Below are 56,720 nucleotides of genomic sequence, written 5' to 3' on the forward strand. Positions count from 1 at the left end.
CTTACACCTATCGGTTGTATTCTGTTAAAGATCAATCAAACAACTAAACGCTGTTTGCTGCTGCTGTGTTGCAGCGAGGAAGCGAACTATACCCACTCCCTCTTTCATCGTCAAGCGAACGTGACGAAAAAAACCTAAAAAAAAGACAATCCTCTGTTTTTATTATGATCTTTTTCTTCTGTTTTTATTAGCCTGAGGACGAGGCACTTGTTTTTTTACGAGGGTAAAGTCTATTTTCAGTTGGTCCAGATCGACACGAGCCACTTTCACCTGCAAGGTATCGCCCAAACGATAGGTTAAGCCGCTACCTTCACCGACGATTGCATGGCGTTCCGCATCGTGATGAAAATAATCTTCCCCGAGCTCAGAAATATGAACCAATCCTTCGGTGTAGATCTCGTCAAGAAGGATAAACAACCCAAAAGACGTCACGGCTGTCACCTTACCGCTGAAAGCTTCACCTAAGTGTTGCTGCATATAGTGACATTTGAGCCACGTTTCGACTTCTCGACTTGCTTCATCAGCACGACGCTCGGTCATAGAACACTGAACGCCCATCTCTTGCCACTTTTTCAATGGCCGGTATTTTGTTTCATTTAAAATGGCCTTAATCGTACGATGCACCAATAAATCCGGATAACGACGAATCGGCGAAGTAAAGTGGGTATATGCCTCATAGGCCAAACCGAAATGGCCTTTTTGTTCTGGGGTATAGACAGCTTGCTGCATCGAACGCAACATGACTGTTTGTAATACTGCGGCATCTGGACGATTTTTCACTTGTTCGGCCAACTGAGCATAATCAGCGGTGGTAGGCTCATCGCCTCCTTCAAGCGACAGGCCAGACAGTTTCAAGAATGCGCGAAGATTTTTTAATTTTTCTGGTGTAGGCCCTTCGTGCACTCGGAACAGACATTTACGTTTGGCCTGCAAAATAAATTCTGCCGCACACACATTTGCTGCCAACATACATTCTTCAATCAGACGATGGGCTTCGTTACGCTGTACAGGTACAATTTTGTCGATTTTACCCTGCTCGTTAAATACAATTTGTGTTTCAACAGTATCAAAGTCGATCGCACCACGCTTTTGACGATTTGCAGCAAGCAGACGATAAACTTCAAATAGATGTTGCAAATGAGGTAACAGCGTTGGAGGTGCTTCAGCAGCCCCCTCGGTCAACCAATGCCACACTTGGTTGTATGTTAATCGTGCCTGTGATTTCATCACTGCAGGATAAAACCGATAGTGCTTCACTTTGCCTTTAGCACTTAGCTGCATATCACACACCATACACAGCCGTTCCACTTGCGGATTCAAAGAACAAATTCCGTTAGACAAAGCTTCAGGCAACATCGGAATCACTCGGCGAGGGAAATACACCGAGTTACCCCGACTAAAACTGTCTTGATCGAGGGCATCATTAGGCAACACATAGTGACTGACATCCGCAATTGCCACAATCAGACGCCATCCCTTACCTTGCCGCTCGGCAAAAACAGCATCATCAAAATCACGCGCGGTTTCGCCGTCAATCGTGACCAAAGGCAAATGTCGTAAATCTTCGCGTTCTTTTAGATCTTTTTTACGCACCTTACTTGGTGTGCTTTGTGCCTGTTCTAACGCAGCAGCTGAGAATTGATAGGGCAGAACATGTTTGCGTAGTGCAATCTCTATTTCAATGCCAGAATCACCCACATTTCCTAAAATTTCACAGACACGCCCCATGGGTTGCACATGAGGTGCCGGTTGAACCAGCAATTCAGCCACAACAACTTGCCCAACTTGGGCCAATAAGTCCGGATTCGGTTCAATCAACACATCTTGATGGATACGTTTATCTTCGGGAATCAAAATCAGCACACCGCGTTCGCTGTGCAAACGCCCAACTAAGGTTTGATGTGCCCGCTCCAGCACTTCAATAATATGGCCTTCGGTACGTCCACGCCGATCAGTACCCGCCTTTTGTACCAAGACACGATCGCCATGTAAGACTTTTTTCATCTCACGTTCAGATAAAAACCAATCTTTACCCCCTTCATCCGGTGTAAAAAAGCCAAAGCCATCGCGATGGCCGATGACCCTACCAGCGACGGCTTCTATTTTTTCTGCCACACAGACAAAACCACGGCGGTTAATCAATACTTGCCCCTCACGCGCCATAGCACGCAAGCGGCGAGTGAAAAAGACCCATTCATCCTCTGTGATCGAAAGCAAGTTACCTAACTCTTGCGTCGATAACGGCACACCACGTTCAGCTAAAACTTGTAAGACAAACTCTCGACTTGGTAAAGGAGAGGGATATTTTTGTTTTTCACGTACTAAAAACGGATCTTGTTCACGCAAACTACCTGTAGAAGATAGCAAATTATGTTTTTTTACCATTGACAGCCCCATAAAAATCCTTATAATTCGGCGTCTGTTTGTTATATCAGATTCACCGATATGGCAAACATAACAGAAAACAGCGCCCAGGTGGCGGAATTGGTAGACGCACTAGGTTCAGGTCCTAGCGCCCGCAAGGGTGTGGAAGTTCGAGTCTTCTCTTGGGCACCACGCTGTTTCTGTACCAAAGTATGGTGTCGCCCAGGTGGCGGAATTGGTAGACGCACTAGGTTCAGGTCCTAGCGCCCGCAAGGGTGTGGAAGTTCGAGTCTTCTCTTGGGCACCATCAGCAAAATAACCACCGGAAGGTGGTTTTTTTACGCCTATCATTTTTGCCTTAGCGTAAAGCCCGCCATGTGACGGGCTCTGCACAGCATCATTCGCAAATTAAGCGTCTAACGCGCGGAAAATCGCATCACGAATGCCATCAACCGAACCTACACCAGGCACTTTGATGTATTTTGGTGCCGACGCATCACCGCTGCTGGCTAATTGCGAATAGAAGCCAACCAGCACCTCGGTTTGTTCGTGATACACCGCCAACCGTTTTAACACAGTCGCTTCATTGTCATCTTCACGTTGAATCAGGTCTTCACCGGTTTCGTCATCTTTACCTTCCACTTTCGGAGGATTGAATTTGACATGATAGGTACGACCTGATGCCACATGCACACGGCGACCAGACATACGCTCGACAATCTCGCTATCCGGCACATCAATTTCAACCACGAAATCAATGTCAACGCCAGCAGCACGCATCGCTTCTGCTTGAGGAATGGTGCGAGGGAAACCATCAAACAGGAAACCATTTGCGCAATCTGCGGCAGTGATACGTTCTTTCACCAAACCAATAATGATGTCATCACGCACCAAACCACCGGCATCCATAATGGCCTTGGCTTCCAAGCCCAAAGGGGTGCCAGCTTTCACTGCCGCGCGTAACATATCGCCGGTGGAAATTTGGGGAATGCCATATTTCTCACAAATGGCTTTTGCTTGCGTTCCCTTACCAGCACCTGGGGCGCCCAAAAGAATCAGTTTCATGCATTTGCTCCTGATGGTTTCTCTCTGTTGATTATTGAGTGTGTTGTGTTGCAAAAAAAGCTCGAACTCGAGCTAAATCTTCTGGTGTATCAACACCAGCGGGAGGTGGCAAGGTGATAGTTTTCACTGCAATGGCAAAACCATGTGCCAACACCCGTAATTGTTCTAATGCTTCCCACTGCTCTAATGGCGAGGGAGATAGCGCCTGATACTGTCGCAGAAAACCAGCGCGATAAGCGTAAATACCGATATGTCGCAGCGCAGGGTGGGCCTTCGGCAACGCCGTAATAGGCTGGTGCATAAAACCATCACGAGCCCATGGTATCGGCGCACGACTGAAGTAAAGTGCCTGTCCTTGTTCAGAACACACCACCTTCACCACATTAGGATTGAAAAACTCTTCCGCGTGAAGGATGGGATGCGCTAATGTTGCCATGACACAATTTGGTTGTGCCGCTAAACAGGTAGCAAGCTCATCAATCAGCGCTGGCGGCAATAGTGGCTCATCCCCCTGTACATTGATGATAATTTCATCGTCGGCCAGATGTAATTGTTCAACCACCTCGGCCAACCGATCCGTACCAGAAGGATGATGGCTGGCAGTCAAACGAACTGGTACTTGATGTGCTTCGCAAGTCGCAACGATATCAGGATGATCCGTTGCCACCCATACCGCAGCGGCAGCAGACTGCTGAGCTTGTTGTGCCACTCGTACCACCATTGGCAAGCCGGCAATATCAGCTAGAGGCTTATTGGGTAAGCGTGTCGAAGCGAGACGGGCAGGAATGACCACAAGAAAGCGGGGAAGTGTCATCGCTTAAGCCTGAGATACATTTTCATCGTCAGCCAAAGGCCGAGCATCACTTTCTAACATCACTGGGATACCGTCACGAATGGGAAAAGCCAAACGATCTGCTTTACAAATCAACTCTTGTGAGTTTTTTTGAAACAGCAAAGGTCCTTTGCATAGTGGGCAAACAAGAATTTCAAGCAATTTGCTATCCATGGTGATGTAAGGCTTTCAGTTGCTCGGTTAGCCAAGAAGCGAGGTCTGGAGAAAGCACCGCGCTGATCGGTAAAACCCATAGTTTATCATCAGCATTGGCTGATTCAGAATGTTGCTGTAGTTTGACTGCGTCTTTTTCTGTCATCAAAACACATTCTGCAACAGGTAAATCCTTCATTTTCAAAGGATGATGATCGGGGAAAGGATATTCACGACAATGCAATCCCATCTGGCCTAATGTGTTGAAAAAGCGTTGAGGATCGGCGATTCCGGCAATTGCTGCACAATCTTTGCCGATAAAATCCGCCACAACACGCTGATGAGCGGCATTTGTTAAAGCATAAAAAGGTTCGGGTTGTAACGTCATGGCAAATAGAGGGGCGGGGGTCTGTATAGCAGCCACCGGTTCACCATTAACCACCACGGCATCCACTGTTTGTAATCGCCAGCGTCCTTCACGCAATGGCCCACATGGCAATAACCAACCATTTCCCAATTGTCGCCGACCATCGATGACCAGTAACTCAAGATCACGCTGCAAACGATAATGTTGCAAACCATCATCCGATAACAGAACATCGACTTCAGGATGTGCGGCTAACAACGCCTGTCCCGTTGCCACCCGATCCCTTCCCACCCACACCGGACAACCTGTCCGCGCCAATAAGACAGGTTCATCTCCACATAGGTTCGGATCTGAATCTATCTTTACCGGCGTCGGTACCGTTGCATGGCCGCCATAACCACGACTGATGACCGCAGGCTGCCACCCTTGTTGCCGGAGAGCCGTCAGTAAATGATAGGTTAAGGGCGTTTTACCTGCACCACCAACCGTAACATTGCCAACGACCACCACAGGGACCGTCAGCCGGTAAGACGGCAACCAACGCAAACGATAGGCAAGGCGACGTCCAGCACTCATCAACGCAAACAACGCGCTAAGCGGCGCAAACACACTCGCCCAACCTGGCTGTTCGGCATACCAACGTTTCACTAGCCAATTGGCAACAGACGCCATTTAAGAATTCACCGGTGCCTGTGTGGCAAACGTAATTCGGACTAACCCTGCTTCCCGTGCCGCTTCCATGACTTGAATGACCGATTGGTGCGTTGCTAATGCGTCAGCATTGATCACTAACACAGGATTGGTCTTTCCTTGTGCTGCAGTTTTCAATGCCGCTACCAACGCTTCCCGTTGCCCTTCTGCCACTGCCTGTGGACCAATCTGATAGCTGCCCTGTGCAGTTACTGCAATATGGAGGATAGGATCAGGCGATACAGCACTGGCTGGTGCGCCCCCCTCGGGTAAGTTGATTTTTACTTCAGCAAAGCGCGCATAAGTGGTCGAGACCACCAAAAAGATCAACACCACCAGTAATAAATCGATCAGCGGAATAAAGTTAATTTCCGGTTCATCACGCTGCCGACCACGGTTAAAATTCATGAACGATCTCCGTGTAACACTTCAACCAGTTTAATCGCTTGTTGTTCCATATCGATCAACAGGCCATCCACGCGCGCGCGGAAATAGCGATAGAACATCATGCTGGGAATTGCCACCATGAGGCCAAAAGCAGTGTTGTATAACGCAACCGAGATACCGTGAGCCAGCTGTTGTGGATTTCCACCACCGGGGGTTTGTGCAGCAAAAATCTCAATCATCCCAATCACTGTCCCCAATAACCCCAACAAAGGTGCCATCGCAGCAATCGTACCAAGGGTGGTCAAGAAACGCTCCAACTCGTGCCCAACAGCACGACCAGTCTCTTCAATGGCTTCTTTGGTAATGTCTCGTGAATGTTGATGATTACGCAATCCTGCTGCAAATACCCGCCCTAAGGGTGACTCACTTTGCAAACGCCCCAAAAACTCGGCGCTCGCCCCTGCTCGACGAAATTCTTGCACTGTCTTTGCCAACAAACCCTCAGGCAAAATGTTCGAGGTACGCAAACTCACCAAACGTTCGATGATAATGGCAAGCGCCACGACTGAAGCAATAATGAGCGTCCAAATTGGCCAGCCCGCTGCGTTGACTATCGACCACACAAGCCTTCTCCAAGCAATGTTAAACCTTAAACTCTATCCGCAGCAGCTAGGAAAAGACAAGTGCTGTTTGCTAAGCTTTTTTTTCGAATATTTTAAAACCAGCTCAGAATAGAGTAACCCTTTGCTGTTTAAGGACTTTTTCAGACCATCCACAATACCTGTGGATAACTTTGTGGACAACTCAAAAAACGACCGCTGAAAACCGCGACAGATAAGGAAAAACGTTAGATTGCCTACTTTATAGGCAATTTTATTTTTCTTTATAAATCAAATAGTTAAATTTAACCATTTCGCAAGTTTTCTCCCTATTACAGACGGTTATCCACAGACAAAGTGCCTGTGGATGACTTGACAAGAACAAAGTTTTTAATCTCGCAAAAACAAAGCTTAAGTTGACCCAACAAACAATTTACGTTAAACACTGCTTTTTTCAAACAAGTGTTTGGTTATGAAAATATCCGCTCGTCTATTGCGCCATATCATGAATCTGTGGCCACCCTTTTTAGGTGCAGGTATCCGTGTTACGCATCTCGCTAACGATTTCAAAACAGCCGAGGTGGTGTTACGCCTTGGCTTTACCAATCGTAACTATGTTGGTGTGCATTTTGGCGGTAGCTTATATGCGATGACCGACCCGTTTTATATGCTTTTGCTGATGCACAATTTAGGTCGAGACTATATCGTTTGGGATCAAGCAGGCAGCATAGAATATCTAAAACCCGGCACAGGCAGAGTCACCGCTTATTTTTCGTTAGATGATGATTGTTTGAATGACATTCGACAGGCAACAGCGGATGGAGAAAAACATTTGCCAGAGCTGACTGTTGAAGTCAAAAACGAGGGGGGTGAAACGGTCGCACGGGTGAAAAAGACATTATATGTGCGGAAGAAAAAAAGACAGGCATGAAAAAAACCGCTCTTTCGAGCGGTTTTTCTTGGAAACTTGGCGTCCCCACGGGGATTCGAACCCCGGTTATCGCCGTGAAAGGGCGGTGTCCTAGGCCTCTAGACGATGGGGACAGCTGGCGCATCCGGAGCGATTCGAACGCCCGACCCTCTGGTTCGTAGCCAGATACTCTATCCAACTGAGCTACGGATGCGCTGTCAATACAACAGTACTCTGGCGGAGAAAGAGGGATTCGAACCCTCGATACAGGTTTAAGCCCGTATGCTTCCTTAGCAGGGAAGTGCCTTCGACCACTCGGCCATTTCTCCGTTTCGAGAGAGGCGAACTATACGCACATTCGCCTCTCACGTCAACCACTCAAGCACAGAATTTTCGAATTAATTTTGTGCCTGATCTAAACCGAAAGCTTTATGCAGCACACGCACTGCCAGCTCAAGGTATTTTTCATCAATCAAAACAGAGACTTTGATTTCAGAAGTCGAGATCATTTGAATATTGATCCCTTCTTCAGCCAACGTGCGGAACATGGTAGAAGCCACGCCAGTATGCGAACGCATACCCACGCCAACGATAGAGATCTTTGCCACTTTATCATCAGCATCGATCTTGCCAGCGCCGATATGAGTCTGAACTTCTTGCAAGATACCCTGTGCACGCTGATATTCACCACGTGGTACAGTGAACGAGAAGTCGGTGGTGCCGTTATCGCCGACATTTTGGATAATCATGTCAACTTCGATGTTGGCATCGGCAACAGGGCCTAAAATTTGATAGGCGATCCCTGGCTTATCAGGCACGCCTTTGACGTTAATCCGCGCTTCATTGCGATCAAAAGCAATCCCTGATACTACCGCTTGTTCCATCTTATCGTCTTCCTCAAACGTAATCAGCGTGCCATCGCCTTCTTCTTCAAAGCTGGATAACACACGCAATTTGACTTTGTACTTACCGGCAAACTCAACCGAGCGAATCTGCAATACTTTTGAACCAAGGCTAGCCATTTCCAGCATTTCTTCAAAAGTAATACGGTCGAGTTTACGTGCCTCAGGCACCACACGAGGATCGGTGGTATAAACGCCATCGACATCGGTATAGATTTGGCACTCATCTGCCTTCAACGCAGCGGCAATCGCTACGGCTGAGGTATCTGAACCACCACGGCCCAAAGTCGTAATCGAACCACCTTCGTCAATACCTTGGAAGCCCGCCACCACAACCACACGGCCAGCATCCAGATCTGCACGCATTTTGACATCGTCAATCGATTGAATGCGGGCTTTGGTAAAGCTGCTGTCGGTGATCATAGGCATTTGCCAACCGGTATAACTGACAGCCGGCACACCAATATCTTTGAGTGCCATCGACAGCAAACCAATGGTAACTTGCTCACCAGTGGAGGCAATCACATCCAATTCACGAGGATCGGGATGAGCTTGAATTTCACGGGCCAAAGCAATCAGACGGTTGGTTTCACCACTCATAGCCGAAACAACGACTACAACTTGATGTCCCTGCGCCTTCCACTTCGCCACGCGACGGGCGACATTCTTAATCCGCTCCGGAGTCCCAACCGAAGTGCCGCCGTATTTTTGCACGATGAGAGCCATATTGCGCGTCTCTATTCCTGAGTAAAGAAGGGTTAAAATTTGGAGCTGGCATTCTAGCTGCTAAGCCGCAGAAATGATAGCGGCTTGACCATCAGCAAAAAATTGCGTACACCACAGCCTTTGTTTTTTCCAGTCATAGGAACATTTTCATGATTCGCAAGAATCCTAGCGGCCATCTCCCCCAGATTGATGCAACAGCCTTTGTCGATCCCACCGCCATTATCTGTGGCAAAGTGATTATTTGTGAGAATGTCTTTGTGGGCCCGTATGCCGTTATCCGAGCAGATGAAATTAACGCTGACGGCGATATGGAGCCCATTATTATCGGGGCAAATTCGAATATCCAAGATGGCGTGGTGATTCATTCAAAAAGTGGCGCTGCCGTGACCATTGGGCAACATACCTCGATTGCCCACCGTTCTATTGTGCACGGCCCATGCCAAGTCGGTGATCGGGTATTTATTGGTTTTAACAGTGTGCTGTTTAATTGTGTGGTCGAGGAAGGCTGCGTCGTTCGCCATAATGCGGTGGTCGATGGTTGTACCCTACCAGCAGGGTTTTATGTACCGTCAACAACCCGTATCGGCCCCAAGACCGATTTGGATACGATTCCGCGCGTCAGTGTTGAAGCGTCTGAGTTTTCTGAAGATGTGGCACGCACCAATGTTGATTTGGTGAAAGGCTATAAGAAACTGGCGAACGAGTTCTAAACTATTCAGACTTTGCCTCTGAATTGAGAAGACAAAAAAATACCCCGCGTTGTGCGGGGTATTTTTTGCCGTTGTCCAAATTAACGCTTGGAGAACTGTTTGCGGCGACGTGCTTTGTGCAGACCGACTTTTTTACGTTCGACTTCACGAGCATCGCGAGTGACCAAGCCTGCTTCAGACAGAGTGGGTTTCAGTTCTGCCGAGAAGTCGATCAAGGCACGGGTGATGCCATGACGCACAGCGCCTGCCTGACCTGTTTCGCCACCACCAGTCACATTGACCATGATGTCGAACGTTTCGAGATGATCAACCAAAGCCAAAGGCTGACGAATCACCATGCGGCCGGTTTCACGGGCGAAGTATTCATCAACCGGTTTGCCGTTGACGACGATGTTACCAGTGCCTTTCATCATGAAAACGCGAGCAACCGCGCTCTTACGACGACCGGTACCGTAGTAGTATTTACCGTTCATTCTTTATGCCTCGGAGAATCAGAAATCCAGCACTTTGGGCTGTTGCGCGCTGTGTGGATGCTCACCGCCTGCATAGACTTTGAGCTTTTTAATCATGGCATAACCCAGCGGGCCTTTTGGCAGCATGCCTTTAACGGCTTTTTCCAGCACGCGTTCAGGGAACTGGTTTTGCAGTTCGGTGAAGTTGCGCTCGCGGATACCGCCAGGGTAACCGGTGTGGCGATAGTATTTCTTATCTAACGCTTTGTTACCGGTGACGCGCAGTTTGTCGGCGTTTACAACGATGATGAAATCACCAGTGTCAACGTGTGGGGTGTACTCCGGCTTATGCTTGCCGCGCAAACGACGAGCGACTTCAGCAGCGAGACGACCGAGAACTTTATCGGTTGCATCAACTACGAACCACTCATGCTTGACTTCGTGCGGCTTGGCAGAAAAGGTTTTCATGGAACTCTTCCACTCGAAATCTTGAAAGCCGTCGATTCTATTACAGCGCCCTAAAGGGTGTCAAACCGCGATCAGGCAGCAAGCTGCTGATTTCTTCGGGTTTTTCTCAAGATCAGGGATAAAAAAAAATGTTGTGAATTCTGGGGCCATCTAAAAGCGACAATGCAAGCGCTGTATTTTTCGCAATGCAACAAATTATTGCTATTCCTTGCACAATTGTTACCAGTCAAATAAAAACTTGAACCCAAAGTGCATTTAACCAAAATTACACAAAAAAATAGCAAAAAAAAGCGCAGTCAAAGCATGACTGCGCTGAATTCCACCTTTTTAAAGGAGGATGGAGGAGACAACACCACAACGCACACCTTGCGTGAAACGTCCTGATGCGGTTTGATTATGGAAACTCTGCGCCGTTTTTGCAAGCACTTTTTGTGCACTGCACTATAAAAATTTATTTTGTGGGGAATAAGGGTAAAGGTTTATGCCAATTTTTTGGCAGGAGAAAACCAAAACCACCACAAAGCAAAAACTTGTAAAACCGATAAAGAAAGAAACGTCCAACGATAAGCCACCGCCTCACCATCACCAAAACTCTGCCACGTATCAATCAAAGCCCCGAGTCCCCACTGCAAGCAAAATGCCCCTAAGAAGGCAAACACATTGATCGCGGTGTTGGCACGTCCAGACACCGTCACAGGAAAACCGGCAGCCACCAGTGAATATTGGATATTGGATAGACTGAAACAGGCGCCTAACACCACCCACCCCAAATCAGCCAATGGCCCACTGACCCAAGTGATTGCCAACATTGCCACCACGGCACACACCATCGCCCACCGGTATAAGTCCATCAAACGGATACCGCGTTGTGCCAGACGGCTAGCAAAAAATCCCATAAACAGAAAACCAGCCAACATCGCCAAACCAATCATGGTCAAGCGTTGTGCGGCTTCGGCAGCAGCCATTCCCTCTTGCACCATCATCCAGCGTGTGGCCCAAACACCTTGCACTGCCATAAAACCACCGGTGATAGCAAAAGCCATCGGTGCAAAACGCCAAAAATGGGCACTGGCTAAAATCGCTTGTAAGCCTCGCCATTGTTCAAGCAAGCCACCGCCCTGCACGCCAGTGGGCTTTTCTGGCACAAATAGCAATAGTGCAAGGCTGGAACACACGGTAATCACCGCTAGCGCGTAAAACACTTCGCGCCATGTCCATGTGGTTAACAACCACTCCAGCGGCTGTGCCGCCGCCAATGCACCTAGACCACCAGCGGCCATAATCCAACCGGTGAGCGAGGCTTGTTGTTGTGGCGGAAACCACAACACAAAACACTTAAACGACGCCATCAAACACGCCGACACCCCCAAACCAATCAATGCCCGCCCAATGGCGAGTTCAGTTAAACTGCTTGCTGCAGCAAAAATGACTGCGCCCAATGCAGCAATCAGCAATAACCCTGCCTCGACCCGACGGGGACCAAAGCGATCCAATGCCAAGCCCAACGGCAGTTGTGCAGCACCGAAGGCTAAAAAGTAGGTACTGGTTAACAGACCTAAATCGGCATCGGCTAAACCCAGCTCATGAGAAAGCAAAGGCCCAGCCACACCATTGACGGTGCGGTAGAGGTAAGACAGAAAATAGCCAAAGGCAAAGGGAAGAAATAAACGCCATGGAGAAATCGCTGGCATAGACATGAACCTTTCAACGCATATTGATGCAGAAAAACCGCAATTATGACCAAAGTATTGCAGAGATGAAATTTAGCAATTTATCTGTAAATCATGGCAATTATCAACAATAAAATTTTGAAAAAACCCATTACAATCACAACAAAAAACCAATAAAAACAAAATTAAAAGCAGAAAAAACCAACGAAAAAAGATTTTTTTTTGCAATGCTGCAATAAGATTACGCCGTTGGCGCCAACAATGCGCTTTTACCCCTCAACCTTACTGAAGACGCTTACTTATGAACACTGTGTCTCGTCGCCTCGTTTTGAATACCTTAGCAGCGGGTGTGTTGGCTGCTATGACATCTTTTGCCCAAGCCCAAGACATGAAACTGGTGTCAGTCACCGCGATTGTCGATCATCCGGCCCTCGACTCCGCCCGTAAAGGGATCGAAGACGAACTGAAAGCGCTGGGTTTTGAAGCGGGTAAAACCATGAAGTATCAATACCAAAGCGCACAGGGCAACCCTGCCACCGCTGGTCAAATTGCCAAGAAATTTGTGGGTGATAAGTCTGATGTGATTGTTGCGATTGCCACCCCGAGCGCCCAAGCAGCGGCAGCCTCAACCAAAACCATTCCTGTCGTGTTTACCGCAGTCACAGATCCTGTTGCGGCTAAATTGGCAAAAGATTGGAAACCCTCTGGCACCAATATCACTGGGGTGTCCGACAAATTGACGCTGGCTTCGCAAGTTGATTTGATCTTGAAGGTAAAACCCAACGCCAAAAATGTCGGGATGGTGTATAGCCCCGGTGAAGTGAATTCGGTCAGCGTGGCAAAAGAACTGAAGGCCGAATTACAAAAACGTGGCTTGCAACTGGTTGAAGCGGCTGCCCCACGTACTGTCGATGTGGCACCAGCAGCAAAAAGCCTGATTGGTAAGGTCGATGTGATCTACACCTCGACAGATAACAACGTCGTGTCCACCTACGAATCGTTAGTGCGTGTCGCTTCCGATGCCAAAATTCCATTGGTTGCGGCGGATACCGATTCGGTTAAACGTGGCGCCAGCGCAGCCTTGGGGATGAACTACTACGATATGGGTCGCCAAACCGGTCGTATTGTGGCCCGTATTCTGAAAGGCGAAGCCCCGGGTAGTATTGCGCCACAACTCGGTGATAAAGTCTCGTTAACGGTTAATCCAGAAGCAGCGAAAAAGCAGGGCAACCCTCTGCCAGACGCGTTGCTGAAGGAAGCCAAAGAAGTGATTAAATAACTTCTTTCTCGTGGGCAGTGTAAGCCGCTGCCCTGTTCGACGTCACCGCGCCCAATCCGGCGCGGTATTTGTTTTTTTAAGAGGTGTTCATGTCATTCATTTCCCTCATGGGCGCTTTGGAAATCGGGCTCATCTTTGCGCTTGTCGCCTTGGGTGTGTTGATTTCCTTTCGTATCCTGAATTTTCCTGATCTGACCGCTGATGGCAGCTTCCCCCTCGGAGGCGCGGTGGCGGCAACCCTTATCAGCGGCGGTCATGATCCTTGGCTGTCTTGCGCGATTGCGGCAGTTGCCGGTGCGATGTCTGGCTGGGTCACAGCGTGGCTTAATGTGCGTCTAAATATCTTGCAGCTGCTGGCCAGTATTTTGGTGATGATTGCCCTTTATTCCATCAATTTGCGAATTATGGGTGCGCCGAACGTGCCCCTGTTAGGTGAGGCGACCGTATTCACGCCATTTATTGGCGAAGGCGGTGATAGCGCCTATTGGATTCAACCGATGGTATTAGTGGCAGTGGTGATTGCGGTGAAACTTGGGCTGGATGCATTCTTTGCATCGCAATCCGGTTTGGCGCTGCGTGCCACCGGCGCCAACCCACGGATGGCACGCGCACAAGGGATTTCCACCAACCGTTACACCTTGGCAGGGATGGCACTGTCCAATGCCCTCATTGCTCTCGGGGGTGCGCTTTATGTGCAAACCCAAGGTGGGGCGGATATCTCGATGGGTGTGGGTACAATTGTGATTGGTTTGGCGGCCGTGATTATTGGTGAAACTTTAATTCCAAGCCGAAATTTATGGATCATTACGCTCGCCACGGTCTTAGGTGCCATTCTGTATCGTCTGTTTATCGCCTTAGCGTTAACTGCCGATTTTATTGGCCTACAAGCCCAAGACTTGAATTTGATTACCGCCGTCTTGGTCGGCTTTGCATTGGTGTTACCGATGTTAAAAGCTAAACTAAGACGTGCCAGCGGAGCGAAATAATCATGATGCACGCACAAGGTTTGACCAAGACCTTCAACCCCGGCACACCGATTGAAAACCGTGCTTTGCGGGGTTTAGATTTGCATATTGAAACCGGTCAATTTGTCACAGTGATTGGCAGTAATGGCGCGGGTAAATCCACTTTTTTGAATGCAATCAGTGGTGATTTGTTAGTCGATAGTGGTTCAATTCATATCGATTCACAAGACGTCACTAGACTGAATGCATGGCAACGCGCTGGTTTGGTGGCACGGGTGTTCCAAGACCCGATGGCAGGCACTTGTGAAGGCCTGACGATAGAAGAAAACCTCGCGCTGGCGTGGCAGCGAGGCGAAAAACGCGGCTTCGGTCGTGCGGTTCGTCCTGAATTGCGCGATATGTTCCGTGAAAAGCTGGCGCGCCTTAAGCTGGGTTTAGAAAACCGTCTCAGTGACCGCATGGGTTTGTTATCTGGTGGCCAACGACAAGCGGTGAGTTTGCTGATGGCATCGTTAAAGCCGTCGCGCATTTTATTGTTGGATGAACACACAGCGGCACTCGATCCCAAAACCGCCGGCTTTGTGTTGGAACTCACCGACCAAATCGTCGCCGAGCAAAAACTCACCGCTTTGATGGTGACCCACTCGATGCGCCAAGCCTTAGACCACGGCGAGCGCACGATTATGTTGCATCAAGGTCGTGTAGTCTTGGATGTGGCTGGCAGTGAGCGCGCCAATATGGATGTGCCCGATTTGCTTGCCATGTTCGAGCGCACGCGTGGTGAAGCCGTCAGTGATGACGCCTTATTACTCGGCTAATCACGTTTTATGCGACGGGCCAAACGCGGCCCGTCGTCGAGTTTTTCCAACTCTTGCTCCATCCCCGACAACAAAATATTCAGCGCATCGCCTGATAAAAACATCTCGTACACCGAAATTAACAACGATAGCAGCATCAAAAGCAGACTCAAACCAAAGGCGTATACCGCATAGCTATCGTGGCGGTAGTACACCAACATCATGCTCACCACACAAAGACACATGCTGGCAGTACCAACAATTTGCATGTTTCGCACCAATAAGACACGGCGCCGTAGATTACTGATTTGTCGCAGTAAAGTTTCATCAGGGTGTTGCTGATATTCGCCATACAAATGGCGAATGACACTGGAAAGACCGAGAAAACGGTTGGTATACGCCAATAAAATCAGCGAAATGGCGGGAAACAGCAGGGCAGGGGTGGTGAGATTCATTACGGAATACCGCTCGCAACATCGAAAAACCCACAGCCTGCCACAGCCCTTAGCCGTTGCCTAGCGCCTTAATCGAGACGGAAGTTTTCCACTTCCTGTCGTAGTGCAACCGCCATCTGATCCAATTCTCGTACCGATTGCAAAGCACTGTTGGCTACCGTTTGGTTGGTATCGCTGGCGCTGGCCACTTGTTCAACATCAAGCGCAATGCGGTTCACTGCTTGGCTTTGCTCTGACAAGGCACCGTTAATATCGGTTGCACTGCGGTGAGTTTCTTCCGCAGTACGGCAGGCCTCATCCAAAATCGAGCTGACATTACCTGCTGCCCCTTCGCTTTCAGCAAGGCCCTCACAACCATGGGCAATCTGTTGGTGCATGGATTGGGACAACCCTTGTAGGCGATGGGTAATTTGATCAATCTCGCTGGCAGAATGTGCCGACTTTTCAGCCAGCTTACGCACTTCATCCGCCACCACCGCAAAACCCCGTCCGGCTTCGCCTGCTCGCGCTGCCTCAATCGCTGCATTCAACGCCAATAAATTGGTTTGGTCGGCAATATCACGCACCTGCCGCGTCATATCCGAGATCGCCCCCATGCTATCAATCACCTGTGTTGCGGTGCCGGCAATTTCCTCGTTCAGCATCTTGCGCGCTTCTAATAAGCGTTGTTGCAACACCTGCGAAGTTTGCATCCCATCTAAAGTATGTTGATGGCTGACTGCGGCCGTATCGCGTAAGTGTTCAGCTAACGAGGCAGTTTCTTCGATGCTGGCGGTAATTTGTTCCAACGACGCCGAAGAAGAAGCAATCGCCCCCGATTGCTGCATAGTTGCACTGGAAAGAGATTCTGCCCCGCGCGCCAATTTACCCGACTGTTCTGCTAAGTTTTGGCTATAGCGGCGAATGCTCAACATAATGTTTTGGGTATCTGCCAATAGAGCATTAAACGCTTGGCTAACTCGGGCAATTTCATCTTTGCCTTCAACAGGTAGGCGACCTGTGAGATCTTTATTGGCACGGGCGGCATCAAGCTGTTTTGCCAAATTGGACAGTGGTAATGCCACACCACGGCTAATCCAAATTGCACACAACATAATCACCGCTCCCACGGCGATAATTTGCAGCAGATGCACCCACAATGACGACCAGAAAGCGCGCTCAACATCATCCAGATAAATACCGGTTGAAACACCCCATCCCCACGGTGCAAAACCTTGGCCATACGCCACTTTTGGCACAGGCTCTTCACTGCCAGGTTGTGGCCATAAATAGTGAACAAAACCGGGTTTATTGGCCTGAATCAAATCTCGCATTTCGACCATAAATAAACGGCCGGTGGCTGGGTCTTTTAAACCAGATAAATCTTGTCCATTCATCTCTGGTTTTATTGGATGCATCAGCATCTTTAACTGCATATCAAAAATAAAAAGATACTCTTTTCCGTCATAACGCATTGCGGAAATGGCATTTTTAGCGGCATTTTGTGCCGCTGGCAGCGACATCCGACCGGCTTTCACCTCAGCCTCGTAGTAACTTAATATGCCAATACTGGTTTCAACGATATTGCGAACTTTGTTTTGCCGTTCGTTCAACAAGGTCTCGCGCTCGGTCATCATCCCCAAGCCAGAGATGATCAACATGCCAACCAGCGCAAGCAAAAGCAATAGCAACAACTTTGCTTTGACAGAAAGTTGCGACAACATGGTGTGCCTCCTAGAGCCGATGTGTTGAGCTTACTATGGTAAAAACTCAACCATCTATTTTTATATTGAGGCAAACAGATTAGCAGCTTTATTACGCTATAACAAAAGGCAAAATGAAAAAAACTTGATGTGTATAGTGCGTTATTTATACGGTTCTCAATCGGCAATTTAACAATTAAAAGATAAAAATCACTTTTTATTAAATTTGTTAAAAATCAGGATCGATTAAAACATCGCTTCCCAATGGTGCTAAAGAGAAAAGATCGATCACATCCGCACTAGAGAGACGAATACACCCTAAAGATGTTGGTGTACCCCATTTGACATGGCTACCTGCGCCATGGATATAGATAAAGCGACGGTAACTATCGACGACTGTTCCGTCGGCAAGTTGGCCTTGGTTTAACCCCGGTTCTTGTCCACATAACCACAGAATACGGGTCAAGATCCAATCTTTTTCTGGATATTCTGCGTGCAGTTGCGGCGTATACCGCCAAGGGGTGATGGCTTGGCGAAATAAAATGGTGTCCAGTGGTGCGCCATCGCCGACTTTATCGCACACCCGATGCCAACCACGAGGCGTTTGATAAGACCCCTCTCGCTCACCCAAACCGCGTTTAGCTGTCGAGGCCAAATAACGCCGTTGCTGACGCCCGTACTCGTCATACAACACCACGGTTTGGCTTTTCACACCGACCTTCATCCACGGCACACCCGGCTGTTTTGGATTAGGAAACAGCGGAGACAGCGCAAGCTGTTGTTGTTGCAACAGATAATTGTGCACCGTATTACTGCTGGCTTGGCCGAGGGGACAGACCAGCACAGCCACCAACAGCGAGGCAGCCGTTAACCGCATAACACATCACCCTCAACAATCTGCACCGGCGTAAAACAGGGCACTTGTTCAAATAGGGCAATCACATCATCGTTGTGCATCCGGATACAGCCGTGAGATTGCGGCGTCGATAAGCTCACCGCATCCGGTGTGCCATGAATATAGATGTAGCGCGCCATGGTATCGACTTCACCAAGACGATTTTTCCCGACTTCACGACCACATAACCACAGAATGCGTGACAAAATCCAATCGCGCTCCGGTTGTGCCGCAAAGAGTGCATCATCGCACACTTCACCTGTCCAACGCCGTCCCACTAACACCGCTGCCCGAGGCAGATGGGCGCCAATTTTGGCACGGATATAATGCTGTCCACGGGGTGTTTGATAACTGCCGCGTTGTTCCCCTGCGCCCTTTTTTGCTGTTGAAATCGGGTAGCAGGCAATCAGTGTATCGGTGCATTGATCGGATACAAACAATTGTTGTTGCTGAAGATGGATGGTAATCGCAAGCGACATCACGACCGCCGTTGGGCAAAGAATTGTTGAAGTAACTCGCGGCAAGGTGTGGCAAGGAGACCACCGCTAACAGCGGTTTGATGATTCAATGCTGACATAGCAAAAACATCACACACACTGCCTGCCGCGCCAGCGCGCTCATCATACGCCCCAAACACCACACGCTGTAAGCGCGCATGCAAAATCGCGCCAGCACACATCACACAGGGTTCCAAGGTCACATAGAGCGTGCAATCTTGTAGGCGATAATTGGCAAGTTTTTCTGCTGCACGGCGCAACGCAACAATTTCAGCATGGGCAGTGGGATCATGATGTTGACGTGGTAGATTGTGCCCCACTGCGATCAAGGTATCGCCTTGCATCACCACTGCCCCCACTGGCACCTCACCGACAGCTTGTGCCAATTGTGCCTGTGCCAACGCCAACTGCATCGCTTGTTCAGCCACTGGCAGCTCATCAGGCATTAACGGGGGAAAGCCCTGTTGTACCGCTTGCCAAGCCTGCTGTTTTTCCTCGTCAGTCAGTTGTGACCAATGACAGCCCCGTTCAATCGCCATCAGTCCCCACAGCAAACGCCGGTTGACCGGAAAACGTCGCCGTTGCAAGGCCTGAAATACAGCGTGGGCAGTCAATTGTTGCAATTGGTCAGGTGAGGTAATTCCAAGTTGAGCCAACCATTGCCGCGCTTTAGGCGGAATAAACGAAAAATCTGACATCCGCTATCGTTGCCAGCCACGCCAAATACGCCATGCCACGCCCAGTTTCACCGCCCAACCCAATGCGCGCCCCACCCGTCCCGATGGCAGGAGGGTCAATACCGCAGGCAACCACTTCGTCAGTTGCCCACCTTGACTCAACCAGCGCCAGCCAAATTTCAACACCTCGTTTGGCCGTGAAATCTGTTGTAGCTCCCACTGAGCACGGGTACGCAAGGCTTCACCTTTAATTAGAAGCAACTCTTTTTGTAGCTGACGTTGTTGGATATGCCGTCTCATTTTTGTTTCCCAGAGAGGACATCCCAATCACGGCGCAGTTCACGCAGCGAGTCATGGAATGGCGGGGGGGAGTGGCGTAAATGGGCAGAAAGACGCTGCAATACCCACAGCGAGGATAACAGCAGACAGACAGCAACAGCAGCCAATAGCCAACCGCGCCATTCGGGTGGTAACACAGCAAATAGCGTCAGTAATACCGCTACGCCCGCAAGTAAGAAACACACCAATGCCACACCGCCTAATAACATGGCATGAACCAATTGCTCTTTGTGTTCTTGCGCTTCTAAGCTGAATAATTCAGCGCGGGTGAAGAGTAGCTGAGCGAGGGTATCAAGAAAACCGCGCACCCCTCGACGGGGTGACGCGGAAGAAGAAGGATCTGTCATGCCAGCTTAACGGCGGGAAACCAACATACCCAACAAGAAACCGACCGCAGCGCCAATCCCCAACGCTTTCCAAGGATGTTCGTGTACATATTGATCGGTCGCACGGGCGGTCGCTTTGGCACGCGCCAAGGCCACTTCTTCAGCGGCAATCAAACGGTCTTTGGCAACAGACAAGTTAGCCGCCAATTTCTGTTTCAAGGCCTTCGCTTGTTCGTTGCCTTCGCCAGCGGTGGCTTGCAAAATGGTTTCAGTTTGTTGAATCACATCTTTGACTTCTGCCAACAGGTTCTGTTTTTCTGGGCTGAGGCTATTATCGGACATAGTGGTTCTCCTTATTTATTGCACGTTGACATATCAGGGAATCCTAACCTTCCTTGCACCATGCGTCAAACACTGCATCGACGTCTGACATCATCAAGGAAAAACGGAAGTGCGTTTGCCATCAGTCAGGCAATCATTAACAGATATCGGGGAGAGAGATAAATTGACAAGACCCAACCGACAATTTCCACATTCAATTAAATTGGAATAATGCGCGATTAAACAGCAATAGGTGCCGGTAGATATTCCAGTAGATCACCACGCCGGAAAGTTGCAGAAAGTTGTTGTAGTGATACGTCTCTCTTTCCATAACAAGCCGTCAGTGCCTCTGCCACATCTTTTACCGCATTTGCATGATATTGCGCGTGTTGGTCTTCAAATTTTTTAAGAATTTGATGGAAATTGCGATGAGACACCTCTGTGAGCGAGATAGACATATCCGCCAGCAATCTGCGGCCAATCAGCATAGAAATATAGTGTGAGGCATAAGGCATATAATCGGGTGGGGTCAAAGAAGTTGGCCGTTTTCTTTCGTTCTCAACCGCCCGAAATATCAGCACGGCCAGCAGTGCTTGAGCCGCATTTAATACCTTAAAAATGTCGTCATATAGCTTGCCAAAGTGTTCTTTACGGCGAAATTTTGCTTGGTGCGGCCGTTCGCGCCAAATTGCTAATACCGATTCGGCCACAATCGAACTGGTCACAACATTCGAGCCGCCGCCCCCTTCTTCACGCTGACGTTTGTAGGTATAGCCCAAATCGGTTATTCCGATTTCAAGTTGTTTTTGAATCTCATCATTAGAACGCAAATCACGCAGATCCACCGGATTCTGACTATTGGTGGCATAGGTAATATCTTGGATGAAATCTTTATCTGTTTCTGCCAGTTGATAGATACGCACCATGACATACGCTGATTCACCGACAAGACCAGATATTCCGCCGTGATTGAGTGTTTCCTGAATCGTTTTGCAGGTCTGTCCGCCGTTGATTACCTGCATATTTTTAAGCTGTACTTTGTAATCTGATTTTTGAAAGGCGTTGTAATCGAACTTATCACAAACCACAGTAATACCATTGTTATAAAAATAAAATTTGTCCGAGCGAAGTGGATCACATAAGGTGTTATGAATCGCGGTGTTAACACGATTGGTGTGCAAACCCAGGTAGCGGCGGATATTTCGTTCTAACAGCCTGTCGCCATGTTCGTTAAACAGCCGATGAATCTCTTGCACCGCCACACGGCCAACGAGGACACGCATATAGTTCATGTCTTCGACAATGGCTTGACCACTCAAGGTCAATGTCGTATCAACCTTTTTACTTCTTTGTAGAATATTGACGATTGAGTCGTGATTAAAGTGAATGAAATCCACTTTATCACCGTAATCTTTTTTTGCTTCATCTATCCAATGATTAGCCTGTGCTGCCCATTGCACACCGTTATTGCACAAAATAACACGCACATTAGGGATGCACGCATCACGGATGAGAGAGCGAATTTCCTCAATTTTCGGCGCTATTTTTTCATTTAGAGTCACTTTTCGGTATGGGTCAAACAGTACAGATACAGTATCCACTGCCTTTTGGACGCCCGTTTCTGGAAAATTTGCCTCGCCGCTCAGGTCTTTTACTTTGTACTTTCCCTGAAATATCGTCACCAAAAATTCGCCATCTTCGACTTCACCAATATGAAGCCCATCCACACCTGCATCATTACCCCCTTCGGTCATCAATTCAGCTGCCTCATCTAAAGGCATTTCAAGACACGTTGAGATGCACAGTAAAACAAACGCTGCTGATTTTTTCTTGTTAAGGTCATGACCTTCTGGCAACCACTCGGGATGATCCTCAACAATACCGGTTATCCGCTGGTCAACGATACTGGCGTTGATATTCATTATCTTATCCTTCTAATGTTTCTCTCCAGCCATGAAGTCAGATGGACACATTGCTGTGTCCATCCGAAGGTGTCTAACGACTGTTACTCCACCGTCACCGACTTAGCGAGGTTACGTGGTTTATCGACATCAGTACCACGCGCCAGCGCAGCGTGATACGCCAGCAATTGCACCGGAATCGCATGCACCACCGGCGACAACACCCCCACATGACGCGGTGTGCGAATCACATGCACCCCTTCAGAATCATGGAAATGGCTGTCTAAATCGGCAAAGACAAATAGCTCACCACCTCGGGCGCGCACTTCTTGCATGTTCGACTTCACTTTTTCCAGCAGACTGTCATTCGGGGCAATCACCACCACCGGCATATCCTCATCCACCAGCGCCAATGGGCCATGCTTCAACTCACCCGCAGGGTAGGCTTCGGCATGAATGTAGGTGATTTCCTTCAGCTTTAACGCCCCCTCCAGCGCAATCGGATAATGCACACCACGTCCCAAAAATAAAGCGTGATGGCGCTTGGCAAATTGTTCAGCCCACAAGGTAATCTGCGGTTCGAGGTTGAGCGCATGTTGCACACTGCCGGGCAAATGGCGCAGGGCATCTAAATAACGGGTTTCCGTGGCCTCATCTAAGCGTTGCCGTTGTTTTGCCAAAGTAACAGCCAAACTAAACAGCGCCAGCAATTGGGTCGTAAAAGCCTTGGTCGAAGCCACACCAATTTCTGCACCCGCACGGGTATAAAACACCAGATCAGAAGCACGAGGAATCGCGCTGCCCATTACATTACAAATCGACAACGTGGTTTTATGCCCTAGTTCTTTGGCGCGTTTTAATGCCTCGGCTGTATCCAGCGTTTCGCCAGATTGCGATAACGTGACCACCAGATAATTAGGATCAGCCCAAGCATCGCGATAGCGGTACTCGCTGGCAATTTCGACATGACATGGCAGCCCCGCAATGCCCTCAATCCAATATTTGGCAGTTAAACCAGCGTAGTAGCTGGTACCACATGCCAAAATCAGCAAACCTGTCACTTCATTAAAGCGACTGGCGGCGTGTTCACCGAACAAATCGGGGGTAAAGCCTTGTTCAAGGATTTGCTCCAGCGTATCGCTCAGGGCTTTGGGCTGTTCGTGAATTTCTTTTTGCATAAAGTGGCTGTAAGGGCCAAGCTCTAACGAAGCCAGAGAGACATCCGACAACAACACCGGTCGCTCACACGGCTGATCTTGACCGTCAATCACTTGTACCGTCTGACGGCTCACGCGTGCCACATCGCCCTCTTCTAAGAACATCACACGGCGCGTCGCTGACAACACGGCGGAAACATCAGAGGCAATAAAATTCTCGCCTTCGCCTAAACCAATCAACAACGGGCACCCCATACGGGCACACGCCAATTCCTCAGGTCTATCCAGCGCCATCACACAGATGGCATAGGCGCCACTCAACTCACGGACCGCCAAACGGGTGGCTTCGAATAAGTCGGCAGTAGATTGATAGTAGTGATGAATCAGGTGAGCAATCACCTCGGTATCGGTTTGAGACGTAAATTCATAACCGAGTGCCAACAACCGTTCGCGCTGTGCTTCGTGGTTTTCAATAATGCCGTTGTGCACCACCGCAATTTGCTCGGATGAAATATGTGGGTGTGCATTCGGTTCGGTAACCCCACCATGTGTCGCCCAACGGGTATGACCAATCCCAAGGCCAGCCGCCAACTCGACCGCCTCAGCCGCCGCCTGCATTTCAGCCACACGGCCAACACGGCGCACCCGCTCTATCCCCTGTTCGGTCAATACGGCAATCCCCGCAGAATCATACCCACGGTATTCCAAACGACGTAAACCATCGATCAATAGCGGCACGATATTTCGCGCGGCAATCGCGCCAACAACACCACACATACGGCAACCTTTATCTTGAAATGGAGGAATGGCAGGTATTTTGACACTGCCGTTGCGGGAAAACGAGCCCTATCGAATCGGGTCGGCAAAGCCAGCACGGCGGGAGAGTTTGTTTGATGACAAATAAGCGAAGGTTTATTGTTTTGTTAAGTTTTAATTCTGTTAGGATAGCCGCCGTGCCGGTGGTTTTAGCGAAATTGTAGAAAAGACATGGGATATTCGGTATGAATGTAAAAGCATGGATGATTGCTTTAGTGGTACAAACGTCAATTTTGACCTTGGCCGCTTTAGTCATTGTGTTTGGCGTGATGCGCTATAGCTATCAACTTCTCGACCAACATTTAGAACAAGACGTGACCTTGGAGCGAGAGCTGAATGCTGTTTATGCCGAGGCGCTGGGTATTCGTCTTGCCATGCACGCCATGTTGCTCAATCCCAATAACCCCAATGCCCCTAGCTCGTATCAACGAGCTCGGACAGAGTTTGAAAAAGCCTCTAGCGCACTGCAACAACGTGCCCAGAATCACCCTGAACTCAGCACCATTATTCAAGCACAACAAGCTTGGTTACCGATGGCAGATGGTGTGATGCGGTTGATTCAGGCAAACGATTTAGCCGGTGGTCAAGCCGAATTCAAAAAAGAAATCCCCATTTGGCAAAAGCTCCGCAAACCCTTATTAGCGTTGTTAGAACAGCAAAAACACATTTCCGACCAAGCCCGCGCAGGGGCTTTGGCATGGGAACAAAAAGCGCAGTGGATCGCCCTCGGTACCGGTGGGCTGATTGTGTTGATTCTCACACTGTCATCTATCTGGTTTGCCCGCCGTTTAATGCTTAACCTTGGTGGAGAACTCAATTATGCGGTGCAAGTCACGCAGACAATTGCCTCGGGACGCTTGGACCAAACGATTGAGACCGATGCCGCCGCACCCAATAGCCTGTTATCTGCCATGAAAGAAATGCAACAACAACTGGCAGGGACAGTCAGCGATATTCGCAGCTATAGCGTGCAAGTGGCTGCGTCGATTGGTGAACTGCAACAAAATGAACAACAACTGGCACAGCTGGCGCTAGAACAAAGCCAAGCGGCAACGCGGATGAGCGCCACTGTCGAAGAAATGAGCCACAGTATTGGTCAGGTGGCAGAACACGCTGAGCAAGCCGACCGCATTACCAGCGAAACTGGCGTCCAAGTTCGCCGCAGTGTCGATACCATTACTGATAGCAGTAATATGATTCGACAAGTCAATGATTGCATGGAAGCGTCTGCCGCCGTGATGAGCGAATTGGGCAGCAATGCGGCCAATATTTCCAGCATTGTGAAAGTGATTCAAGAAATCGCCGAGCAAACCAATCTATTGGCCCTCAACGCCGCCATTGAAGCAGCCCGCGCCGGAGAGCAGGGGCGAGGGTTTGCCGTGGTCGCGGATGAAGTACGCAAGCTGGCCGAACGTACTGCACAATCAACACATGAAATCACCGCCATGATTGAGCGTGTCCAAAGCAGTGCAGAACAAGCGGTGAAAAATATGGAAACAGGCCGACAATTGGTAGAAAACAGCACCAATCAAGTTTCCTCCGCACAACAGGCGGTGTCGGAATTACAACAGCAAGCCCGTCAGGTACAACAAGCGGTCACCTATATCAGCCAAGCGTTGGGCGAACAACGCTCAGCCAGTGGAGATATTGCACAAAACATTCAACATATTGCTGTGATGAGTGAACAAAGCCACAGCGCCACACAGAGCACCTTACAACATGCCGACACCCTACATGACCTTGCTTTGGCCTTAGAAAAAGCAGTTGAGCGTTTTCGGATCCACCGCTAAGAGTATCACCGAAAAAAAGCCCCCAAGATCTGGGGGTGTTAGAGCACTGACAAAGCCCTCAAACAATTGGGGGCTTTTTGTTTAGTGTTTAATGTGCTGCACCGGCTTTTTCTGGCATGGCAGAGGAATGGTGGCTGGTAATCAACCAGTTTTGACCATCCCAGCGGTAGGTATAGCTATAACGGCCACTGACCGAGGCACCGGTTTTGCGGAAATAGAAGGTGTATAAACCGGCATCAACGGCGGTATTGCAACCAATTTCGATATGGCGCAGGTCAATTTTACCGACTGGGCCATTGGCAAGGAAATGTTCAAAGTAATCTTGTTTTTCTGCTGCAGAGAGACGAGGTTTGTTTGATACCGTGGGGAGTAGGATTGAGCGTGGGGCATAGTTAGCCACCACTTGTTTGGGGTTGCCACTGAGCAAGGATTGGTTCCAGCGATCAAACAAAGCAGCAATTTCGCCTTCGCTGGTCAGTTTGCACATTTCCGTGCGGGCAAAGGTGGCATCTTGGTAAACGGGTTGGACGTAGGCAGGGCCGTAGTGATGGGAGGCAGGAGGGGTAACACAGCCGGTTAGAGCGACAACACCAGCAAGGCTCAATGGGAGCAGGGCATGTTTCATTGCAAATTCCACCTTTTATTATTTGGGACAAAGTGTGTTGTCCTAATCATGGCGGAAATCGCCCAACTTGGCACCCCTTTTTTATTGCAAATTCGGCAATTTCGCGAGAAAACACGAGATCAAAACGAGCACTTAGCAGTTTGGTACATCACTTAACCCTCATTATCCGTATGGTGCTGTCACCCCGAAGGGGCGACGCACCATGACATCATTCCAATAAGCCATTTCAAACCAGCTTTGGTACGTCGCCCTAACGGGTGACGTACCCTACAACATGACACAATCCTCATTACCTGTACGGTGCTGTCACCCCGAAGGGGCGACGCACCATGATATCATTCCAATAAGCTATCTCAAACCAACTTTGGTACGTCGCCCTAACGGGTGACGTACCCTACAATATGGCTCAATCCTCATGACCCGTACGGTGCCGTTACCCCACAGGGGCGACGCACCATGACACCATTCCAATAAGCCATCTCAAACCAACTTTGGTACGTCGCCCTAACGGATGACGTACCCTACGACACCTTCCGGTACACTTTAACAATAAAACTTGTAAGTCATATAAAAGACCATAAAATTAGCCATTCAATTTTCGATTACTATAACCATGCCTAATTACCGTCGCTTGTGGTATCCAGGTGGTACTTATTTCTTCACAGTCACGCTGCTTGAGCGACATAACAATGATCTACTGGTACGCCACATTGATGTCTTGCGCCAAGCAGTACGCGAGGTAAAACGAACACATCCGTTTACCATTCATGGCTGGGTAGTGTTGCCGGATCATTTGCATTGCGTGTTAGAGCTTCCAGAGAGTGACCATGACTTTGCGCTGCGCTGGCGGTTGATTAAGATGGGATTTTCCAAAAGGGTGCCCAAAGGGGAGCATGCGCCAAGCGGCAAGAGCGCGGGCTGTGGCAACGCCGTTATTGGGAACATCTGATCCGTGATGAAGCTGATTTCGCCGCACATATGGACTATGTGCATATCAACCCGCTGAAACATGGCCTAGTGGCGCGTGTTGCCGACTGGCCGTATTCGACTTTTCATAGGTTGGTGGCTGCTGGGGTTTATCCGGTGGATTGGGCTGGTAATGAGGGTTTGCTTGGTGACGCTTAATGAGTGGTACGTCGCCCTAACGGGTGACGTACCCTACAACACGCCCTAACCCTCATTATCCGTACATAAAAAAACCGCCTAACCCAGTGTCGGGCAAGGCGGTTTTAGCGTGTTTCGGTGTCTGTTTTTACCGATTAGCTGTAGTCGCTCAAAGGTGGGCAGCTACAAATCAGTTGACGGTCGCCTGCCACATCATCAATCCGATTGACGAATGGCCAGAACTTATTCTCGGCCACCCACGCCAGCGGGAATAAACCCTGCTCTCGTGGATAAACACGGTTCCACTCGCCAGTGATATCAGACAAGCTATGCGGCGCATGACGCAATGGACTTTGTTCCGCTGTCCATTCCCCAGCCTCAACACGAGCAATTTCCGCCCGAATCGACAACATCGCCTCAATAAACCGATCCAGCTCAGCCTTCGATTCACTTTCTGTTGGCTCGATCATCAACGTCCCTGCCACAGGGAAGCTCATGGTTGGGGCGTGGAAACCATAATCCATCAAGCGTTTTGCCACATCCACTTCGGTCACACCGGTCGCAGCTTTCAGTGGGCGCAGATCAATAATACATTCATGCGCAACACGGCCATTTTGACCACGGTACAACACTGGGAAAGCGTCTTGCAAACGCGTCGCAATATAGTTGGCGTTGAGCAACGCCACTTGTGTTGCACGTTTCAGCCCTGCGGCGCCCATCATGGTGATATACATCCACGAAATCGGCAGAATCGAGGCTGAACCAAATGGTGCAGCAGACACCGCGCCCTGACCGGCATTATCACCACCACTGCCAGCAACAGCATGGTCTGGCAAGAACGGGGCTAAATGCGCACGCACCCCAATCGGGCCCATGCCGGGGCCGCCGCCACCATGTGGAATGCAGAAGGTTTTATGCAGGTTAATGTGGCTCACATCGGCACCAATATCAGCCGGTCTCACCAGCCCCACCAACGCATTTAAGTTGGCGCCGTCCATGTAAACCTGACCACCATGCTGATGAATGATGTCGCAAATATCACGAATTGCGGCTTCAAATACCCCGTGTGTGGACGGGTAGGTAATCATCAAACATGCTAATTCCGCCGAGTATTGCTCTGCTTTGGCACGTAAATCAGCCACATCGACATTACCATTCTCATCACACGCCACCACAACCACTTTCATGCCCATCATCTGGGCAGTGGCAGGGTTGGTACCGTGCGCGGATTGTGGAATTAAGCAGATGGTGCGCTGTTGTTGACCTTGGCTATCGAGATAGCGGCGGATCGCCAACAGACCGGCGTATTCACCTTGCGCACCAGAGTTCGGCTGCATCGACACCGCAGCAAAGCCAGTCACCGCTTGCAGCTGTTGGCACAGGCCATGGATCATTTCGAGATAACCCGTGGCATGTTCGCGTGGTGCGAAGGGGTGTAGATTGGCAAATTCTGGCCAACTTACAGGCATCATTTCAGCTGCAGCATTGAGCTTCATGGTACAACTACCCAACGCGATCATGCTGTGATCAAGTGCTAAATCACGATTTTGCAAGCGTTTCAGATAGCGCATCATCGCTGTTTCGGTGTGATGGCTGTGGAAAACGGGGTGGGTTAAATAAGCCGATTGACGCACTAAATCGGCAGGCAAAGCATCAGCCGTGCTGCTGTCTAAAGCATAAATATCGACTTCAGCACCCGTCAGGATATTGACTAAAGTGGCAACATCGTTGGCAGTCGAGGTTTCACCAAACGACACACTCACGGTATCAGCATTTAAGCGATGCAATAAATAACCCTTGGCAGTCGCTGCAGCCAAGATGCTGTCGGTGTTATCACCGGTATGCAGGCTCACCGTGTCAAAGAAATGCGCGTGCAAGACTTTCACCCCTTGCTGTTGCAACGCAGCAGCGAACAGGGCAGCCAAGCGGTGGACGCGTTGGGCAATGCGTTTGATACCTTCTGGACCATGCCACACAGCATAGAACCCAGCCAAATTGGCTAACAACACCTGTGCGGTACAAATATTGGAGTTGGCTTTTTCACGGCGGATATGTTGCTCGCGTGTTTGCAACGCCATCCGCAATGCACGTTTGCCTTTTGCGTCAACCGACACCCCAATGATACGACCCGGCATAGCACGTTTGTATTCATCACGGGTCGCGAAGTAGGCGGCGTGAGGGCCGCCAAAGCCCATAGGAATCCCAAAGCGTTGTGTTGAACCAAGCGCAATGTCAGCACCCAATTCAGCCGGTGGCGTGAGCAAAGCAAGGGCCAATAAATCCGCTGCCACCGCCACCACACCGCCTTGTGCTTTAATCGCAGCAATGTCTTGTGACAAATTGCTAATGGCACCATCAGCAGCAGGATATTGCAGCAAGGCACCAAACACCGGTTGGGCAGTGGCTTGGCTAATATCGCCAACAATCAGCTCAAAACCATAACCAGCGGCACGGGTTTGCAACACATCAAGCGTGTGTGGAAACACACGAGCATCAACAAAAAACGCTTGGCTTTTGGATTTGCTGACGCGCTTGGCCATCGCCATCGCTTCAGCCGCCGCCGTGGCCTCATCCAATAACGAAGCATTGGCTAAATCAAAGCCAGTAAAGTCCATCACCATTTGCTGATAATTTAACAATGCCTCTAAACGGCCTTGGGCAATTTCAGCTTGATACGGGGTATAGGCGGTGTACCAACCGGGGTTTTCCAACACATTGCGCTGTAACACCGGCGGCATCAAAGTGTCGTAGTAGCCTTGACCAATCAAACTTTTAGCAACGGTATTTTTGCTGGCAATGCTTTTTAACAAAGCAAGGGCATCAGCTTCATCACGAGCCTCAGGCAGCGGTAAGGCTTCGCCAAAGCGGATTGCAGCAGGAACCGTTTGGGCTGTGAGGTCTTCTAGCGAGGCAGCACCGACAGTCGCCAACATGCTGCTGATGTCGTTTTCGTTGGGGCCAATATGGCGGCCAAGAAAAGCGTCGGAAGATTCGAGGGAGCGTAGGGAGGTCATAGTCCGGTCTCAAACAACAGAGGCAAGGCAAAAAAATAAAGCGCCTGTTGTCAAAGACAACAGACGCATCAAACAGGGCTTAGGCGCCCACTTCTGCTGCGTAAGCTTGGGCATCTAACAACGTGTCCAGATCAGCAGGATTGTTCAATTTCAATTTGAAGAACCAAGCGGCACCATACGGATCGCTGTTCGCGGTTTCTGGCGCATCGACCAAGGCTTGGTTAATTTCTAACACTTCACCTGCCAACGGGCTATACACATCGGAAGCGGCTTTCACCGACTCCACCACACCAGCACCATCGCCTTCGGCTAAGTGGCTGCCGACTTCTGGCAATTCCACATACACCACGTCACCCAACAACGCTTGTGCATGATCGGTAATACCAACGGTCACCACACCATTGCCTTCGTCACGAATCCACTCATGGCTGGCCACATATTTCAATTCTGCAGGGATTTGGCTCATTGTCAGTTCTCCAAAATTTTAAGTCAGTCGTAAACAATACAGAGGGGTGAGGCGCAAGCGGATGCCCAACGCCCCACCTAGGGATAGTGAATGATCAAAGAAGGATCAAACAAATTGTCGTTTGCCGTTGCGAACGAATGGCATTTTTACCACGCGCACCGGTGTGGCAGTGCCACGCAGGTCAACGGTGGCTTGTTCGCCAATCGCAGCGGGAACGCGTGCGATAGCAATCGAGAATTTTAAAGTCGGAGAGAAAGTACCGCTGGTGATGATACCGGTGCCAACACCGTCCACATTGACGGGCATCCCTTCACGCAACACCCCACGGCCTTCAAGCACTAAACCCACTTGTTTCATCGCCACACCAGCGGCTTTTTCAGCACTGATGGCAGCACGGCCAATGAAATCACGCTCGGCAGGTTCCCACGCAATGGTCCAACCCATGCCAGCTTGCAGGGGGCTAATGCTGTCGTCCATATCATGGCCATACAAGTTCATACCGGCTTCAAGGCGCAAGGTATCACGCGCACCTAAACCAATCGGTGCCACACCCACGCTCAACAAACCACGGGCAAAGGCGTCTGCTTCATGGTTCGGCACCATCAATTCCAACCCATCTTCACCGGTGTAGCCGGTGCGGGCAATAAACCAGTCGCCAAATGGCAACCCTTGGAATACTTTCAGATTGCGGATGGCTTCTGCCCATTCCGGTTTCACTTGGCACACGCGCTCGATGGCCTCAGGCCCTTGAACAGCAATGATGGATAAATCTTGACGGTGGGTCAGGGTAACCGCACGGCCAGCACTTTGTTCGCGCATCCAAGCCAAGTCTTTATCGCGGGTGCCAGCATTGACAACCATGCGATAGCCGGTGTCGGTCAGATAGACGATCAAATCATCAATCACCCCGCCTTGTGGATTAAGCATAGCGGAATACAACGCCTTGCCCACAAAACCAAGACGCGCCACATCATTGGCTAACAAATAGCGTAACCAATCGGTGGCGTCAGCGCCGGTGATATCAACGATGGTCATGTGTGACACATCAAAGAAGCCTGCGCTTTGGCGCACGATTTCGTGCTCTTTCAGTTGTGAACCGTAGTGAATAGGCATCGACCAGCCGGCAAAATCAACCAGCTTGGCGTTGAGTTCGGTATGGAGGGCGTGTAAGGCGGTGGTTTGGAGAGCTTGCGTCATCAGTGCATCCTTCAGGTGCAGAAAAACCTGTGAAATGATGCACCCCTCTGTCTTGGGCACCTGAGATTTTCCGTAGCATTTGCTCACGTGGCTACGTTAGCCCCTTCGGTGGTCGCAAACGCTGCGACGCTCTCCAGAGTGTTTGGGCATAAAGCCCGTTTTTTGCAGTCCATTTGCCTGAGCGATTGTGCGGGTGCGCTTGCGCCTTCGGCGGTGGTAGAAACCACACTCTCCTGCAAAAGCCGGCATTATGGTGTGCGATCAATGACTTGGCAAGCGGCATTCACATTCGACAGTTGCCAATGTGCCCGCGCCCATTGCCATAACTCGCTGATCTGTTGGTATTCTGGCGGTGCTAATAGCCCTAAACGTTGTAAACCTTGACGCAGTGTCTGCGCGGGTTGTGTCAAATCCAGTGGTGGAGCGAGCGTCTGTTTACTGAGTTTTTCCCCGGCCTGATTGACCAATAACGGCAGGTGGCAATAGCTTGGGGTAGCCACTTGCAGCGCCTGTTGCAAGACAATTTGTCGTGCCGTCGAATCTAATAAATCTGCCCCACGAACCACATCTGTTATGCCCTGTGCAGCATCATCCACCACCACCGCTAATTGATAGGCAAACAAACCATCAGCACGCCGCAGCACAAAATCCCCAATGTCTGCTGCAACATTTTGTTGTTGCCAACCACGCAAGCGGTCATAAAAACGATAGTCACCTGCGGGCACACGCATCCGCCAAGCACGCGCTGTTTTGCCTTGTGGTAAGCCATCTCGACATAAATTGGGATAGATCCATCCTTCCAAACCACGGCGGCCATAGGCAGCAATTTCACTGCGGCTACAGCCACAGCCATAGGCCAAACCTTGTTGCTGCAGTTGATTGAGTGCGGCTTGATAGGCCTCAAGACGGGTGTGTTGGTACAGCACGGGACCATCCCATTCAAACCCGAGTTGTTCCAAAGTGTGCAAGATGCCAGCAGCAGCGCCTGCCACTTCTCGTGGTGGGTCGATATCCTCAATCCGCAGTAACCATTCACCGCCGCGACAACGCGCTTCAAGATAACTGCCAATGGCGGTAGACAATGAACCCGCGTGTAAATGACCAGTGGGGCTGGGCGCAAAGCGTCCACGATAGGGTAGAGCAACAGCAATCATGGGCGAGAAGGTTTACCAGAAGCGATATTGATTAAAGGCAGTTGGGTATGAGGCTCTACTCGGTGGACATGAAATAGCCCTGTTTGGGTATCAAAGCTAATCCGTCGTGGATGCAAGCCGCCGAGGTCGGCATGAATCAGTTTTAAGCCAGATTCACGGACAAATTTTTGTGCAAATTCCGCATTTTTGTCACCCACTTCACAACGCAACACCCCCGGCATCATATTGCCTCCCCCAAACAGCGCCACTTCAATGCGATTGGGGTGTGCCCCTCGTTGAATCATTTCATCCATTAACATCGGCAGCGCCCATTCACCATAACGTGTTCGTATTGCCGCCGGCAATGCCCGCCCCCCTTTGGGCAATAAAAAATGATTCATTCCGGCAATTTTGGTCAGCGGGTCGCGCATACAAGCCGCCACACAAGAACCCAGCAGGGTAACTAAACATGCTGGTTGTTGGCTGATGTGATACCCCCCCGGTGGGATACAAACACGCGGTAGGGCAGGGTTAATCATGGCAGGGTAAACTCAGACGAAAACGACAACGATCATCACGGGTAGGGAGCAAACAAATTTCTCCACCAGCTTCTGTTAACACACGCCGGACAATGGCCAGCCCTAATCCTGTCCCTTCGGAACGTGTGGTGAAGAATGGCTCAAAAATTCGCTCTGCTAGCACGTCGGGGATGATGGGCCCTTGATTGCTGATGGTGATGGTGAGTTGGTTGCCCTCACGTTCGGCTTGCACGCGGATTTGACTGGCTGGGGAGGCAAAATGCATGGCGTTTTCCAACACATTCAGCACAGCACCACCGAGGGCACGACTGTCAATTTGAATCACCACGTCTTGAGGCAAAAGTTGCAAGTCCAATTCCAAGCCTCGACTTTGTAACTGTGGCTGTAGGCTGCGTACGGTTTCAGTCAGAAAACGATTGGCGCTGACTGCTTCCACTTGGGAGGGGCCACCACGAACAAAGCGCAACATGTCTTGCACCAAGCCTTCTAACACCCGCAATCGTTCAGAAACTTTATCCGCAAAGCGTTGTTGTTCTTCCCTCGTGAGCCCTTCGCGCCGTAAATGTCCTGCATACAACATGGCGGTACTCAACGGCGTACGCAGTTGGTGGGCCAACGATGCAGCCATTTGCCCCATGGCAACCAATCGTTGTTGTTGTTCAATTCGTTCTTGCAAATTGTGATGACGAGTGACATCTTGAATCAGCACGATTTGTCCTGCGTCCTCTGGCAGTGGGCGCTGTCTGATATCAAGTTGACGAATATCAGCTTCACCACAACAAAAAACAAAGCGATCCTCAACCGGTGTCGGTGTAAAATAAGGCTGATACGCTGCCCAAGTCGTCTGTGTGAGTGCCTCACCAAATAACTCGCGTGCCGCTGGATTCAGCCGCAGAATTTGGCCCTGTGCATCGATTTCGATGACCCCAGCGGGTAACAGTTCGAGCAATAAACTAAGCCGTGCTAATAAATCTTGATTTTCAGCGGCTTTACGCTCTAACTCTAAGTTAGCACGGGCCAATTCTGCCGTCAGTTCAGCGGCACGTTGCTGTAACTGTTCATAGGACTCGATTAACTCGGCTGAAACTCGATTAAAAACAGAAAAGGCCTCTTCGAGAGAATGCACTTCAGCAGGAGAGTTTGTGGGGGAATGAGACATTCACAAATCGCTTTTATGACGTTTCTTGGGATTTTGTGGTAATAATAGCGTGATGATGCATTCCGTACAGGTTTTGCGCGTTTGACTGCTAAACTGTTTTTGTTTGGCATCATGCCTGTAAATTGTTCGCGATGTCATCCTAAAATTTAATTCAACTCTGACAAAGACCCATTCAGCGGAGCCGCCTGTGTCCGACCTTCTGAAAAGAATCGACGCCCGAACCAAACTTGCGGGTACCAACAAACTGGAGATCCTTCTCTTTTCTCTCGGTATGGATCAGCGCACCGGGCGAAAAGAAATCTTCGGCATCAACGTATTTAAAGTGCGTGAAGTCATGCGTACACCAGAAATCACCACTGCACCAGAAATGCAAGCTTCTGTGGAAGGCATGGTCAGTCTACGTGGTCAGCTGGTACCGGTGATCGACTTGGCAAAATACACTGGCATTATCACAGACAAACAGCCAGAAATCATGATCGTGACTGAATACAACGGTCACACGCAAGGCTTTTTGGTCGAAGCCGTGGATACCATCTTGCGCCTCGACTGGTCGGCAATGCGTGTCCCCCCCGAGATGATTTCTAACCGGATGGGCGGTTTAGTCACCGCAGTCACCGAGTTGGCAGATAACTCGTTAGTGATGATGATTGATGTCGAGAAGGTGTTAGCCGAAACCACCAACATCGACGACTCATTCCAATACGTCAATATCGAGCCCATACAACAACCTTGTATGGTGTTTTATGCCGATGACTCTGCCGTTGCCCGTAAACAGATCGAAAAAACGCTGGATATGATGGGCGTGCGCCATGCTGGGGCCATCAATGGCCGTCGCGCCTGGGATGAGCTGTCACGCATGGCAACCCAATCTGATTTATCTGGTGTGCCATTACGAGACCACCTGCAATTAGTATTAACTGATGTCGAAATGCCAGAAATGGATGGCTATATTTTGACCAAGATGATCAAAAGCGACAGCCGTTTTGCTGGTATTCCAGTATTGATGCACTCATCTCTTTCTGGAACCTCAAACCAAAAACTTGGGCAGTCGGTTGGGGTGGATGCGTATGTATCCAAATTTGAACCACAGAAATTGTCGCTAAAAATCCGCGAAATGCTCAAATTGGGCTGATTGCGTGTGGCTCTCCCTCTTTACTCCGGCATAGCCAAGATGATTTAAGGTCAAGTCATTATGACAGTACAAGACGCTCCTCTTCTGGCGGATATTGATGTTCGCTCACGTATGGCAGGCTCCAATAAAATGGAGATCCTGCTGTTTTCGCTTGGCACACGTGAAATTTTTGGCATCAATGTATTCAAAGTGCGTGAAGTTTCACAAACACCTGAAATCACAAAATCACCCAACATGCCTTTTGGCGTACAAGGCGTGATTTCCTTACGCGGTAACATTATTCCGATAATCTCGCTGGCTAAGTTTATTGGTGCGGCTCAGGCAGAAACACGCACCTATAATTCGATGATTGTGACGGAATTTAACCGCAGTACACAGGCGCTATTGGTCGATTCGGTAGATCGTATTATTCGGGTCGATTGGGAAAAGATGCGGGCACCAGAAAACGTCGTCAGCAGCAGTGGCGGCAACCAAGCCATGATTACCGCGATTACCGAATTGGAAGACGGTAAGCTGGTATCGATTTTAGACGTTGAGCAAATTCTGTCTTCTGTAGTGGGCGAGTCACGGATGCCAGATATCCCACAAGCGGACTTAGCCCCCGATCAATTTGTCTTTTTTGTAGATGATTCGGTGGTAGCACGTAAAGAAATCACCAGCGTGCTCGATAAGATGCGGGTGAAATACCATCAGGCCACCAATGGTCGTGAAGCATGGGATAAATTGCAGTCTTTTGCCAACCGTCAACCAGCAGGCCAAAGCCGCTTGGCTGATACGCTCAAATTAATTTTGGTTGATGCTGAAATGCCAGAGCTAGACGGTTTTGTGCTAACGCGTAATATTAAGAGCGACCCACGCTTTGCTGGGATTCCAGTGGTGATGCACTCATCCATCTCCTCCAATGCCAATCGTGCGATGGGGGCCAGTGTTGGCGTGGATGCTTACGTGGCAAAATTTGAACCGGCGTTGTTGGCAGAGACTTTGCTTCCTTATCTACAAAGATAACAATCTTCTCAAATTGCCATAGAATACGCGGCTCATTTACAACTCTCGACCAACTAGGACATGACAAATTATGGTAGAGGCAAACAAAAATCTTCGTTTTCTCGTCGTTGATGACTTCTCGACGATGCGTCGCATCATCCGTAACCTTTTGAAAGAATTGGGTTTTACCAATGTGGATGAGGCCGAAGATGGGACTGCCGCGCTGCACAAACTCAAAACACAAGCGTATGAGTTTGTGATCTCGGACTGGAACATGCCGAACATGACAGGGATCGAACTGTTGCGTGCCGTGCGTGCAGATCCACAAATTAAACATCTGCCTTTCTTGATGATTACTGCAGAAGCTAAGCGTGAAAACATCATTGAAGCGGCAACTGCAGGTGCTAATGGTTATATCGTCAAACCATTCACCGCAGCAGTCTTGGAAGAAAAACTGGCAAAAATCTTCCAAAACTTGGCCAAACAGTGAGCTAACGCTTAACGGGAGGAAATCATTATGCCGGATCATCTATTGGAAAGCGGAGACTCACCAGAGTTAGAGGCGCTGTTTGACAGCGTGGCACATCAAGGACAAGGCCCTGCGCCTGTGCCCACTCCTGTTGCGATGGCGCCCAGTCCGTCTTTCGATACTGGCTCAGGCGATAGTCCCGAATTAGAGGCGCTGTTTGATAGCGTGGCGCAATCTGCTCATGCACAAACTGCAGTTGTCACACCGCCTCCTATACCGGTTGCTGCTCCCGCCCCATCTTCCCCTTCGGGCGATAACCCCGAACTTGAAGCTTTATTCGATAGCATTGCTCAAGCCGCCCATGCCCCCGTTGCGCCCCCTCCGCCAGCACCGGCACCGGTTTCAATGGAAATGGAAGGGGACAACCCTGAACTTGAGGCGTTGTTTGATGCGGTGGTGCAACAGACACATGCCATGCCAGCAGCGGCACCGGTATCAAGCCCCGCGCCCAGTCCGGTGAATGAATCCAACACCTCGGATCGTGAGGCCGTGATGTATTCCCGTGTCGGTCAGCTAACACGGAAATTCCATGATGCATTACGCGAGTTGGGCTACGACAAATCGCTGGAACGGGCCGCTTCCGCCATTCCTGACGCAAAAGATCGTCTGCAATATGTCGCGACCATGACCGAACAGGCCGCCGAACGGGTGTTAAATGCCACCGATCGCGCTAAACCCTTGCAAGATGAGATGGAGCGTCAGGCACAGGCGTTGTCGCAAGGTTGGCAACAGTTGTTCGACAATAAATTGTCGGTTGAAGAATTCAAATTATTGGCGACAAATTCGCATCGCTTCTTAAACGAATTGCCATCAAAAACCCAAGCAACGAATCAACAACTGATGGAAATCGTGATGGCACAAGATTTCCAAGACTTGACTGGCCAAGTCATCAAACGTGTCTTGAACATGGTGCAGCAAGTCGAAGGTGAGCTGGTTGAGTTTTTGATGGAATATTCTCCTGAGCGAGAGCCAGAACAATGCAGTACAGGTCTGGAAAACGGGCCAGTGATCAATGCCACTGGGCGTACCGATGTCGTTGCAAATCAACAGCAAGTGGATGATCTATTAGAAAGCCTTGGCTTCTAGGGTTCTCGAGAAATTGACCGATACCCGCCCCAGATATCTAAAAATTATAGTGAAAGAGGAACCCCATCATGAGCGACTTCGCCGGAATGGAAGAACTATTGCAAGACTTTCTGACCGAGTCGTCCGAATTGCTGGCCGATGTCGATAACAAACTTGTCGAGCTAGAGAAACGACCTGGCGATACGAATTTGTTAAATGACATTTTCCGTGGGTTCCACACCATCAAAGGCGGAGCGGGCTTTTTAAATGTCGCTTCTCTGGTGTCGTTGTGCCACCGTACGGAAAACTTGTTCGACAAACTCCGTAATAACGAATTGCAACTCTCGGTACAGTTAATGGACGTCATCATGGATGCCACAGGCACAGTCCGTGATATGTTCGATTATCTGGCACAACGCCGGATGCCACCGAGTGCCGACTCTAATTTATTAGATCGCTTAGAAGGCGCCTTGCGTGGTGAAGCAGCAGCACCACCCCCAGTTGCCGCCCCCCCTGCACCAGCACCGGTTGCGCCCGCGCCGGCACCTGCTGCCGCCGCACCCGCGCCAAGTAGCGGCCCAGACTGGCAACAGTTATATCAAGCTGTGGTTGTCCCTGCAGCGGCAGTACCAGCGGTCACCAGTCAGGCAGTCGTTGCCACACCGGCTCCAACACCTGCGCCCGTTGCCACACCAGCCACCGAAGGTGAATTGATTCCTGCCGCTGCCCCGCCTGCTCCACCGCCTCCGCCACGGACACAAAATAAACCAAGCGGGATGGTGACTGCAGCACCACAAGAAAACACCATTCGGATTGATACCCAGCGTCTCGACCAAGTGTTGAACTTGTCTGGTGAGATTGGGTTAACCAAAAACCGCCTTACCACCCTACGTACTGAAATTCTGCAAGGCAATAACTCGCAAAATACTTTACGTGCGTTAGACGAGGCAGTCAGCCAGCTCGATTTATTAGTCGGTGACTTGCAAAATGCGGTGATGAAAACCCGCATGCAGCCAATTGGCCGCTTGTTCCAAAAATATCCTCGTTTGGCTCGTGATCTAGCACGACAGTTAGGCAAAGAAGTTGAGTTGGTCATTTCGGGTGAAGAGACCGAACTCGACAAAACCATGATTGAGGATCTTAACGATCCGCTGGTGCACTTGGTGCGTAATGCGGTCGATCATGGTGTTGAAACGGCAGAAGAACGTATTTCGGTGGGCAAACCTGCCAAGAGCGTGGTTGAACTGTCTGCCACTCAGGTAGGCGACCATATCGTTATTGAGATCAATGATGATGGTCGTGGGATGAATCCTGAGGTGTTGCGTAAAAAAGCGGTGGAAAAAGGGCTGATCGACGCAGAAACCGCTAACAGCATTGACGACAAACAAGCTTTGCATCTTATTTTCTTGCCCGGCTTTTCAACTAAAGATCAAATCTCAAATGTGTCTGGCCGTGGGGTTGGGATGGATGTGGTACGTACCAACATCCAAAAATTAAACGGTCGCATCGACATCAGCTCAGTGATGGGTGAAGGCACACGTTTGAGCATTTCCTTGCCATTGACCCTCGCTATTTTGCCGGTGTTGGTGGTGAAAGTGTGTGGACAACCCTTTGCCGTGCCGTTGGCAATGGTGCGTGAAATTATCCCTATCCAGAAAAACTCGATTCAAGAAGTCTCTGGCCGCCCAACCATTGTGGTGCGTGATGAAATCCTCCCTGTACGCCCCTTGGCAGATTTATTGAACTGGCCACCGACACAAGACCCTGCTTTTGGTGTCTTGATGCAATCGGCAGAAAAAGCCTTTATTTTGGCAATCGATGCCTTTGTAGGCCGTGATGATGTAGTGATTAAACCACTACAAAATATCCGTCCTAAAGGTGTTGCAGGTGCCACGCTGTCGGGCGATGGTTCGGTGGTTCTGGTATTGGACATGGAAGATTTATTGTCTGGGAAAAGCAGCGAGTCGAGCTCTCGTGTCAGCAATAACTTAGCCTTGTTTGATGCTTCATAGGTCTTTTTTGAAGGACGGTCATGCCTAGTGCTGCATTTATCGGTAGACAACCGGTGTTAAACCGTAACCAGCAAATTATCGGTTACGAGCTTTTATTTCGTCTTGATGGTCAGGCGGTTACAGCCGACTTCGACAGTGATTTACAAGCAGGAATCAGCGTATTGGCTAACACCTTGGCCAATATGAGCGCAGGTTGGTTGATTGGCAATAAACTGGCTTTTATCAACGTCGGTGAACGGATGTTGATGAGCGAGTTTTTAGAATTGTTACATCCACAACGGGTGGTGTTGGAAATCAATCCTTCCATCACCTGCAATGAAGAAGTGATCCAGCGGGCGAAGCGTTTACGGGCACAAGGCTTTGGTATTGCACTCGATGATTTTGCCTTGGGCACCACGCAAGCGCAGCTTTTGGGGATTGCTAACTATGTCAAAGTGGACATTTTGCATGCAGACGTGAACCGTTTGCCGCAAATTAGCCAAGACTTGCGCAAACACGCAGTGATCCAACTGGCCGAAAAAGTAGAAACCCGTGAACACTTCCGCTTAGCACGCGATGCAGGGTTTGATGGCTTCCAAGGACACTACTTTGCACGCCCAGAAACATTATCTGCCAAAACCATTCACCCCAATCTGTCGAATATCATCGTCATTTTGAATTTACTGCGTAAAAATGCAGAGATTCCTGATATTGAACGGGCGATGAAGGCCGATGTAGCAATGTCGTATAAGCTATTCCGCTACATCAATTCAGTCGGATTTGCTCTGTGCAGTGAAATCACCTCGATTCGACAAGCGTTGACCTTGCTTGGTTATCAAAAACTCTACCGGTGGCTGACCTTGTTGCTGGTCTCTGCTGGCGAAGAAGCCGGCTTACCTCCAGCTTTATTGAAAACCACCGTGACACGCGGTCGTTTTGCCGAGTTAGTGGGACAATCCATCCGCCATCGCTCTAACAATGATGACTTGTTTATCACGGGCATGTTCTCTTTGCTGGATGTGATTTTAGATATGCCAATGTCGGAAGTATTAGACAATATGCTGTTACCTGAAGAAGTCCGTGAAGCGTTGTTAGAACGCCGTGGCTTGTTTGGTACGGTATTACAACTGATCGAGGCATGTGAAGATCCACAAATGACACAGGTACAGGCACTGAGTGAACAACTCGGTTTATCGGCCAACGAGATCAACCAAGCGCATGTCAATGCTTTGGCGTGGGTGGAAGAACTCGGTATCTAAGTCTCTTGGAAATATGATTTTCGACAGCGGCACCGTTTCCTACGGCTGCCGCTTCTTTATTTGCGATATACAACAAATGAATTGTATTGTTCTCGATACCGCAACCGAGTGGGTTGCATTAGGGGTCTATGCGCATGGCCAGCTATGGCAAGCTGATGCCCATATCAAGCAAGGTCATGCGGAATACACCTTGCCACAACTGCGACAATTGCTGGAACAGGCGAATCTGACTTTAGCTGAGATCGATCTGATTGTGGTAGGCAATGGGCCCGGTGCTTTTACTGGTTTACGCATTGGTTGTGGTTTAGCACAGGGATTGGCTTTTGCTCACCATCTACCGTTAATGCCCGTTTCAACCTTAGCCGCCGTGGCTGCGAGTACAGAGGCTGATTATCCATTGGTCGCAATGGATGCGCGGATGGGCGAAATCTATTTTGCTGCCTATCAAGCGGGTGCATGGCAACAACCGATTGTGTCTCCTCAACTGACCACACCAGAACATATTGCTGCCTTGCCTACTCAGGCATGGACAGGCTGTGGCACAGCATGGTCGGTCTATACAGAGGCCTTGCAACAAGCAGTACAAGACAGCCCGCTCACTATCAGTCCGGTTTCAGTTCCTAGCTCTGCCGGTCTGCTGCGATTGGCGTTGTCGGGACAATTCTCAACCGTATCTGCCGAACAACTGTCGTTGTTGTACCTGCGCGATAAAGTGGCACTGAAAACCCATGAACGACACTAAGGCTCGGCCACAATGTATTTTCTCACTGGCAGAATCGGATTTACCTGAATTGGCCATCATGGCGGCAGAAGCACAAATCGGTGCGTGGACATTGTCGCAATTAGTTAGCTCTTGGCAAGCAGACCACCTTATTATCGGCTTGCGATGGCAACAACAGTGGGTAGGATTTGCGGTGTTATTGCCCTTGCCTGATGAAGTGGAATTATTGGAAATCGTGATTGCGATACCACAACAACGGCAAGGATGGGGACGCTATTTATTAAGCCAGTGTGAAGCATGGGCAATCCAACAGGGTAAGGAACGGATGCTATTAGAAGTACGCGTCAGCAATCAGCCTGCCCGTGGTTTATATCAAAGTCTAGGTTATCAAGAAATTGGGCGACGTCGAGGGTATTACCCTTTGCCTGAAGGTGGGCGCGAAGACGGGCTGGTGTTAGAAAAAATCTTGCCATTACAGGACGCAACATGACCCCAGAACAACAATTTGTTTTAGAGGCAATGGGCGTAACCCCACTCTGGCACTCACGCCATGCCCCGCCTATCGCTGCCACTGCGGCACCCATACCGCCGGCGGCTACCGTATCAGATACAACAGCACTCACCGCAGCGCCAGCAGTCGCCACTGTCGCACCAGTCATAGCGTGGGAAAGCCTACAACAACAGGTTCAACAGTGCCAAAAGTGTGGCTTGGCACAGACCAGAAGCCAAACCGTATTTAGCCGAGGGTCAACGCAAGCGAAGTGGATGATTATTGGAGAAGCCCCCGGCGAACAGGAAGATAAACAAGGTTTACCATTCGTTGGGCCTGCGGGTAAGTTGCTCGATGCAATGTTGCATGCAATCGGGTTAGATCGAGAACAGGATGTCCTGATTGCGAATATTTTGAAATGTCGCCCACCGGGAAACCGCAACCCACAGCCAGCAGAAATCGCCGCTTGTTTTTCATATTTGGAAGCACAGATTGATTATGTCAAACCAGCGATAGTGATAGCCTTGGGGCGCTTTGCCGCACAAACTTTATTAGAGACCGATTCAGCCATCAGCCGTCTGCGTGGGCGGGTACATCGTTGGCGTGATATTCCTTTGGTGGTCAGTTATCACCCTGCTTATTTATTGCGCAATCTACCTGACAAAGCGCGGGCATGGGAGGATTGGTGTTTAGCGCGAGAAGTGATGTCTTAGTGGTTTCGGATGTTGCTTTGATACGAAAAAAGCCTCCAAACGGAGGCTTTTTTCGGTATCTGTCGAGAAACAATCGGCTTATTTGAGCTTAGTTTCTTTATAGATGACGTGCTTGCGTAAAACGGGATCGTACTTCTTGATCTCCATTTTTTCAGGCTTGGTACGTTTGTTTTTGGTTGTGGTGTAGAAGTGACCAGTACCACCGGTCGATTCCAGTTTAATTTTTTCACGCATGGTGATGAAACCTTCCTACTGTCAGATTTCGCCGCGTGCACGCAGATCTGCGAGCACAACGTCGATACCGTTCTTGTCGATGGTACGCAGGGCCGCATTGGACACACGTAAGCGTACCCAGCGGTTTTCGCTCTCAACCCAGAAACGACGATACTGCAGGTTGGGCAGGAACCGGCGCTTGGTCTTATTATTGGCATGGGACACATTATTCCCAACCATCGGACGCTTGCCGGTGACTTTGCAAACTCGCGCCATGAGAGTTATCTCCAGAAACCGATAAAAACCGTCTTTATATCATGAACTAGCAGCTTCACTCAAGCCAAACATGACGACGCAAACACCCTGATGATGAAAATATTGGCAATTTTTGGTGCATGAACTGCATTCGGCGAGGGAATAGGTTTTATCTTGTTGAGTCAATAGTTTGGTTAGCGCAAGGTGCATTGAGAGTGCGCCGCTTTCGGGTTACAATTACCAATTCCATTAGCCCCCGTACTCTCTAATGACCAAGTTTATTTTTGTGACCGGCGGCGTTGTCTCCTCTTTGGGTAAAGGCATCGCCGCCGCGTCTATTGCGGCGATTCTCGAATCTCGTGGCCTCAAAGTCACCATGTTAAAACTCGACCCGTATATCAACGTCGATCCGGGTACGATGAGTCCATTTCAACATGGCGAGGTATTTGTCACCGAAGACGGTGCAGAAACCGACCTTGACCTCGGCCACTATGAGCGTTTCATCAAAGCCCGTATGAAGCGCAGCAATAACTTCACCACCGGCCAAGTTTACGAGTCTGTCATCACTAAAGAACGTCGTGGTGATTACCTTGGCGGCACGGTGCAAGTCATCCCTCACATCACCGATGAAATCAAAGCCAAAGTGCGCGAAGGCGCGGGTGATGTGGATGTGGCGATTGTTGAAATCGGCGGTACAGTGGGTGATATCGAATCGTTGCCTTTCTTAGAGGCCATTCGTCAAATGCGCTCGCATTTGGGTCGCAAAAACACCTTATTTGTCCATCTGTCTTACGTGCCATTTATCGGTGCAGCAGGCGAGATTAAAACCAAACCAACGCAACATTCTGTGCGTGAATTGCGTGAAATTGGTATCCAGCCTGATATTCTGCTGTGCCGCATGGATCGTCCATTACCCGATGAAGAACGTCGCAAAATTGCCTTGTTCTGTAATGTCGAAGAATCGGCGGTCATTGGTTGTTACGATGCCACCTCGATTTACAAAATCCCTGGCATGTTACATACCCAAGGCATCGATGACATTATCAGCGAACAATTCCAACTGGACTTGCCGGCGGCTGATTTATCAGCATGGGATCGCATCGTCCATGCCTTGGAGTTCCCAAAGGACGAAGTCAATATCGCTATGGTCGGCAAATATGTCGATCTGACCGAATCCTATAAATCACTGTCTGAAGCCTTAATTCATGCAGGGATTCACACCAAGTCACGCGTCAACATTCACTACATTGATTCTGAAGAAATCGAACGCAATGGCGCACAAAGTCTGAAAGACATGGACGCCATCTTGGTGCCGGGTGGCTTTGGTAAGCGTGGTGTAGAGGGTAAAATTTGTGCGGTGAAATTTGCCCGTGAACACAAAATCCCCTATTTGGGTATTTGTTTAGGGATGCAAATTGCGCTGATTGAATATGCTCGTGACGTCGCTGGGATGCAGGGCGCTAATTCAACAGAATTTGATCTCGAAACCGACTACCCTGTCGTGGCGCTGATTGATGAATGGGTCAATCACGATGGTAAAGTCGAAAAACGTGATGAAAACTCCAACCTTGGCGGCACCATGCGCTTGGGTGGTCAAGAGTGTGATTTAGTGAGCGACAGCCTTGCTGCCACAATTTATGGTGCCGAGCGAATCGTCGAGCGCCATCGTCATCGTTATGAAGTCAACAATCACTATGTTGAACGCTTGCAAAGCGCTGGCTTGGTCATCAGTGGTCGTTCGGTGGGTGCTGAAAAATTGGTTGAAACGATCGAATTGCCTGCGGCAACCCATCCGTGGTTCTTTGCTTGTCAGTTCCATCCCGAATTTACTTCCACGCCGCGTAATGGTCACCCTTTGTTCATTGCGTATATCAAAGCCGCTTTAGCTCATAAAACAGCTAAAAAAGTGAAATAAATCAAAGGTCTGACCTATGCAATTATGCGGATTTGAAATCGGTTTGAACCAGCCACTGTTTTTGATGGCAGGCCCTTGTGTGATCGAGAGTGAGCAATTCGCTTTGGATACAGCGGGTCGTTTGAAAGAGATCACCACTGAGTTGGGCATCCCTTTTATCTACAAATCCAGTTACGACAAGGCCAACCGCAGTTCTGGACAGTCGTTCCGTGGTTTAGGCATGGAACAAGGTTTACGCATTCTCGCCGAGGTGAAACAGCAAATTGGCGTGCCAGTCGTGACCGATGTGCATACCGAAGCCGAAGTACCAGAAGTCGCCAGCGTGGTGGATGTTTTACAAACCCCAGCATTTTTATGTCGGCAAACCGATTTTATCCGCGCAGTTGCTCAATCCGGCAAACCAGTGAATATCAAAAAAGGCCAGTTTCTTGCCCCAGAAGATATGACACAGGTTGTGGCAAAAGCCCGTGCAGCAGCACAAGAAGTGGGCCTAGATGATGACCGCTTTATGGTGTGTGAACGTGGTGTGTCCTTTGGTTACCACACTTTAGTATCAGATATGCGTAGCTTGGCCATCATGCGGCAAACCGCCTGCCCAGTGGTATTTGATGCCACACACTCGGTACAACAACCGGGTGGCTTGGGTCATGCGTCAGGGGGTCGCAGTGAATTTGTCCCAGTATTGGCCCGTGCCGCAGTGGCGGCAGGGGTGGCAGGGCTGTTTATGGAAACCCACCCTGAACCAGCTAAAGCCTTATCTGATGGCCCGAATGCTTGGCCGTTGTCGCGAGTCGCCGAACTGCTGTATACCCTGCGTGAGATTGATGCTTTGGTCAAACAGCGTGGGTCGTGGCCAGAAGACATGGCCTGATCTGTACCTAATTTTTTCTTCCTACCTATAAATAGGGAATTTTGAATGAGCTCGATTATTGATGTGATCGCCCGTGAAGTGTTGGACTCGCGTGGTAACCCAACCGTAGAAGCTGATGTGTTATTAGAATCGGGTGTGATGGGACGTGCTGCAGTGCCTTCTGGTGCCTCCACCGGTGAAAAAGAAGCATTAGAACTGCGCGATGGTGACAAGGGCCGCTATTTAGGTAAAGGCGTGCTCAAGGCGGTAGAACATATCAATACCGAAATTTGTGAAGCCTTAGTGGGTTTGGATGCCGCTGATCAAAGCTATATCGACAAAGTATTGATCGAATTGGATGGCACCGATAACAAAGGCCGTTTAGGTGCGAATGCAATTTTAGCCGTATCAATGGCCGTGGCACGTGCAGCTGCGGAAGATGCTGGCTTGCCACTGTATCGCTATTTGGGTGGTGCGGGCCCAATGAGCCTGCCAGTACCGATGATGAACGTGATCAACGGTGGTGCACATGCTAACAATAGCTTGGACATCCAAGAGTTCATGATTATGCCAGTCGGCGCAGGTTCGTTCCGCGATGCCTTGCGTTGTGGCGCCGAAATTTTCCATACCCTGAAAAAAATCTGTGCCGACAAAGGGCACTCAACAGCGGTGGGTGATGAAGGTGGTTTTGCCCCTAATCTGGAAAAGAACGAAGACGCGCTGAAGCTGATTTTGGAAGCGATTGAACAAGCAGGCTATGTCGCTGGCCAAGATGTGTTGTTAGCTTTGGATTGTGCCAGTTCTGAATTTTATAAAGATGGCAAATACCATCTGGCCGGTGAAGGCTTGTCGTTGACATCGGAAGAATTTGCTAATTACTTGGCAACCTTAGCCAGCAATTACCCGATTATCTCCATCGAAGATGGCATGAGCGAGCATGATTGGGCCGGTTGGAAAATCTTGACGGACAAGCTCGGTCAAACCGTACAGTTGGTTGGTGATGATGTGTTTGTGACCAACCCAAAAATCTTGGCTGAGGGTATCAAAGCCGGTATTTGCAACAGCCTGTTAGTAAAAATCAACCAGATTGGTACCCTGTCCGAAACGCTGCAAGCAGTGGATTTGGCAAAACGCTCTGCGTATACCAGTGTGATGAGCCACCGTTCTGGTGAAACCGAAGACAGCACCATCGCCGATCTAGCAGTAGCAACCAACTGTATGCAGATCAAGACCGGTTCGCTGTCTCGTTCTGACCGGATGGCCAAATACAACCAGTTATTGCGCATCGAAGAAGAACTGGGCGATGCCGCAACCTATCCTGGTCGTGCTGCTTTCTATCATTTAAAGTAAGCTGCCACGATGCGTAGTGTTACCCTGATCCTGATCGCCCTGATTGTTTCCTTACAATGGCCCATGTGGTTTGGTAAGGGCAGTTGGGTCAGGGTAATGCAGATTGATAGCCAACTGGCTGAACAACGGCAAGAAAATGAACGCCTGTTGGCGCGCAATCAGGCGCTCACCGCCGAGGTGGCAGACCTTAAACAAGGGACAGAGGCCATTGAAGAACGTGCTCGCAGTGAGCTTGGTATGATTAAATCGGGCGAAGTGTTTTTCCAGTTGCTAAATAAAGAACCTTAATTCCCTAACCCTCTGTGTCGTGCGTTGTTGTCCCCAACTCCATGCCTTATAAATGCTCCACCATGACACCTACCGAAATTGCCAGAGAAACTCTCCTCCGCCTTGCCACTGAAAAACTGGCACCGACTCCTGAAAACTACACCCGCCTCTACCAAGAAATTGCAGGGTTACAAACCGAACCAATCACTGATTCCGCCCAACCCGATTGGGGACATTTATTACAACACTCGCTTCCTGCCGATCATCCGCATGCCGAGGTTGAACGCGACCGGATTCAACAAGCGCTCAATGAACGCGATTGGTTAAAAGCAGTGCGCTATGCCTGTGAGTATGGGCAGGAACGGGTGTTGGCAAACAGTATCGGTCAAGAGTGGGGAACCCTGTTTGAACGCTTTGTACAAGAATGGGAAGCCCATCAACCCGGATTAACCCAATCTAAAAAACGCCAAGCGTTACAGCGTGTGCTCGCCATGCAAGCGGGGGCAAGCCCAATTCAGCTGTATCAAAAACTGAATAATTTGGTCCACGGCTGGGCCAAGCCGATGGATAAAGCCCCAGCACTTCCCCCAGTGGCAGCCGATCTATTGTCGTTGGGCATGGAAGATTTAGAGGCGGAGGCTGAACGGGCTGCCGCCGGTGGGCTCACGTTGTTACCCCCTGAATTACCGGTGGGGTGGGAACGGTGGCGAGCGATGTTGGCCGAAACCTTATACCAAGGCGTGGCACCCCGTTTTCATGGTTTCCCTGAATTACAGCATGAACTCGAGCATGTCTCACGAACCTTGGATGGGGTATCAAATTTAGATGAGCAAGAGTTACTTGCCCGCAATCTGAAAAAACTGTGGATTAAAACGGCGATTCACCAGCAACATGAAGAAAGAATCGTCAATGGCTTGGTCAATTTACTTGATTTACTGTTAGAAAACTTAGATGAACTTGCGGGTTCCGACCGCCATCTAGGGGGACAAATCGAGGCAGTCCGTACGCTATTAACGTGCGAAGTGATGACCATGCGGGCGATTTATCAGCTCGAGGCCTCACTGAAAGAGGTGATTTATAAACAGGGTTTGTTAAAACACAGCCTCGATCAGGCCACCGACTCGTTACGCGACATGCTAAACACATTCACGCAACGCTTATCGATGATGGTTGACCACACCGATCAATATCAAAATCGGATTCAGGGTTACACCGAACAGCTGCAAACCGCACAAGACCCGATTGCCCTTGGTCAGATTGTCGATTATTTAATGAGCGATACGCGTTCGATCCAAGTAGATTTGGTCAGTGCCCGCGATGAATTGCTAGCCACACGACAACGGGTGGAAAGCGCAGAATATCGAATTCAAGAGCTAGAACAAGCCTTAGATGCTGCGAGTGCAAAGATTAAAGAAGACCAACTGACCGGTGCCTATAACCGGCGGGGTCTGGAAGAAATTTTTGCCCGTGAGCGCGCACGACAAATCAGCACTGGCCGTCCTTTATCATTGGCGTTGATTGATATTGATAACTTCAAACAACTCAACGACCGTTATGGACATTTGGCAGGGGATGATGCACTGAAACATCTGGTGGCAATTGCACAAGAAAAATTGCGCCCAACAGATGTCGTCGCTCGTTTTGGCGGCGAAGAATTTGTGGTGTTAATGCCAGAAACATCGATTGTGCAGGCGCTCGATATTATTCGACGCTTACAACGCGAATTGACCAAAGCCTTTTTTATGGCAAATAACGATCGCTTGGTGCTGACATTTAGCGCAGGGGTAGCGGCATGTGGGACGGAAGAAACCGAGATCGAGATTATTGATCGTGCCGACCGCGCCATGTATGCCGCTAAAATGGCTGGAAAGAATCGGGTTTTTGCAGCCAATGAGAACGGTGTCGATGAAGAGGGCTCGTTTTCAGCAGAGCCGCCCTTACTCTAAGGATTTAAGGCGCTGCCCGTTCCGAAACGGGCAGGCTTCACACGTCGAACAATAGTGTTTTCGCGAGGCGCCATTAAGCATCCCCCCCGCCTTTTTTCATCACCTTACCCGCCTCGGCGCGGCTACGACGCACCGCTTTCGGGTCAGCAATCAGTGGGCGGTAGATTTCAACCCGATCACGTTCCCGCAACACCGTCTCGCTTTTAATTGCCTTGGAAAAAATCCCCAACTTTAATTGGGTCGGATCAATTTCAGGAAATTGCTGCAAGATGCCTGATTGCTCCACGGCTTGTTGCGCCGTTGTTCCTTCTTCAACCATCAGTTTTAACAAGGCTTGCTGTTCTTGTTTCGCATAGACCACTTCGATTTGAATTTTTGCCACAACAGTTTTCCTCAATCATCACCATACAAACGGTCGGCTTCTTGAATAAAAGCATCGACTAAGGTACCCATGATGCGGCTAAACACTGGCCCAATCACTTTTTCTAATAATTTGCTAGAAAACGTGTATTCCAGTCGAAATTCAATTTTGCATCCCTCGCTACCCAATGGATGAAAACGCCAGCCGCCACCAAAATTTTCAAATGGGCCATCGACCAACACCATATCAATCGTGTTCGGGGGCGTGTTGTGGTTGCGGGTGGTGAAATGCTGGCGGATTTTCAGATAGTCGATATACAGGCTGGCAACCAACTCATTGCCTTGGCGCGAAATCACCTCACCTTTGGCACACCACGGTAAAAATTCGGGATAGCGCTGCACCTCATCTACCAATTGAAACATCTGCGCTGGGGTGTGCATGACAAGAACGGTTTTTTCTATCGTTGGCATAACTTTGGCAAAACTCATAAAAAGTTGATTGGCAAACTCAGGGCTTGACTTTTCCTTCCCGCGCTAAACCTCGGGAAGGCGGTCAAAAACTGGTACACTGGCAGATTATTTGCCTGTTTTGACAGGGGTAAGCGTCGTGAGCATCGTACAAAATAAAAAAGCAACCCATGATTATTTTATCGAAGAACGCTATGAAGCGGGTCTCGTCCTTGAAGGTTGGGAAGTGAAATCCATCCGTGCCGGTAAAGCACAGATTAAAGAAGCGTATGTGATTCTAAAAAACGGCGCTTTTTGGCTATTGGGTAGTCATATCACGCCGCTCTTGAGTGCTTCTAGCCACGTCCACCCCGACGCCACCCGCACCCGAAAGCTGTTACTCAAACAAAACGAAATTAACAAGCTGATTGGCTTAGTCGAACGTTCGGGCTACACCTTAGTGCCGTTAGATTTGCACTATTCCCGTGGGCGTATCAAAGCCAATATCGGTTTGGCGCGTGGTAAAAAACAACACGACAAACGCGAAAGCGAAAAAGAACGCGAATGGCAACGTGAACGGCAACGAATCATGAAGGTTCACAACCGTTAATCGTTTCGCCTACTCTTTCTCTCTCTGACTGTGATAAACATGGATAAAATCCTCATTCTTGATTTTGGGTCACAAGTTACCCAACTGATCGCCCGCCGTGTGCGCGAGGCGCATGTCTACTGCGAATTGCATTCGTTTGATATGTCGATAGACGACATCCGCGCTTTTGCTCCCAAGGCGATTATCCTCTCTGGTGGGCCGAATTCGGTCTATGAATCGGACTACCAAGCCGACCCCGCTTTGTTTGAACTGGGTGTGCCAGTATTGGGGATTTGCTACGGTATGCAATGGATGGCCCAAACCTTGGGCGGCAAGGTTGAATCGGGCGATACACGCGAATTTGGCTATGCACAAATCCGCGCCCGTCATCATTCGAAATTGTTAGAAGGTCTGCAAGACAGCATCACCCCAGCCGGTGAAGGCTTGTTGGATGTGTGGATGAGTCACGGCGATAAAGTGACCGAGCTGCCAGCAGGTTTCAATGTGATTGCTGAAACACCATCTTGCCCGATTGCAGCGATGGCAGACGAACAACGCCAATTCTACGGCGTGCAGTTCCACCCTGAAGTCACGCATACCAAACGTGGCACAGAAATGTTGCATCGCTTTGTGCTGCATATTGCCAATGCAAAACCAAGCTGGACCATGCCAAACTACATTGACGAAGCCGTCGCTAAAATCCGCGCCCAAGTGGGTGATGAGGAAGTGATTTTAGGCTTGTCCGGCGGAGTGGATAGCTCGGTGGCAGCAGCGTTGATTCATCGTGCCATCGGCGATCAACTGACTTGTGTGTTTGTCGATCATGGTCTGTTGCGTTTGAACGAAGGCCAGATGGTGATGGAAATGTTCGCGCAAAACTTAGGCGTGAAGGTGATCCATGTCGATGCCAGCGCGGCATTTATGGGCAAATTGGCTGGCGTGACCGACCCTGAGCAAAAACGCAAGATTATCGGTGCAGAGTTTGTCGAGGTGTTCCAATCCGAGGCGAAGAAACTCGATAAGGCCAAGTGGTTAGCACAAGGCACAATCTATCCTGATGTGATTGAATCGGCAGGGGCAAAAACTAAAAAAGCGCACACCATCAAGAGCCATCACAACGTAGGGGGCCTACCTGAAACGTTGAATTTGAAATTGCTCGAGCCGTTGCGTGAGCTGTTTAAAGATGAAGTGCGGCAGTTGGGTGTGGCCTTGGGCCTACCGGCTGAGATGGTCTATCGTCATCCTTTCCCGGGCCCGGGTTTGGGTGTGCGGATTCTCGGTGAGGTGAAAGCAGAATACGCACAGTTGTTGCAACGTGCAGATGCGATCTTTATCGAGGAGTTGCGTAATACCATCGATGAGAAAACAGGTAAGAACTGGTACGACTTAACGAGCCAAGCGTTTGCGGTGTTCTTGCCGGTGAAGTCGGTGGGGGTGATGGGCGATGGCCGCACTTATGAGTGGGTGGTGGCGTTGCGTGCAGTGGTGACAAGTGACTTTATGACCGCTCATTGGGCTGAATTGCCTTACAGCCTGTTGGGCCGTGCGTCGAACCGTATCATCAATGAAGTACGCGGTATTAACCGTGTTGTCTATGATGTATCCGGCAAACCACCGGCAACGATCGAGTGGGAATAACCACACCGTTAACACCCGCCAGTTTTTAGCCCGCGTTGAGCGGGCTTTTTTGTTTTCTTATTAAGTTGGGCAAAAGTTTGCTCACTCTGCCGGACTCAGTGGGTACGCGCTCTTCAACGAGAATGAGCAGAAAATTACAAGGAGAAGGTAAATATGCCGATCGGGAATCCTGTCGAGGAAGTCAAAAGTACGAAAGTTTTTTCGCACCTTGCATCGCAGAGTTCAGAGTATGCAAATCGTGCCGTCCGTTTCGTCGAGACGATAGCGCCCATTCTCGCGACGACGGTGCAACATTTCCCGCTGTACACGCGTCATGACGCGCACCATGGATTCCAAGTCGTGCGCCGCCTGCAAGATGTACTGCATGATGCGTGCTTCGATTCGGGATCGGACAAGTCGCTGGGTGCGCCAGAGCTATTTCTCCTCATTGCAGCTGCCTATGCCCATGATCTGGGAATGACAGTTTTTCCTGACGAGGCGCCCGATCTCAAGTCGAAACTGAACCTGCCTGTCGACGAATGGGAAACCAATGTCATACTGACGGATTACCTGCGTCGCGAACATTCCAAGCGAGGGGGAGCGTACATCCATCGGAACGCATCAGTCTTCGGAGTCCCCGAGAATCTGGTGGCACCTCTTGATTGGATCATGAAGTCGCACAACCTCAGTGTTTCGGAACTGGAAGCGAATCTTCGGATACCGTTCGCGGCGGATGATCGCGTACTGGATGTTCGCCAACTTGCGGCGATTTTGTGTACGGCTGACGCCATTGAATTCAGTGACACACGTGTGTTGGACGGCGTGGTCGACATAGCGCGACAGACCGGGGGCGACGCTGCGGCGATCTCCTACCGGGAAAACAGGAAGCATGATTGCATTCGTGACAGCTTGGCGGTGACTGCTGATGGCCAGGTAGTCGTCAGTGGCACGTTTGATGATGGCGACGTGCTAGCACTCGCTCACCGGACGTTTGATGAAATGGAAGGCTGGATACGCGGATATTGCGATATTGACCGGCAGTCAAAAACTCCGCGGTTGAAGATCCGACCCGAACCGTTTCAACGAAGACTGGACCTGCCAGGTGCGACCTTTGAACGCCTGGGTGTCAGGATGAGCAAGCGGGCGGTCATCGATTTGGTGGCGTCGAACGCTGTCTGGAGAGGATCAACCGGTGCGCCGATCCGTGAGTTGGTTCAGAACGCAGTCGAGGCATGTCGATTCCGATCACACCATTCCAGCCCCGCTGATGAATACCAGCCGCAGGTCAGAATCGAATTTGACCGGGCGAGGCACACCATCACCGTATCCGACAACGGTTGCGGAATGTCGCTTCGTACCATCCTGAATCACTTCTTGAGCGTGGCAAGCAGCCGGGCGAAGGAACCGGCCTACGCGACGAAGAATTACGCCCCGATTGCCCGATTCGGAACTGGCTTCTGGTCAGTGTTCACGGTGGCCACGACAGCCCATATTAAGTCACTTGCCTTCGAGTCCGGAACCGCCGCGCGTAATGGGTTGCAATTCGACGTTTCTCTCGACGAACTGAAGGACTACACCGTATTCCGCGATTGCCCCATGTCTCCCGGCACATCGGTGACGTTGAGTCTGCGAGACGACATAGTTATCGACGATACCTACGAGCAATGTCGCAATCTTTTGATTGCGGCGGCTGTGCCGATCGACTTGGTTCTAGACGGGGTGGTTGAGGAGGTCCCGCGCTTGGTTCCCGACGTAACCCCTGAGATGCTGCTGGGGGCTAAGATGAACGCGATGGAGGAGGACGGGTTGCATACGTTCCAATGGCGCGATGAGCAGTCCGGAGTTGATGTCTCGTTGGGACTGGTGTTCCGCATCGAAGACCAGAGGCCGACGTTTCGACTGAATGCACATGCGTCTGTGATTTTCAGACTCAATCGAGTATCTGGAATGCCCACCACGGCAGTCTGCGGATTTCGGGCCCTATTCAGGCCCTCCGCGACCTGTTTCGACCTATGGAGAGTTGGGACGAGCATTGCCAATGTTAAATCTCCCCAGGGGATTGAGTACTCACTCGATCGAGGTCAAGTGCTCGAGTCGGAGCAAAGTGTGAAGATGGGTCGCGCCATAGCGCAGTGTATACATGATGGCTACCGAGCATTCCTGAGAAAGCATAACGCTTACGACCCCGAGTCGATCTGTCGTCTCAATGCAGAGTCCGAACTCGGCGGTGGCAATGTCTTTGATCAGTACACGGACAATCAACTTTCCGTGGCTGCCGATGAATACCCGGATCTGCTCTGCTTCCGGCTGTATGAGGTCGACCCTTCGCGTAGTTTCGAGCAGGCGGTCGTGCGTCACGTGGATTGGAATGGACTCCAAAAACTCTCGGGTTCATGTGTCGTCGCCCAGACGACACTGGATTTCCCTGCGCCCGACGGGCTGTTTCGAGGTCTCCACCCGGAACAGCTTACCGAATTCGCTTATGCCGCGGCAACAATCATCAAGCGACAAGAGCAAATGGTGGATCCCCTTTACCTGCTCGAAGCGAATCGACGCGCATCCATGCTGTTCGATGCGGACCCGACAAGCACGATCCAG

Annotated in this window: 55 protein-coding genes, 5 tRNA genes, 1 pseudogene and 2 riboswitches (1 of these 63 running past the window's edge); of the genes and pseudogenes, 26 read left to right on the forward strand and 35 right to left on the reverse strand. The window is 49.9% G+C overall.

Going from position 1 to position 56,720, the window contains the following annotated elements; genetic code table 11:
- Positions 1 to 162: 162 nt before the first annotated feature.
- Positions 163 to 2,385, reverse strand: a complete 2,223-nt coding sequence (gene rnr, locus ACTBZS_RS00005) for a ribonuclease R (RefSeq protein WP_463042937.1) — start codon at positions 2,383 to 2,385, stop codon at positions 163 to 165.
- 84 nt (positions 2,386 to 2,469) lie between these two features.
- Between rnr and ACTBZS_RS00010 the strand changes: the two genes are divergently transcribed.
- Positions 2,470 to 2,556 (forward strand) — tRNA-Leu (locus ACTBZS_RS00010).
- Positions 2,557 to 2,584: 28 nt separating this feature from the next.
- Positions 2,585 to 2,671 (forward strand) — tRNA-Leu (locus ACTBZS_RS00015).
- A 101-nt stretch (positions 2,672 to 2,772) separates the two neighbouring features.
- Here ACTBZS_RS00015 and adk read toward each other — a convergent pair.
- The 6 genes from adk to ACTBZS_RS00045 are packed head-to-tail and all read right to left on the reverse strand — an operon-like array spanning position 2,773 to position 6,481.
- Positions 2,773 to 3,429, reverse strand: a complete 657-nt coding sequence (adk, locus tag ACTBZS_RS00020) for an adenylate kinase (RefSeq protein ID WP_022654789.1) — start codon at positions 3,427 to 3,429, stop codon at positions 2,773 to 2,775.
- A 31-nt stretch (positions 3,430 to 3,460) separates the two neighbouring features.
- Complete coding sequence (kdsB, locus tag ACTBZS_RS00025) at positions 3,461 to 4,243, reverse strand: 3-deoxy-manno-octulosonate cytidylyltransferase (RefSeq protein WP_463042938.1); 783 nt, start codon at positions 4,241 to 4,243, stop codon at positions 3,461 to 3,463.
- Between the two features lie 3 nt (positions 4,244 to 4,246).
- Positions 4,247 to 4,435 (reverse strand): Trm112 family protein, encoded by a 189-nt coding sequence (locus ACTBZS_RS00030; RefSeq protein WP_022654791.1) that lies wholly within the window; start codon positions 4,433 to 4,435, stop codon positions 4,247 to 4,249.
- The gene (lpxK, locus tag ACTBZS_RS00035; RefSeq protein WP_022654792.1) at positions 4,428 to 5,453 is read right to left on the reverse strand and encodes a tetraacyldisaccharide 4'-kinase; all 1,026 of its coding nucleotides are present in this window, start codon (positions 5,451 to 5,453) and stop codon (positions 4,428 to 4,430) included. Before lpxK ends, ACTBZS_RS00030 begins: the two co-directional genes overlap by 8 nt.
- Positions 5,454 to 5,879 carry an ExbD/TolR family protein gene (locus ACTBZS_RS00040; protein ID WP_022654793.1) on the reverse strand — a complete coding sequence of 142 codons (426 nt, stop codon included), beginning with the start codon at positions 5,877 to 5,879 and terminating at the stop codon, positions 5,454 to 5,456.
- Positions 5,876 to 6,481 carry a MotA/TolQ/ExbB proton channel family protein gene (locus ACTBZS_RS00045; protein ID WP_460430958.1) on the reverse strand — a complete coding sequence of 202 codons (606 nt, stop codon included), beginning with the start codon at positions 6,479 to 6,481 and terminating at the stop codon, positions 5,876 to 5,878. Before ACTBZS_RS00045 ends, ACTBZS_RS00040 begins: the two co-directional genes overlap by 4 nt.
- 448 nt (positions 6,482 to 6,929) lie before the next feature.
- On the opposite strand from ACTBZS_RS00045, the gene ACTBZS_RS00050 reads away from it, so the two are divergent.
- Positions 6,930 to 7,388: a DUF4442 domain-containing protein gene (locus ACTBZS_RS00050; protein WP_460430957.1), complete on the forward strand. Its 459-nt coding sequence runs from the start codon at positions 6,930 to 6,932 to the stop codon at positions 7,386 to 7,388.
- Between the two features lie 37 nt (positions 7,389 to 7,425).
- Here the strand turns inward: ACTBZS_RS00050 and ACTBZS_RS00055 are convergent.
- From ACTBZS_RS00055 to ACTBZS_RS00070, 4 genes are all read right to left on the reverse strand, one after another.
- Positions 7,426 to 7,501, reverse strand: a tRNA-Glu gene (locus ACTBZS_RS00055).
- A 3-nt stretch (positions 7,502 to 7,504) separates the two neighbouring features.
- A tRNA-Arg gene (locus ACTBZS_RS00060) sits at positions 7,505 to 7,581 on the reverse strand.
- Between the two features lie 21 nt (positions 7,582 to 7,602).
- Positions 7,603 to 7,696: transfer RNA gene (locus ACTBZS_RS00065), tRNA-Ser, on the reverse strand.
- A gap of 69 nt (positions 7,697 to 7,765) precedes the next feature.
- Positions 7,766 to 8,995: an aspartate kinase gene (locus tag ACTBZS_RS00070; RefSeq protein ID WP_463042939.1), complete on the reverse strand. Its 1,230-nt coding sequence runs from the start codon at positions 8,993 to 8,995 to the stop codon at positions 7,766 to 7,768.
- Between the two features lie 149 nt (positions 8,996 to 9,144).
- Here ACTBZS_RS00070 and ACTBZS_RS00075 point away from each other — a divergent pair, with 149 nt between their 5' ends.
- A complete protein-coding gene (locus ACTBZS_RS00075) occupies positions 9,145 to 9,705 on the forward strand; it encodes a gamma carbonic anhydrase family protein (protein WP_460430955.1) in 561 nt (186 codons plus the stop codon).
- An 80-nt stretch (positions 9,706 to 9,785) separates the two neighbouring features.
- On the opposite strand, the gene rpsI is transcribed toward ACTBZS_RS00075, so the two are convergent.
- The 3 genes from rpsI to ACTBZS_RS00090 form a co-directional block, all read right to left on the reverse strand.
- Entirely contained in the window at positions 9,786 to 10,178 is a 393-nt protein-coding gene (rpsI, locus tag ACTBZS_RS00080) for a 30S ribosomal protein S9 (RefSeq protein ID WP_460430954.1), read from the reverse strand.
- Between the two features lie 18 nt (positions 10,179 to 10,196).
- Positions 10,197 to 10,625, reverse strand: a complete 429-nt coding sequence (gene rplM / locus ACTBZS_RS00085; protein ID WP_022654623.1) for a 50S ribosomal protein L13 — start codon at positions 10,623 to 10,625, stop codon at positions 10,197 to 10,199.
- A gap of 479 nt (positions 10,626 to 11,104) precedes the next feature.
- Positions 11,105 to 12,316, reverse strand: a complete 1,212-nt coding sequence (locus tag ACTBZS_RS00090; protein ID WP_463042940.1) for an MFS transporter — start codon at positions 12,314 to 12,316, stop codon at positions 11,105 to 11,107.
- Positions 12,317 to 12,596: 280 nt separating this feature from the next.
- Between ACTBZS_RS00090 and ACTBZS_RS00095 the strand changes: the two genes are divergently transcribed.
- From ACTBZS_RS00095 to ACTBZS_RS00105, 3 genes are all read left to right on the forward strand, one after another.
- Positions 12,597 to 13,574 (forward strand): ABC transporter substrate-binding protein, encoded by a 978-nt coding sequence (locus tag ACTBZS_RS00095; RefSeq protein ID WP_460430953.1) that lies wholly within the window; start codon positions 12,597 to 12,599, stop codon positions 13,572 to 13,574.
- Between the two features lie 89 nt (positions 13,575 to 13,663).
- Positions 13,664 to 14,560: an ABC transporter permease gene (locus ACTBZS_RS00100; protein ID WP_022654626.1), complete on the forward strand. Its 897-nt coding sequence runs from the start codon at positions 13,664 to 13,666 to the stop codon at positions 14,558 to 14,560.
- A gap of 2 nt (positions 14,561 to 14,562) precedes the next feature.
- Entirely contained in the window at positions 14,563 to 15,357 is a 795-nt protein-coding gene (locus tag ACTBZS_RS00105; protein WP_460430952.1) for an ABC transporter ATP-binding protein, read from the forward strand.
- Here ACTBZS_RS00105 and ACTBZS_RS00110 read toward each other — a convergent pair.
- From ACTBZS_RS00110 to glmS, 10 genes are all read right to left on the reverse strand, one after another.
- Positions 15,354 to 15,791 (reverse strand): DUF2721 domain-containing protein, encoded by a 438-nt coding sequence (locus ACTBZS_RS00110; protein WP_022654628.1) that lies wholly within the window; start codon positions 15,789 to 15,791, stop codon positions 15,354 to 15,356. The two genes, ACTBZS_RS00105 and ACTBZS_RS00110, sit on opposite strands and share 4 nt — an antisense overlap.
- A gap of 68 nt (positions 15,792 to 15,859) precedes the next feature.
- The gene (locus ACTBZS_RS00115; RefSeq protein ID WP_460430951.1) at positions 15,860 to 17,494 is read right to left on the reverse strand and encodes a methyl-accepting chemotaxis protein; all 1,635 of its coding nucleotides are present in this window, start codon (positions 17,492 to 17,494) and stop codon (positions 15,860 to 15,862) included.
- A gap of 208 nt (positions 17,495 to 17,702) precedes the next feature.
- Entirely contained in the window at positions 17,703 to 18,350 is a 648-nt protein-coding gene (locus ACTBZS_RS00120; protein WP_460430950.1) for a L,D-transpeptidase family protein, read from the reverse strand.
- On the reverse strand, positions 18,341 to 18,847 hold the full coding sequence (locus ACTBZS_RS00125; RefSeq protein WP_463042941.1) for a L,D-transpeptidase family protein: 507 nt from the start codon (positions 18,845 to 18,847) through the stop codon (positions 18,341 to 18,343). Before ACTBZS_RS00125 ends, ACTBZS_RS00120 begins: the two co-directional genes overlap by 10 nt.
- Positions 18,847 to 19,563: a tRNA adenosine(34) deaminase TadA gene (tadA, locus tag ACTBZS_RS00130; protein ID WP_463042942.1), complete on the reverse strand. Its 717-nt coding sequence runs from the start codon at positions 19,561 to 19,563 to the stop codon at positions 18,847 to 18,849. The genes ACTBZS_RS00125 and tadA overlap by 1 nt, the downstream gene beginning before the upstream one ends.
- A gap of 3 nt (positions 19,564 to 19,566) precedes the next feature.
- Positions 19,567 to 19,842 carry a hypothetical protein gene (locus ACTBZS_RS00135; protein ID WP_460430947.1) on the reverse strand — a complete coding sequence of 92 codons (276 nt, stop codon included), beginning with the start codon at positions 19,840 to 19,842 and terminating at the stop codon, positions 19,567 to 19,569.
- On the reverse strand, positions 19,839 to 20,228 hold the full coding sequence (locus ACTBZS_RS00140) for a phage holin family protein (protein WP_460430946.1): 390 nt from the start codon (positions 20,226 to 20,228) through the stop codon (positions 19,839 to 19,841). Before ACTBZS_RS00140 ends, ACTBZS_RS00135 begins: the two co-directional genes overlap by 4 nt.
- Positions 20,229 to 20,234: 6 nt before the next feature.
- Complete coding sequence (locus ACTBZS_RS00145) at positions 20,235 to 20,549, reverse strand: ElaB/YgaM/YqjD family protein (RefSeq protein ID WP_022652705.1); 315 nt, start codon at positions 20,547 to 20,549, stop codon at positions 20,235 to 20,237.
- A 218-nt stretch (positions 20,550 to 20,767) separates the two neighbouring features.
- The gene (locus ACTBZS_RS00150; protein ID WP_463042943.1) at positions 20,768 to 22,450 is read right to left on the reverse strand and encodes an AIPR family protein; all 1,683 of its coding nucleotides are present in this window, start codon (positions 22,448 to 22,450) and stop codon (positions 20,768 to 20,770) included.
- An 83-nt stretch (positions 22,451 to 22,533) separates the two neighbouring features.
- A complete protein-coding gene (gene glmS, locus ACTBZS_RS00155; RefSeq protein WP_460430944.1) occupies positions 22,534 to 24,363 on the reverse strand; it encodes a glutamine--fructose-6-phosphate transaminase (isomerizing) in 1,830 nt (609 codons plus the stop codon).
- Between the two features lie 224 nt (positions 24,364 to 24,587).
- Here glmS and ACTBZS_RS00160 point away from each other — a divergent pair, with 224 nt between their 5' ends.
- Entirely contained in the window at positions 24,588 to 26,192 is a 1,605-nt protein-coding gene (locus ACTBZS_RS00160) for a methyl-accepting chemotaxis protein (RefSeq protein WP_463042944.1), read from the forward strand.
- 88 nt (positions 26,193 to 26,280) lie between these two features.
- On the opposite strand, the gene ACTBZS_RS00165 is transcribed toward ACTBZS_RS00160, so the two are convergent.
- Complete coding sequence (locus tag ACTBZS_RS00165) at positions 26,281 to 26,817, reverse strand: DUF4440 domain-containing protein (protein WP_460430942.1); 537 nt, start codon at positions 26,815 to 26,817, stop codon at positions 26,281 to 26,283.
- 613 nt (positions 26,818 to 27,430) lie between these two features.
- Between ACTBZS_RS00165 and ACTBZS_RS00170 the strand changes: the two are divergent.
- Positions 27,431 to 27,942 (forward strand): annotated as a pseudogene (locus ACTBZS_RS00170) (REP-associated tyrosine transposase).
- A 134-nt stretch (positions 27,943 to 28,076) separates the two neighbouring features.
- On the opposite strand, the gene gcvP reads toward ACTBZS_RS00170, so the two are convergent.
- The 6 genes from gcvP to ACTBZS_RS00200 all read right to left on the reverse strand — a co-directional run bounded on the left by gcvP (position 28,077) and on the right by ACTBZS_RS00200 (position 35,429).
- A complete protein-coding gene (gene gcvP, locus ACTBZS_RS00175; protein ID WP_463042945.1) occupies positions 28,077 to 30,935 on the reverse strand; it encodes an aminomethyl-transferring glycine dehydrogenase in 2,859 nt (952 codons plus the stop codon).
- A gap of 79 nt (positions 30,936 to 31,014) precedes the next feature.
- Positions 31,015 to 31,401, reverse strand: coding sequence for a glycine cleavage system protein GcvH (gene gcvH / locus ACTBZS_RS00180; RefSeq protein WP_460430939.1), 387 nt, complete (start codon positions 31,399 to 31,401; stop codon positions 31,015 to 31,017).
- Positions 31,402 to 31,506: 105 nt separating this feature from the next.
- On the reverse strand, positions 31,507 to 32,598 hold the full coding sequence (gene gcvT, locus ACTBZS_RS00185; RefSeq protein WP_463042946.1) for a glycine cleavage system aminomethyltransferase GcvT: 1,092 nt from the start codon (positions 32,596 to 32,598) through the stop codon (positions 31,507 to 31,509).
- 37 nt (positions 32,599 to 32,635) lie between these two features.
- A riboswitch (glycine riboswitch) is annotated at positions 32,636 to 32,745 on the reverse strand.
- Positions 32,746 to 32,753: 8 nt separating this feature from the next.
- A riboswitch (glycine riboswitch) is annotated at positions 32,754 to 32,844 on the reverse strand.
- Between the two features lie 2 nt (positions 32,845 to 32,846).
- Positions 32,847 to 33,752: a tRNA glutamyl-Q(34) synthetase GluQRS gene (gene gluQRS / locus ACTBZS_RS00190; RefSeq protein ID WP_463042947.1), complete on the reverse strand. Its 906-nt coding sequence runs from the start codon at positions 33,750 to 33,752 to the stop codon at positions 32,847 to 32,849.
- A complete protein-coding gene (locus ACTBZS_RS00195; RefSeq protein ID WP_460430936.1) occupies positions 33,749 to 34,270 on the reverse strand; it encodes a chemotaxis protein CheD in 522 nt (173 codons plus the stop codon). The genes gluQRS and ACTBZS_RS00195 overlap by 4 nt, the downstream gene beginning before the upstream one ends.
- On the reverse strand, positions 34,263 to 35,429 hold the full coding sequence (locus ACTBZS_RS00200; protein WP_463042948.1) for a sensor histidine kinase: 1,167 nt from the start codon (positions 35,427 to 35,429) through the stop codon (positions 34,263 to 34,265). Before ACTBZS_RS00200 ends, ACTBZS_RS00195 begins: the two co-directional genes overlap by 8 nt.
- A gap of 187 nt (positions 35,430 to 35,616) precedes the next feature.
- Here ACTBZS_RS00200 and ACTBZS_RS00205 point away from each other — a divergent pair, with 187 nt between their 5' ends.
- The 9 genes from ACTBZS_RS00205 to ACTBZS_RS00245 all read left to right on the forward strand — a co-directional run bounded on the left by ACTBZS_RS00205 (position 35,617) and on the right by ACTBZS_RS00245 (position 44,313).
- A complete protein-coding gene (locus ACTBZS_RS00205) occupies positions 35,617 to 36,561 on the forward strand; it encodes a chemotaxis protein (RefSeq protein WP_460430934.1) in 945 nt (314 codons plus the stop codon).
- Positions 36,562 to 36,621: 60 nt separating this feature from the next.
- On the forward strand, positions 36,622 to 37,566 hold the full coding sequence (locus ACTBZS_RS00210; RefSeq protein ID WP_460430933.1) for a chemotaxis protein: 945 nt from the start codon (positions 36,622 to 36,624) through the stop codon (positions 37,564 to 37,566).
- 70 nt (positions 37,567 to 37,636) lie between these two features.
- Entirely contained in the window at positions 37,637 to 38,035 is a 399-nt protein-coding gene (cheY, locus tag ACTBZS_RS00215) for a chemotaxis response regulator CheY (protein ID WP_022652727.1), read from the forward strand.
- Between the two features lie 27 nt (positions 38,036 to 38,062).
- Entirely contained in the window at positions 38,063 to 39,160 is a 1,098-nt protein-coding gene (gene cheZ / locus ACTBZS_RS00220; RefSeq protein WP_463042949.1) for a protein phosphatase CheZ, read from the forward strand.
- A gap of 68 nt (positions 39,161 to 39,228) precedes the next feature.
- A complete protein-coding gene (locus tag ACTBZS_RS00225) occupies positions 39,229 to 41,151 on the forward strand; it encodes a chemotaxis protein CheA (protein ID WP_460430931.1) in 1,923 nt (640 codons plus the stop codon).
- A 20-nt stretch (positions 41,152 to 41,171) separates the two neighbouring features.
- The gene (locus ACTBZS_RS00230; protein ID WP_460430930.1) at positions 41,172 to 42,389 is read left to right on the forward strand and encodes an EAL and HDOD domain-containing protein; all 1,218 of its coding nucleotides are present in this window, start codon (positions 41,172 to 41,174) and stop codon (positions 42,387 to 42,389) included.
- A 76-nt stretch (positions 42,390 to 42,465) separates the two neighbouring features.
- On the forward strand, positions 42,466 to 43,131 hold the full coding sequence (gene tsaB / locus ACTBZS_RS00235; protein WP_460430929.1) for a tRNA (adenosine(37)-N6)-threonylcarbamoyltransferase complex dimerization subunit type 1 TsaB: 666 nt from the start codon (positions 42,466 to 42,468) through the stop codon (positions 43,129 to 43,131).
- Positions 43,118 to 43,600: a GNAT family N-acetyltransferase gene (locus tag ACTBZS_RS00240; protein WP_460430928.1), complete on the forward strand. Its 483-nt coding sequence runs from the start codon at positions 43,118 to 43,120 to the stop codon at positions 43,598 to 43,600. Before tsaB ends, ACTBZS_RS00240 begins: the two co-directional genes overlap by 14 nt.
- Positions 43,597 to 44,313: a uracil-DNA glycosylase gene (locus tag ACTBZS_RS00245; RefSeq protein ID WP_460430927.1), complete on the forward strand. Its 717-nt coding sequence runs from the start codon at positions 43,597 to 43,599 to the stop codon at positions 44,311 to 44,313. Before ACTBZS_RS00240 ends, ACTBZS_RS00245 begins: the two co-directional genes overlap by 4 nt.
- A 78-nt stretch (positions 44,314 to 44,391) precedes the next feature.
- On the opposite strand, the gene rpmG is transcribed toward ACTBZS_RS00245, so the two are convergent.
- Both rpmG and rpmB read right to left on the reverse strand, forming a co-directional pair.
- Positions 44,392 to 44,547 (reverse strand): 50S ribosomal protein L33, encoded by a 156-nt coding sequence (gene rpmG / locus ACTBZS_RS00250; RefSeq protein ID WP_460430926.1) that lies wholly within the window; start codon positions 44,545 to 44,547, stop codon positions 44,392 to 44,394.
- Between the two features lie 21 nt (positions 44,548 to 44,568).
- Positions 44,569 to 44,802, reverse strand: a complete 234-nt coding sequence (rpmB, locus tag ACTBZS_RS00255) for a 50S ribosomal protein L28 (protein WP_022652720.1) — start codon at positions 44,800 to 44,802, stop codon at positions 44,569 to 44,571.
- A 247-nt stretch (positions 44,803 to 45,049) separates the two neighbouring features.
- Here rpmB and ACTBZS_RS00260 point away from each other — a divergent pair, with 247 nt between their 5' ends.
- The 5 genes from ACTBZS_RS00260 (at position 45,050) to ACTBZS_RS00280 (ending at position 51,109) form a co-directional block, all read left to right on the forward strand.
- Positions 45,050 to 46,696 (forward strand): CTP synthase, encoded by a 1,647-nt coding sequence (locus ACTBZS_RS00260; RefSeq protein WP_460430925.1) that lies wholly within the window; start codon positions 45,050 to 45,052, stop codon positions 46,694 to 46,696.
- A gap of 16 nt (positions 46,697 to 46,712) precedes the next feature.
- Positions 46,713 to 47,567: a 3-deoxy-8-phosphooctulonate synthase gene (gene kdsA, locus ACTBZS_RS00265; protein ID WP_460430924.1), complete on the forward strand. Its 855-nt coding sequence runs from the start codon at positions 46,713 to 46,715 to the stop codon at positions 47,565 to 47,567.
- Between the two features lie 45 nt (positions 47,568 to 47,612).
- The gene (gene eno, locus ACTBZS_RS00270) at positions 47,613 to 48,896 is read left to right on the forward strand and encodes a phosphopyruvate hydratase (RefSeq protein WP_460430923.1); all 1,284 of its coding nucleotides are present in this window, start codon (positions 47,613 to 47,615) and stop codon (positions 48,894 to 48,896) included.
- A 9-nt stretch (positions 48,897 to 48,905) separates the two neighbouring features.
- Positions 48,906 to 49,184: a cell division protein FtsB gene (gene ftsB / locus ACTBZS_RS00275; protein WP_463042950.1), complete on the forward strand. Its 279-nt coding sequence runs from the start codon at positions 48,906 to 48,908 to the stop codon at positions 49,182 to 49,184.
- A gap of 62 nt (positions 49,185 to 49,246) precedes the next feature.
- Complete coding sequence (locus tag ACTBZS_RS00280) at positions 49,247 to 51,109, forward strand: GGDEF domain-containing protein (protein ID WP_463042951.1); 1,863 nt, start codon at positions 49,247 to 49,249, stop codon at positions 51,107 to 51,109.
- Positions 51,110 to 51,182: 73 nt separating this feature from the next.
- Here the strand turns inward: ACTBZS_RS00280 and ACTBZS_RS00285 are convergent, their stop codons facing one another.
- The gene (locus ACTBZS_RS00285) at positions 51,183 to 51,491 is read right to left on the reverse strand and encodes an RnfH family protein (RefSeq protein ID WP_463042952.1); all 309 of its coding nucleotides are present in this window, start codon (positions 51,489 to 51,491) and stop codon (positions 51,183 to 51,185) included.
- An 11-nt stretch (positions 51,492 to 51,502) separates the two neighbouring features.
- The gene (locus ACTBZS_RS00290; protein WP_027405064.1) at positions 51,503 to 51,940 is read right to left on the reverse strand and encodes a type II toxin-antitoxin system RatA family toxin; all 438 of its coding nucleotides are present in this window, start codon (positions 51,938 to 51,940) and stop codon (positions 51,503 to 51,505) included.
- 136 nt (positions 51,941 to 52,076) lie between these two features.
- Between ACTBZS_RS00290 and smpB the strand changes: the two genes are divergently transcribed.
- The 3 genes from smpB to ACTBZS_RS00305 form a co-directional block, all read left to right on the forward strand.
- Entirely contained in the window at positions 52,077 to 52,526 is a 450-nt protein-coding gene (gene smpB, locus ACTBZS_RS00295; RefSeq protein WP_022652712.1) for an SsrA-binding protein SmpB, read from the forward strand.
- Between the two features lie 33 nt (positions 52,527 to 52,559).
- Positions 52,560 to 54,143 (forward strand): glutamine-hydrolyzing GMP synthase, encoded by a 1,584-nt coding sequence (gene guaA / locus ACTBZS_RS00300; RefSeq protein ID WP_460430965.1) that lies wholly within the window; start codon positions 52,560 to 52,562, stop codon positions 54,141 to 54,143.
- A gap of 153 nt (positions 54,144 to 54,296) precedes the next feature.
- On the forward strand, positions 54,297 to 56,720 hold the 5' portion of the coding sequence (locus tag ACTBZS_RS00305) for an HD domain-containing protein (RefSeq protein WP_463042953.1). It continues 345 nt past the right edge of the window; only the first 2,424 of its 2,769 coding nucleotides appear in the window; it begins with the start codon at positions 54,297 to 54,299; the stop codon falls past the right edge of the window.

It is taken from the genome of Aquaspirillum sp., from assembly GCF_055136605.1.

What these genes read in the sequence shown, in the direction of transcription:
- rplM (WP_022654623.1), bottom strand. Translation starts at nt 10,625, where the DNA reads ATGAAAACCTTTTCTGCCAAGCCGCACGAAGTCAAGCATGAGTGGTTC.
- ACTBZS_RS00040 (WP_022654793.1), bottom strand. Translation starts at nt 5,879, where the DNA reads ATGAATTTTAACCGTGGTCGGCAGCGTGATGAACCGGAAATTAACTTT.
- ACTBZS_RS00240 (WP_460430928.1), top strand. Translation starts at nt 43,118, where the DNA reads ATGAACGACACTAAGGCTCGGCCACAATGTATTTTCTCACTGGCAGAA.
- ACTBZS_RS00115 (WP_460430951.1), bottom strand. Translation starts at nt 17,494, where the DNA reads ATGTTGTCGCAACTTTCTGTCAAAGCAAAGTTGTTGCTATTGCTTTTG.
- ACTBZS_RS00225 (WP_460430931.1), top strand. Translation starts at nt 39,229, where the DNA reads ATGAGCGACTTCGCCGGAATGGAAGAACTATTGCAAGACTTTCTGACC.
- gcvT (WP_463042946.1), bottom strand. Translation starts at nt 32,598, where the DNA reads ATGACGCAAGCTCTCCAAACCACCGCCTTACACGCCCTCCATACCGAA.
- ACTBZS_RS00260 (WP_460430925.1), top strand. Translation starts at nt 45,050, where the DNA reads ATGACCAAGTTTATTTTTGTGACCGGCGGCGTTGTCTCCTCTTTGGGT.
- kdsA (WP_460430924.1), top strand. Translation starts at nt 46,713, where the DNA reads ATGCAATTATGCGGATTTGAAATCGGTTTGAACCAGCCACTGTTTTTG.
- ACTBZS_RS00195 (WP_460430936.1), bottom strand. Translation starts at nt 34,270, where the DNA reads ATGATTAACCCTGCCCTACCGCGTGTTTGTATCCCACCGGGGGGGTAT.
- ACTBZS_RS00245 (WP_460430927.1), top strand. Translation starts at nt 43,597, where the DNA reads ATGACCCCAGAACAACAATTTGTTTTAGAGGCAATGGGCGTAACCCCA.
- ACTBZS_RS00090 (WP_463042940.1), bottom strand. Translation starts at nt 12,316, where the DNA reads ATGCCAGCGATTTCTCCATGGCGTTTATTTCTTCCCTTTGCCTTTGGC.
- eno (WP_460430923.1), top strand. Translation starts at nt 47,613, where the DNA reads ATGAGCTCGATTATTGATGTGATCGCCCGTGAAGTGTTGGACTCGCGT.
- ACTBZS_RS00075 (WP_460430955.1), top strand. Translation starts at nt 9,145, where the DNA reads ATGATTCGCAAGAATCCTAGCGGCCATCTCCCCCAGATTGATGCAACA.
- ACTBZS_RS00030 (WP_022654791.1), bottom strand. Translation starts at nt 4,435, where the DNA reads ATGGATAGCAAATTGCTTGAAATTCTTGTTTGCCCACTATGCAAAGGA.
- ACTBZS_RS00110 (WP_022654628.1), bottom strand. Translation starts at nt 15,791, where the DNA reads ATGAATCTCACCACCCCTGCCCTGCTGTTTCCCGCCATTTCGCTGATT.
- cheZ (WP_463042949.1), top strand. Translation starts at nt 38,063, where the DNA reads ATGCCGGATCATCTATTGGAAAGCGGAGACTCACCAGAGTTAGAGGCG.
- ACTBZS_RS00145 (WP_022652705.1), bottom strand. Translation starts at nt 20,549, where the DNA reads ATGTCCGATAATAGCCTCAGCCCAGAAAAACAGAACCTGTTGGCAGAA.
- ACTBZS_RS00200 (WP_463042948.1), bottom strand. Translation starts at nt 35,429, where the DNA reads ATGTCTCATTCCCCCACAAACTCTCCTGCTGAAGTGCATTCTCTCGAA.
- ACTBZS_RS00290 (WP_027405064.1), bottom strand. Translation starts at nt 51,940, where the DNA reads ATGCCAACGATAGAAAAAACCGTTCTTGTCATGCACACCCCAGCGCAG.
- ACTBZS_RS00210 (WP_460430933.1), top strand. Translation starts at nt 36,622, where the DNA reads ATGACAGTACAAGACGCTCCTCTTCTGGCGGATATTGATGTTCGCTCA.
- tadA (WP_463042942.1), bottom strand. Translation starts at nt 19,563, where the DNA reads ATGTCAGATTTTTCGTTTATTCCGCCTAAAGCGCGGCAATGGTTGGCT.
- ACTBZS_RS00105 (WP_460430952.1), top strand. Translation starts at nt 14,563, where the DNA reads ATGATGCACGCACAAGGTTTGACCAAGACCTTCAACCCCGGCACACCG.
- ACTBZS_RS00125 (WP_463042941.1), bottom strand. Translation starts at nt 18,847, where the DNA reads ATGTCGCTTGCGATTACCATCCATCTTCAGCAACAACAATTGTTTGTA.
- ACTBZS_RS00150 (WP_463042943.1), bottom strand. Translation starts at nt 22,450, where the DNA reads ATGAATATCAACGCCAGTATCGTTGACCAGCGGATAACCGGTATTGTT.
- ACTBZS_RS00160 (WP_463042944.1), top strand. Translation starts at nt 24,588, where the DNA reads ATGAATGTAAAAGCATGGATGATTGCTTTAGTGGTACAAACGTCAATT.
- lpxK (WP_022654792.1), bottom strand. Translation starts at nt 5,453, where the DNA reads ATGGCGTCTGTTGCCAATTGGCTAGTGAAACGTTGGTATGCCGAACAG.
- ACTBZS_RS00095 (WP_460430953.1), top strand. Translation starts at nt 12,597, where the DNA reads ATGAACACTGTGTCTCGTCGCCTCGTTTTGAATACCTTAGCAGCGGGT.
- cheY (WP_022652727.1), top strand. Translation starts at nt 37,637, where the DNA reads ATGGTAGAGGCAAACAAAAATCTTCGTTTTCTCGTCGTTGATGACTTC.
- gluQRS (WP_463042947.1), bottom strand. Translation starts at nt 33,752, where the DNA reads ATGATTGCTGTTGCTCTACCCTATCGTGGACGCTTTGCGCCCAGCCCC.
- rpmB (WP_022652720.1), bottom strand. Translation starts at nt 44,802, where the DNA reads ATGGCGCGAGTTTGCAAAGTCACCGGCAAGCGTCCGATGGTTGGGAAT.
- ACTBZS_RS00120 (WP_460430950.1), bottom strand. Translation starts at nt 18,350, where the DNA reads ATGCGGTTAACGGCTGCCTCGCTGTTGGTGGCTGTGCTGGTCTGTCCC.
- rpmG (WP_460430926.1), bottom strand. Translation starts at nt 44,547, where the DNA reads ATGCGTGAAAAAATTAAACTGGAATCGACCGGTGGTACTGGTCACTTC.
- ftsB (WP_463042950.1), top strand. Translation starts at nt 48,906, where the DNA reads ATGCGTAGTGTTACCCTGATCCTGATCGCCCTGATTGTTTCCTTACAA.
- adk (WP_022654789.1), bottom strand. Translation starts at nt 3,429, where the DNA reads ATGAAACTGATTCTTTTGGGCGCCCCAGGTGCTGGTAAGGGAACGCAA.
- ACTBZS_RS00070 (WP_463042939.1), bottom strand. Translation starts at nt 8,995, where the DNA reads ATGGCTCTCATCGTGCAAAAATACGGCGGCACTTCGGTTGGGACTCCG.
- glmS (WP_460430944.1), bottom strand. Translation starts at nt 24,363, where the DNA reads ATGTGTGGTGTTGTTGGCGCGATTGCCGCGCGAAATATCGTGCCGCTA.
- ACTBZS_RS00280 (WP_463042951.1), top strand. Translation starts at nt 49,247, where the DNA reads ATGACACCTACCGAAATTGCCAGAGAAACTCTCCTCCGCCTTGCCACT.
- ACTBZS_RS00140 (WP_460430946.1), bottom strand. Translation starts at nt 20,228, where the DNA reads ATGACAGATCCTTCTTCTTCCGCGTCACCCCGTCGAGGGGTGCGCGGT.
- rpsI (WP_460430954.1), bottom strand. Translation starts at nt 10,178, where the DNA reads ATGAACGGTAAATACTACTACGGTACCGGTCGTCGTAAGAGCGCGGTT.
- gcvP (WP_463042945.1), bottom strand. Translation starts at nt 30,935, where the DNA reads ATGACCTCCCTACGCTCCCTCGAATCTTCCGACGCTTTTCTTGGCCGC.
- ACTBZS_RS00135 (WP_460430947.1), bottom strand. Translation starts at nt 19,842, where the DNA reads ATGAGACGGCATATCCAACAACGTCAGCTACAAAAAGAGTTGCTTCTA.
- rnr (WP_463042937.1), bottom strand. Translation starts at nt 2,385, where the DNA reads ATGGTAAAAAAACATAATTTGCTATCTTCTACAGGTAGTTTGCGTGAA.
- kdsB (WP_463042938.1), bottom strand. Translation starts at nt 4,243, where the DNA reads ATGACACTTCCCCGCTTTCTTGTGGTCATTCCTGCCCGTCTCGCTTCG.
- tsaB (WP_460430929.1), top strand. Translation starts at nt 42,466, where the DNA reads ATGAATTGTATTGTTCTCGATACCGCAACCGAGTGGGTTGCATTAGGG.
- ACTBZS_RS00100 (WP_022654626.1), top strand. Translation starts at nt 13,664, where the DNA reads ATGTCATTCATTTCCCTCATGGGCGCTTTGGAAATCGGGCTCATCTTT.
- ACTBZS_RS00050 (WP_460430957.1), top strand. Translation starts at nt 6,930, where the DNA reads ATGAAAATATCCGCTCGTCTATTGCGCCATATCATGAATCTGTGGCCA.
- gcvH (WP_460430939.1), bottom strand. Translation starts at nt 31,401, where the DNA reads ATGAGCCAAATCCCTGCAGAATTGAAATATGTGGCCAGCCATGAGTGG.
- ACTBZS_RS00165 (WP_460430942.1), bottom strand. Translation starts at nt 26,817, where the DNA reads ATGAAACATGCCCTGCTCCCATTGAGCCTTGCTGGTGTTGTCGCTCTA.
- ACTBZS_RS00230 (WP_460430930.1), top strand. Translation starts at nt 41,172, where the DNA reads ATGCCTAGTGCTGCATTTATCGGTAGACAACCGGTGTTAAACCGTAAC.